The sequence below is a fragment of the Streptomyces sp. NPDC043726 genome, from assembly GCF_056436565.1.
The window spans coordinates 64,369-122,039 of record NZ_JBWKCI010000005.1; the positions used below are offsets into that span (position 1 = coordinate 64,369).

The window sequence follows — 57,671 nt, forward strand, 5'->3', positions numbered from 1 at the left end:
TGTCCGCGTGCAGTGCACGCATCCACGGCTCGTTCGCGTCGATGGCGGTCGTCTTCATGGCGCCAGTCTTTCGCAGTGGACGGTCGCGGACAACTATTGACGTCACCAATTATTGCTCTTAGCTTCGATCTCCGTCGCATCACCTCGCGAAGGGATTCGCCCGTGCCCAGCATCGATCTCACCGGCCAGGTGGCCGTCGTCACCGGCAGCGGCCGGGGCCTCGGCCTCGCCTACGCGCACGCCCTGGCCGCCCACGGCGCCTCGGTGGTCGTCAACGACCTCGACGAGGCCGTCGCCGCCGAGGCCGCGAAGTCGATCACCGAGGCGGGCGGCACGGCCGTCGCCGAGGCGGTCGCGGTCGGTACGACCGAGGCGGCGGACCGGCTCGTCGCGCGTGCCGTCACCGAGTTCGGCCGCCTCGACGTGCTGGTCACCAACGCCGGCATCCTGCGCGACAAGGTGCTGTGGAAGATGACGGACGACGATTTCGACGCCGTCGTCACGACCCACCTGAAGGGCACCTTCACCTGCGCCCGCGCCGCCGCCGTCCGGATGCGCGAGCAGGGCGAGGGCGGCAGCCTGATCCTGGTCGGCTCCCCGGCCGGGCAGCGCGGCAACTTCGGGCAGACCAACTACGCGGCGGCCAAGGCGGGCATCGCCGCCATGGCCCGCACCTGGTCGATGGAGCTGGCCCGCGCGCACATCACCGTCAACGCGATCGTGCCGGTCGCCGCGACCGCGATGACCGAGACCGTCCCCGCCTTCGCGCCGTACGTCGAGGCCATGCGCGCCGGCGAGCGGCTGCCCGACGTCCTGCGCAAGGGCGAGGGCTTCGGCACCCCCGAGGACTGCGCGGCCCTCGTCCCCTTCCTCGCCTCGGCGGCGGCCCGTTCGGTGACCGGTCAGTGCGTCGGCATCGGCGGCGACAAGGTGGCTCTCTGGTCGCATCCGCAGGAGATCAGCACGGCCTACGCCGACGGCGGCTGGACCCCCGACACCCTGGCCGACGCCTTCCCCACGTCGGTCGGCGCCCAGCTCCAGACGGTCGGCATCCCCGCCCCGAAGCTTCCGGAGGCGTGATGGACCTCGGCACTCTGACCGCCATAGACGTCCACACCCACGCGGAGGTGTCGTCGAAGGGCCACTCCTCGCTCGCCGACGACCTGCACGACGCCTCCTCCGCCTATTTCAAGGTGGAGGGCAAGCGGAAGCCGACCCTGGAGGAGACCGCCGCCTACTACCGCGAGCGGAACATGGCCGCCGTGATCTTCACGGTGGACGCCGAATCGGCCACCGGCACCCCGCCCGTGCCCAACGAGGAGGTCGCGGAGGCCGCCGCCGCCAACTCCGACGTCCTGATCCCCTTCGCCTCCGTGGACCCCTTCCGCGGGAAGGCGGGCGTACGGCAGGCCCGCCGCCTGGTCGAGGAGTACGGGGTGAAGGGGTTCAAGTTCCACCCCAGCATCCAGGGCTTCTTCCCGAACGACCGGGCGGTGGCGTACGGCCTCTACGAGGTGATCGAGGAGACCGGCGCGATCGCCCTCTTCCACACCGGACAGACGGGCATCGGCGCGGGCGTGCCGGGCGGTGGCGGAATCCGCCTGAAGTACTCGAACCCCCTGCACGTCGACGACGTGGCCGCCGACTTCCCGCAGCTGAAGATCATCCTGGCGCACCCGTCCTTCCCCTGGCAGGACGAGGCCCTCGCCGTCGCCACCCACAAGCCGGGCGTGCACATCGACCTGTCCGGCTGGTCGCCGAAGTACTTCCCGCCGCAGCTCGTGCGGTACGCCAACACCCTGCTGAAGGACAAGGTCCTCTTCGGCTCCGACTTCCCCGTCCTCACCCCCGACCGCTGGCTCGCCGACTTCGCGAAGCTGGAGATCAAGGAAGAGGTCCGGCCGAAGATCCTCAAGGAGAACGCCGCCCGGCTGCTCGGGCTGACCACACCGTAAGGGGTGCCGGATGCGCAACGAGGGAACCGGGTCGTGGCCCGCTCGCCGGGCCCGCAAGACCCCGCACCGCACCGCCCTGATCCACGGCGGGACGACCTGGACGTACGCCCAGCTCCACGACCGCGTCACCCGCCTCGCCCACGCCCTGCGCGCCCGCGGCCTCCGGCGCGGCGACCGAATCGCCTACCTCGGCCCGAACCACCCCTCCTACCTGGAGACCCTGTTCGCCGCGGGCACCCTCGGCGCGGTCTTCGTCCCGCTCAACACCCGCCTCGCGGGCCCCGAGATCGCCTACCAGCTCGCCGACTCCGGCGCCAAGGCGCTGATCCACGGCCCCTCGCACACCGGCCTCGTCGCGAGCACGGATGTCCCTTCGCACGTCGAAGTAGGCGCCGGGTACGAGGAGTTGCTGGCTACTGCCGCCACCGACCCCATCGACGAACCGGTCGGTCCGGACGACACCTGCGTCATCATGTACACCTCGGGCACGACCGGGCGTCCCAAGGGCGCCATGCTCAGCCACGGCAACCTCGTCTGGAACGCGGTCAACGTCCTCGTCGACACCGACCTCGTCTCCGACGAACGCGCCCTGGTCTCCGCGCCGTTGTTCCACACGGCGGGCCTGAACATGCTGACGCTGCCGGTGCTGCTGAAGGGCGGCACCTGCGTCCTGGTCGAGTCCTTCGACCCGGACTCCACCTTCGACCTGGTCGAACGGCACCGGATCAGCTTCATGTTCGGGGTGCCCACCATGTTCGACCAGCTCGCCCGGCACCCGCGCTGGGCGGACGCCGACCTGTCCTCCCTGCGGATCCTGACCTGCGGCGGCTCCCCGGTGCCGACGCCGCTGATCGCCGCGTACCAGGAGCGCGGGCTCACCTTCCTCCAGGGCTACGGCATGACCGAGACCGCGCCCGGCGCGCTCTTCCTGGACGCCGAACACGCGGTGAGCAAGGCCGGTTCGGCGGGGGTGCCGCACTTCTTCAGCGACGTGCGCGTGGTGCGGCCCGACCTGACTCCGGCCGGGGCCGGCGAGACCGGGGAGATCGTCGTGCGGGGGCCGCACGTCATGTCCGGCTACTGGGGGCTGCCCGAGGAGTCGGCCGCCTCCTTCGCGGACGGCTGGTTCCGCAGCGGAGACGCGGCCCGCACGGACGAGGACGGGTACGTCTTCGTCGTCGACCGCATCAAGGACATGATCATCTCGGGTGGGGAGAACGTCTACCCCGCCGAGATCGAGGACCTGCTCCTCGCCCACCCCGACGTCGTCGAGTGCGCGGTCATCGGCGTCCCCGACGACAAGTGGGGCGAGGTGCCGCGCGCGGTCGTCGTCCCCCGCGAGGGCGCCGCGCTCGACCCCGACGAGATCCTCGCCGCCCTCTCCGGCCGGCTCGCCAAGTACAAGATCCCCAAATCGGTGGTGCTCGCGGACGAACTCCCGCGCACCGCCTCCGGAAAGCTCCTCAAGTCCCGTGTCCGCAGTCGGTACGGCAACAGCTAAGGAACCCCATGAGCATCACCGTGAACGGCCTCGACGAACTGAAGAAGCTCGCGGGCGTCGACCTCGGCACCAGTGAGTGGATCGAGGTCACGCAGGACCGTGTCGACACGTTCGCCGACGCCACCGGCGACCACCAGTGGATCCACGTGGACCCGAAGAAGGCCGCCGCGGGCCCCTTCGGCGCCCCGATCGCCCACGGCTACCTCACCCTGTCCCTGTTCATCCCGCTCTTCACCGAGCTGCTGGACGTCCAGGGCGTCACCACGAAGGTCAACTATGGCCTGAACAAGGTCCGTTTCCCCTCCCCGGTCAAGGTCGGCTCGCGGATCCGGCTGGTCGGCAGGCTCGCCGAGGTCGAGGAGGTGCCGGGCGGAGTGCAGATCACCGTGGACGGCACGATCGAGATCGAGGGCGGCGCGAAACCGGCGGCCGTGCTGCAGAGCCTGTCACGGTTCTACGGCTGACCCGGCGAGGTGCGCTACGGCTGATCCGCGCGCACCGGCACCAGGTCGAGGAGCCGTACCGCCGCCGCGTCCGCGAGGGGGGTCAGCCGCTCGTGCACGGAGCGGAACGTCTTCTCGGCCCGGTCCGCCGGCCAGTCCTCAGGGAGGTGGCGGACCGGCAGCCGGGGGTCGCGGCGGATGAGGCGCAGCCACTCCGCCTGCAGCCGCAGCCGCAGGGCCAGCGCGTCGTCGGGGTCCGGAGTGTCCGTCTCCCAGGGCTGCCAGCGCGTCCTGAACATCTCGTAGCGTGCCGCCAGTTCGGACAGCTCCCAGGTCTCCTCGATCATCGAGCCGATGTCCATTCCGGCGTCGGCCTGCGCGCGGAAGACCTTCACATGGGCGGACAGGCCGAGTTCGGCGACCAGGGAGGACACGTCGACCTCGCCGGGGGCGATCCACAGGCCGTTGAACAGCGGTCCGAAGCCGCTCCAGGTGAGCTGGGAGCGCAGGTCGTGGCGCTGGCGCTGCCAGGACTCGGGGAGGGAGAAGCCGAGCAGGGTCCAGGTCCCGTCCCACTGCCGGTTGACCGCGCCGGTGTGCCAGATCCTGCGCTCCCCGTCGCGCAGTACGGCCGTGGAGCGGTCCGTGAGGCCGAAGTACATCCGGCGGCCCTCGCGCTGGCGGCGGAGCAGACCGCGGTTCACCATCCGGGTCAGCGTCGAGCGGGTGGCCTGTTCGCCGACGCCCGCGCGGGCGAAGACGTCGATGACGCTGCCCGAGTACACGCAGACGTCCCGGCCGAGCACCTGCTCGCCCAGGAACGTCAGCATGAGGGACTGGGGCCGCAGCGACTCTTCCGTGGTCACGCGGCCCACCGTAACCCGAGGTCGATCAGCCGGCGCTCTGCCGGTAGGAGTGGACGCTCGTCGACACCGCGCAGACGCCGGGCTGGATCACCTCGGCGCGCAGGGTGCCGCTGTTCACGTCGTAGTCCACGCCCTCCGTCTCGAAGGTGCCGGTACAGATGCTGCGCTGCGGCAGCGCGAACAGCGCCTTCACCGCGCCGGTGATCGGCTGCCCGTCCAGCTTGCGGGGCAGGTCGACCTGGAGGAGCGGGCGGACTTGCGGGAACAGGGACCCGGTGGCGTCGTTGGAGGCGCACACCAGGCGCGTGTCGGTGACGAAGTCACAGCCCTGGATGTCCCGGACCGGTCTGTCGAGGGTGATCTGCCAGGCCTCCTCGAGATCCCCGCCGGTGGACGGGGTGGAGGGGTTGAGCAGCGGAGCGGGGAAGACCTGCAGCCGGTTCTGGTCGCCCCACTCGCCCGACACCATCCACTGCCCGTCCGGCGAGACGGTCGCGAAGGAGTTGTTGAGCTTCTCGCCCGGGTTGAGCCGGTGCACGTACTCGTAGCGCTTCCCGGCCGGGGTGGTCACCGCGAACATCTTGGAGGTGGCGGTGTCCGGGCCCTGGTAGGCGTCGAAGACGTGCCCCTGCGCGATGTCCGGGTCGCCGACGTGGTTCCAGCCCTTGACCCGCAGCGCCAGGGGTATGTCCAGGAGCCCCCGGTACAGCAGCGAGCCGTCGGCCCGGCTGGCGAGCCCCTGCCCGCCGCCCAGGCTGTCGGTGTACGCCGTGCCGGTCTCCTCCCAGTGCGGGTCACCGGCCGCCGACGCGGTGCCCGCGCCGAGGGAGAGTGCGGCTAACCCAGCTGCCAGGGACACGAGTTGACGCTTCATCAGACACCCTTCACGTCGACGAACACCGGGTTGGAATAGAACCACGTATCGGCCCACGGGTCACCGTTGCCGGGCTCGTGGGTGATCGGCCCGTGCGGGTCCACGGCCGCGCCCAGGTATCCGGCGCCGTGCCGGTTGCCGTCGCTGCCCCGCAGCCGGACGTAGAACGACTCCTCCCCGGCGACCAGCGGAATGCGCAGGGCGTACGTCCCCTTGCGGCCGCTCACGTCCTTGGTGTGGACGACCTTGGTGTCGGGGGCCCGCCAGCTGTCCCGGTCAGCCGAAGGGCCGCGCACCGCGCCCCGGATGACGTCGACGTGCGCCAACTCGGGCAGGAGTCCCTCGGGGTTGGGGCGGGAGGCGCTGGTCACCGTCACGTTGAGGGTGAGCCGCTCGCCCTTGCGGACGCGGAGCCGGCCGCCCAGGGTGACGCCCCGGCCGTGGTCGAGGTCCCGCTTCAGCCGGACCTCGAGCCCGTCCAGCAGATGCCCGTGGTCCAGCCAGACCCGGCCCGCGCGCAGGCCCGCCATCACCGCGCGGTAGCCGTAGCGCGTGACGCCGACGTGGGTGCGGGAGAACTGGCCGGGCCAGAAGTCGCTGCCGGGCTGCGGGGTGTCGGTGTTCACCGGGTCGGGCAGCCGGCCGGTGTTGTCGAAGTTCCGGCCCGGCGGCCAGTCACCGTTCTTCCAGGTGTCGAAGACGATCCGGTGCGCGTCGGAGTTGGTCGTGATGGAGAACAGCCGGCCCTCCGCCAGCATCGCGTCCCAGAGCCCGCCGACCGTCGCCGTCGCCCAGTCGAAACCGCCGTACGTGCGGTACGCCTCCGCCGGATACCCGGGCCAGGACTGGGCCGACGGCTTGTTCTCGTACTCGCCGCGGATCGAGGTGGATCCGCGCAGGCCGGGGAGGGCGGCGCCCTGGGCGCCTGGCGCGCCCTCCATGCCGATCATGATCTCGGGCGCCGCGTCCCGCCAGGTGCGCATCTCGTGCGGGGAGTCGATGCCCAGGCGCATGGGGTGGTTGGCGAGCACGAGGACGTCGTCGACGTAGCCGGTACGGCGCTGCTCGGCCAGCCACTGGATCGCCTTGACGGCATGGGCCTCGTTGCGGGCGGTGTCCGCCGCGCCGGGGGCGCCCTCGGTCCAGCCGAGCAGCTTGCCGTCGTAGGCGCTCTCGAACTGCGTCAGCAGGTCGACCTCGTTCGGGCCGGGCGCCGTGAAGACCGTGCAGTGCTCGGCGGCCGGGATGTACCACTCCAGACCTTGGAAGATCAGCTGGCGCGGGTTCTCGGCACGGGCCTTCAGGATCTCCTCGTGCTCCAGCGCGGCGCCGTACTCGGCGTGCCCGACGTTGGAGTGCTCGGTGAACACCATCCAGTCCAGGCCGTACTTCGCGCCCGCGGCGGCGAGTTGGGAGAACGTGTACTTGGCGTCATGGCTGTATTGGTGTGGATGTGGTGGTCGCCGACGAGGTAGGCGAGCCGGGGATCGTCCTGGGACGCGGAGGCCGCCGCTGCGGGCACGGCCGCGGAGCCGAGCGTGAAGGCGGTGCCGAACAGGCCCGCGCCCCGCAGCAGTCCGCGCCGGGACAGGCCCTGCGGATCGAGGGCCTCGGGCGCGACGGACGGGTCGGCCCAGGCGGGCAGCTGCTGGTCGTTCATGGGGGTGCCTCTCACAGCGAAGGGTTCAGTGGTTCATGAACGACGTGACGGGCAGCGCCCGTCCGACGATCCGGACGTCGCCGAGCCGGCCGTACAGGATCTGGTCGATCCGGCCGCCGTACTCGTAGCCGCCCAGCAGCCAGGGCAGGCCGACCGTGGTGAGGCCGGTCGCGGGGGCGTGCGGGTTGCGGGCGACCGGGCAGCCCTGGACGTACATCGTGGTGTGCGTGCCGTCGTTGACGACGGCGAGGTGCCACCAGCGCTCGCGGGCCGTCTCGTCCCCCCAGTTGGTGGCGATGCCCTGCTGGTTGAGCGGGCGGACGGCCCACTGCGGCCCCGGCCCGTCGGAGAGCGAGAGGGTGGCCAGCGGCTCGTCCGGGTCGCCCTCGGTCCTGCCCGCGGCCCCGCCCGTGCCAGTACGGCTGACCAGTCCGGCCCACGCGTGCGCGAGGCGGTCCAGTCGGCGGGGAGCCAGTAGAAGGCCTCGATGGTGTAACCGGCCTTGAGAGTGGCCGAGTTGAGGGGCGCGCTGTCGATCGTGCGGAGGTACGCGCCCCGCAGCGGCGGCTTGCCGCCCCGGAAGTACAGGCTGCCGTGGCCCGGCTGGTCGGGGTGGTGGGCCGTGGACCAGGTCAGGGTGCCGTCGCCGACCTTGACCACGGTCAGGTCGTTGCCGTTCCCGGTCAGGTCGCGGACCGTGCCGTCGGCCGGCGCGCCCTCCTCGTGCCCGTCGAAACGCCAGTACGCGAGTGTCCCGCGCACCAGCATCTTCGAGGCGGGCCGGGCCGGCCGCTCGGGTACGGGGGCGAACCCGGCGAAGCGCTCGGCGAAGTCGATGTCGACGGAGAACCGGTCCGCGTCACCGGACAGCTCCATCGCCTGCCGCTCCAGCTCGCCCAGGCCTTTCGCGGCCCGGCCCAGGATCCACGGCGACAGCGTCTCGACGTCGATCGTGTTCCGGTCGAGGTCGAAGTGGTAGAGGCGGATCATCGCCGCGCCGCCGTAGTACCGGTTCTGATAGTTCGTCAGGTGCAGGTGGACGTCGTTCCCGGCGGAGTTCTCGCGGACCGCGCGGGCGGCGGGCCAGTAGTGGCCGTTGAGGGTGAGGAAGATCTGGTCGTGGTCCTTGACCAGCTTGTCCCACAGCTGCTGCCCGTAGGAGGAGAGGGCATCGTCGCCGTACACGAGTTCGTGGGTGGTGAGGACGACGGGCTTGGTCGGGTGCTGGGCGAGCACATCCTTCGCCCAGGCGTAGCCCTTGTCCGACAGCCGCCAGTCCAGGGCGAGGACGAGCCACTCGCGGCCCGCCGCCTTGAAGACGTGGAAGGTGTTGTAACCGTCGGGGGAGGCTCCGCCGAAGGTCGGCCTGCCCGCGAAGCGGTCCGGTCCGAAGGTGTCCAGGTACGGCGTCGAGCCGCGCTGGTCGTTGGTGGAGGACCGGACGTCGTGGTTGCCCGCCAGCACGCTGTAGCCGACCCCGCGCCGGTCCAGCATCTCGAACGCCTCGCCGATCGCGTCGCATTCGGCTTTGGCGCCGTTCTCGGTCAGATCACCCAGGTGGGAGAGGAAGACGACGTTGTCCTCGCGGCCGTGCTCCAGCAGGTGGCGCAGGGACGCCTCGACGGGCGCCGCGTTGATGCTCGGTCCGTCGAAGAGGTACTGGGTGTCGGGCATCACGGCGAGCGTGAAGCGGCGGCTCTCGGTGTCGGGGCGCCAGGCCCGGTCGGCCGGGGCCGCCTGAGCGACCGTGGGGAGGGTCACCGCGGTGGCCGCCGCGCCGATCAGCGCGGTGGCCCTGAGGAAGTTGCGTCGGCCGGCGTCGGCGCAGGCGGACTCCTGCCCAGGCTCGTGCGAGGTGCACACATCGTCTCCGGTGTGAGGAAGGCGTGTCGGGGGTTCAGAGGGCGTGCAGGGTCCAGGTCCAGCGGTGGACACCCGGGGGGATGAGATGGGCGGCCGAGGTGTCGGGGCCGCAGGAAGCGGTGCCGAGGCCTCGGTGGGCCGCGTCGATGTGCACCACGCACCCGGATCGCGGCACGAGTTCGTCGTGGTGGGCGGCGGCGGTGAGGTCGGTGGCACGGTAGCGGGTCACCGAGACCTGCCTCGGCTCGTCCAGCCGTACCGCGAGACCCGTGGCGTCCGGTGCCGAGAGCGTGAAGTGCCGTACGCCGTGCCGGCCGCCGCTCTCCTGCGGGCGCAGATACGGGGTGAACAGCTGGTCCACCGGCACCCGATGGTGGCCGACCGGCGCTCCGGCGCTGCGGTCCGGGTACGACTCCCAGGGCCCCTGTCCGAACCACTCCAGCAGGTCGAGTCCCGGCACTGTCTCGAAGACCGAGCCGACCCGGGCCACGTCGGTGAAGGCCTCGGGCAGCTCGGCGGACTCCTCGACCCGGACACCGCCCTCGACGGGGGTGAAGGTCTGCGCATGGCGGACGACGCCGACCGTGCCCGCGTACTCCGCGTGCACCGTCACCGCGCCGCCCTCCTCCGCGCGCACCGACACCACCTTGCGGACCAGTGCGTCGAGACCCCAGGTCCGCCAGCGCAGTGCCATGCCACCGAGTTCGTCGTTGTCGGTGGGCGCGCGCCACAGGGAGAGCGTGGGCGCGGCGGTCAGCAGGGGGTGGACGAGCAGTCCCTCGGCGTCGACCTCGACGGGCGGGCCGGCGGGGGCCGACGGCGCCTGCTGCGCCGGCGCGGCCCGCAGTCGCAGCTGGGGCGCGCACACCTCCGTGCCCCGAGGCGCCCACGGCTCGTCGTCCTTCGTGGTCACCCGGAGCGTCACCCAGGCCTCGCCGCCGTCCTCCGGCAGCGCGAACGGCAGCGGCACCGCCGCCGTCTCGCCGGGCCGGAGATCGGGCAGCCGGGCCGGGGCGGTGAGCGTACGGCCGTCCGCGAGGGTCAGCTCCCAGCGGGCGGCGAGCCAGTCCAGGCCCCGGAAGCTCTGGTGGTTCTCCACCACGAGGCCCTCGTGCCGGTACGACCGCAACAGCACCGGCGCCGCGATCTCCCGGTGCTCGTACATCACCGGCTTGGGCGTGCGGTCGGGGAAGACGATGCCGTCGGCGATGAACGGGCCGTCGTGCGGCGCCTCGCCGAAGTCGCCGCCGTAGGCCCAGCGATGGCCGGGCGCGGCGACACCGTTGTCGTACAGCCCGGCGCCCAGGCGCCCGGCGGGTCTGCCGTCTGTCACGCGCTGCAGGATTCCGTGGTCCCAGAACTCCCAGATGAAGCCGCCCTGAAGCCCCGGCGTTGACTCGATGGCGGCCCAGTGGTCGGCCAGCGTGCCGTTGCTGTTGCCCATGGCGTGCGAGTACTCGCACTGGATCAGCGGCCGCGTCTGCTCCCCGGAGAGCGCGTGGGCGACGCAGTCCTCGATCGGCGCGTACATCGGGCAGGCGAGGTCGGAGGCGTCGTCGGTCGCCGCCCAGTCGAGCTTCGCCGCGCCCTCGTACTGGATGGGCCGGGTCGGATCGTGCCGCCGCAGCCAGCCCGCCGCCGCGTCGTGGTTGGCCCCGTAGTCGGACTCGTTGCCCAGCGACCAGATGATGACGGAGGGGTGGTTCTTGTCCCGCAGGACCATCCGCGAGACCCGGTCCACGAAGGCGTTGAGATACCGCGGGTCGTCGGCGATCTCGTGGGCGTGGTCGTGGGCCTCGATGTCGGCCTCGTCGACCACGTAGAAGCCCAGCTCGTCGGCGAGGTCGTACAGCGCCGGGTCGTTCGGGTAGTGGGCGGTGCGGATCGCGTTGAAGCCGAAGCGCTTGAGCAGCACCAGGTCGGCGCGCATGTCGTCGTACGACACCGTCCGGCCGGTCAGCGGGTGGAAGTCGTGCCGGTTGACACCCCGGACGTAGATCCGCTCGCCGTTGACCAGCAGGTCCCGGCCGACGATCTCGACGTCCCGGAAGCCGACGCGGTGGTGCGAGGTGTCGGCGACGGTGCCGTCGGGGCGGTGCAGGCGGACGGTGAGGTGGTACAGCTCCGGCGTCTCGGCCGTCCAGGTGCGCACCTCGGGGACGGAGGCGCGCAGGCGTGCCTCGCCGAGGAAGTCGGAGACGCGTTCGTCCTCGGCGTTCCGCCGGTCGAACTCGGTGTCCTGGGAGAGCGGTTCGCCGTCCAGGTCGCCTGTGACGTACCACCCCTGCGGCAGCGCACCCGCGGTATGGCGCACCCGGCAGTCGGCCCGCAGCTCCCCGTCGGCGCGGGCCCGCACGGTCACGTCCGCGAGATGCAGCGGATCGGTGGCATAGCACAGCACCGAGCGGGTGATCCCGCCGTGCCACCACTGGTCCTGGTCCTCGATGTGCGAGGCGTCCGACCACTTGACGACGGTGAGCCGCAGGGCCGCCGGGGAGCCGGGCCGGAGATACGGGGTCAGGTCGAACTCGGCCGCCAGGTGGGAGTCCTTCGAGATCCCCACCGCCCGCCCGTCCACCTCCACCAGCAGGACGCTCTCCGCGGCCCCGACCTGGAGCACGATCCGGCGTCCGGCCCAGTCGGCGGGCACGTCCACCTCCCGTTCGTACACACCCGTCGGATTGGCCGCGGGCGATGCGGGCGGGTACTCGGGGAACGGCATGCGGACGTTCGTGTACCAGGGGAGATCGTCGGTGTCCTGGAGGGTCCAGGCGCCGGGGACGTACGCCGAGGACCAGTCGTCGCCGACCTCGGCGTCCGGCGCCGGCAGCAGCTGGAAGCGCCACTCGCCGTCCAGTGACATGGCACCGGTGCGGCGGTCGACGGCGGACATGGGGAGGCGCCCCCAGGAGGTCACCTCGGGTGCCTCCCAGGGGCGGAGCGCCGACAGGGGGTTCATCCGCGCACGGCCCCCTTGGCGAGGTCGCCGATGATCTGCCGGGCGCCGATCGCGAAGACGATCAGCAACGGCACGAGGGCGAGCAGGGCGCCGGTCATCACCATGCCGTAGTCGGTCGTGCCGTGGGTGCCGTTGAGCTGGGAGAGCGCGACCTGCAAGGTCACGTTGTCCGGGTTGGTCAGGGCGATCAGCGGCCAGGCGTAGTCGTTCCACTGCCCCATGAAGGTGAAGATGCCGAGGAAGGCGAGGCCCGGCCGGACCACCGGGAGCGCCACATGCCAGTACTGGCGCAGGAAGTTCGCGCCGTCCAGCCTGGCGGCGTCCAGCAGTTCGTCGTGGACGGCGCTCCTCATGTACTGGCGCATCCAGAAGATGCCGAAGGCGTTGGCCGCCGCGGGCACGATCAGCGCGGTCATCGAGCCGATCCAGCCGATCCTCGCCATGATCACGAACTGGGGGATCGCGGCGAGCTGGGCCGGCACCATGAAGATCATCATGAGCAGCGCGAACAGCGCCTTGCGGCCCGGGAACCGGAACTTCGCGAAGACGAAGGCGGCCAGCGAGTCGAAGAACAGCACCAGGACGGTCACCGAGGTGGCGACCAGCAGGGAGTTGAACATCGACCCGAAGAAGTCGATCGTGTCGAACAGGCTGCGGACGTTCTCCGGGAAGTGCGTGCCGGGCAGCAGTTTCGGAGGGTAGGAGAAGATCTCGGTCGAGGTGTGCGTCGACATGATCACGGCCCAGTAGAACGGGAAAGCCGACAGCAGCAGGCCGGTGATCAGGACCGTGTGCAGGGCGAGGCCCCGGCCTCGGGACCCCTTGATGGATGCCATGGCGAGCGGCCTCCCTAGTCTTCGCCCCGGCGCCGCACCAGGCGCCAGTTGATGATCGAGAAGAGGATGACGACGAGGAAGACGCCCCACGCCACGGCGGCGCCGTAGCCGAAGTCGTTGTTGTCGAAGGTCTGCTGGAAGAAGTAGAGGACCATGGTCCGGCCGGCGTGGTCGGGGCCGCCCGAGAACGTGGACTCGTTGGCCGTGGTCTGCAGCAGCACCTGAGGTTCGGAGAAGCTCTGCAGGCCGGTGACCGTGGAGACCACGAGCACGAACAGCAGCGTCGGCCGCAGCAGCGGCAGCGTGACCCGGAAGAAGGTCTGCACCGGTCCGGCGCCGTCGATGCGCGCCGCCTCGTACAGATCGCTCGGGATGGTCTGCAGCCCGGCGAGGAAGATGATCGCGTTGTAGCCGGTCCACTGCCAGGTCATCAGGGTGGCGATGGCGACCTTGATGCCCCACGGGGTGTTGAGCCAGGCCACCTGGTCGAGGCCCACCGCCTGCCACAGGGCGTTCATCAAACCGAAGTCGGTGGAGAAGATCGACCCGAAGACGATCGCGATCGCCACCACCGAGGTGACGTTCGGCAGGAAGTACGCGAAGCGGTACACGCTCTTGAAACGGACCGCCGAGTTGAGCAGTACGGCCGTCACCATCGCCAGGAAGATCATGGGGAAGGTGGCCAGCGCCCAGATGACGAGCGTGTTCCCGACGGACTGCCAGAAGTCGCCGTCGCTCAGCAGGTACTGGTACTGGGACAGGCCCGCCCACTCCATCGGGCCGAGGCCGTCCCAGCGGTGGAGCGAGAGATAGAGCGAGAAGCCGACGGGGATCAGCCCGAAGCAGAGGAAGAGCAGGTAGAAGGGGGAGATCGCGGCGTACAGATGCCAGTACTTGCGGAAGCCCCTTCCGGGCCGCACGGCGGCCGGCTGGACGACGGCGGGCGGCGGGGTCCGCTCGATGACGGCCATCAGTAGCTCACCCCCAGGTGCTTCGCTGTGCGCCGGCACTTCCTCATGGCGTCGCTCCAGGCCTTCTTCGGGTCCTTGCCGAGGACGCCGACGTTCTTCATCTCGTCCTTGATCGGCTGGCCGAGCGCCACGTCGTAGGGGCTGTTGTAGGCGACCGGGATCCGCTCCGCCGCCGGTCCGAAGACGTCCATGGTGATCTGACCCCCGAAGAACGGGTCCGGCTCGCGCAGCTTGGGCAGCTCGTAGGAGGCGGGCGTGGACGGGAAGAGCCCGGCGTCGACGAACCCCTGTGCCTGATTGGCGGGGTTGAGCATCCAGGTGATGATCTCGAAGGCCCGCTCCGGCTCCCGGCACGCCTTCGTGATCGACAGGAACGAGCCGCCGTTGTTCGCGGGCCCGCCGGGCATGGCGGCCACCCGCCACTTCCCCTTGGTCTTCGGCAGCCCGAGCTTCATGTCACCGGCCGCCCAGGAGGCGCCGAGCTGGCTCGGCAACAGGCCGCGCTCGCTGGCGGAGTTGAAGTCCGGCGTCCCGCTGACGATGTCGGACAGCAGCCCTCGCCGCCCGGCCTCGACGGCCCGGTCCCAGGCGGTGCGGATGTGCTCCTGGTCGCCGATGAAGTGCCGGTCCTTGTCGACGTACCGCTCGGTGGTCTGGTTCACGGAGTTCTCGTAGACGGCGAGGACGTCGACGAGCAGGTAGGTCCCCGGTATCCGCTTCCTGAGCCGTTCACCGGCCGCGAAGTACGCCTCCCAGGTGGCCATTTCGCGGGAGACGTCCTCCGGCTCGTACGGCAGTCCCGCCTTCTCGAACACGGCCGGCTGGTAGTAGTGCGCGAGCGGCCCGCAGTCGATCGGGAAGCCGACCATCGATCCGTCGTCGGCGATGGCCTGGTCCCATTTCCACGACAGGTACTGGCCCTTGAGCCGCTCCGCCCCCAGGGTCCGCAGATCGACGAACTGGTCGGAGTTCGGCAGGTAGGAGGCCATGTCCTCGCCCTTGAGCCCGGCGATGTCGGGGATGTGGGCCCGGCCGGCCAGCGTGCTGATGAGCTTGGACCGGTAGTAGCCGCCGATCTGCTGGGCCTTGAGCGTGACGCGGTCGTCGTAGCGGGACTTGGCCTCCTCGACGACCGTGTCGCTCAGGCCGCCGCTCCAGTACCACAGCACCATGTTCCGGCCGGTGGACCCGGTCGGGACGGCACAGGCGGACGCCAGGCCGCCGAGCGCCGTGGCGGCCGTTCCGGCCAGGCCCGCGCGCAGCAGACCTCTTCGTGAGAGCCGCACAGCTCCCACCGCCTTTCGGATCTTCGTGTACCCGTTCGTACGAGGGGGATCAATGGGGGATGTTCGGGGGAGTGACGGGCGCGTGGCGGACCGGCGGTCCCGGGTCCGGCGGCAGCCGGTCGGCGAGAAAGCCGTACGCGCGCCGCAGTTCGGGATCGTCGAGCGACCGCCACCAGCGGTGGATGCCGTACCACCCGGGAGCGGCGAGGGCACCGCCATGCCATTGCACGGACAGCCCGGCCGCCAGTACGGCGAACCGCAGCCGTTCCGCCAGCGGCCAGCCGCCCAGGGAGGCCGCGACGAAGCTCGCGCCGAAGACGTCCCCGGCACCGGTCGCGTCCAGGACATCGATGTCGAGCGCGGGCACGTCCGCGAACTCGCCGGTCGTGTGGTCGACGGCCACCGCGCCCTCCCCGCCGCGCGTCACCACGGCCACCGGCACCAGTTCCGTGAGCGCGCCCAGCGCCGCGAGGGCGCTGTCCGTGCGGGTGTAGGCCATCGCCTCGCTCTCGTTGGGCAGGAAGGCATGGCACAGCGACAGCTGGTCGAGCAGGTCGGACGACCACCGCCGGGTCGGGTCCCAGCCGACGTCGGCGTAGATCCGCGTGCCGTTGGCGGCGGCCTTGCCGAGCCACGCGCGCGGCTCGGCCTCCAGGTGCACGAGCGCGGTGCGCGCCTCGGGCGGGTCGCCCGTCAACGCGTCCTGCGAGTACGGCGGTTCCTGGCCGTGGGTGACGAGGGCGCGGTCGGCGCCGTAGGCGAGGGAGACGGTGACCGGGGTGGGCCAGCCGGGGGCCGTGCGGGAGAGGGAGAGGTCGACGCCCTCCTGGTCCGCGAGGACGGTCCGGCAGTGGGTGCCGTAGAAGTCGTCGCCGAAGACCGTGGCCAGGGAGGTCCGCAGGCCGAACCGGGAGGCGGCCACGGCCAGGTTGGCGATCCCGCCGGGGCCGCTGCCCATCCCCTCGGTCCAGATCTCCTCACCCGGCGCGGGCGGCCTGCCGAGACCCGTCAGGACGAGGTCGTAGAAGAGCAGCCCGGTCAGCAACACATCGGGCCGGTCGTCGCTCACGAGACGTCCTCTCGTCAGAACTCTTCAAATTCGGTGCACGGAATCGTGCGCCCCTCCGCGAGATTGGTCAATAGTCGAGCAGAAGTGAGCATGGAAATGATTGGGAATGACGAGTAGTGTTCACGGCGTGCTGGCGGAACGACGACATCAACTCATCCTGCGGGCCCTGCGCTCCGGCGGCCCCGCGGCCGTGACCGACCTGTCCGAGCAGCTCGGCGTGAGCCCCGCGACCATCCGGCGCGACCTGCTCAGACTGGAGGAGGAGGGACTGCTCACCCGGGTGCACGGCGGCGCGGTCGCCGAGGAGGGCGACCAGCCCTTCGCCGAGGTCGCCGAGGTGCGCGTGGCCGAGAAGGACGCCATAGCCGAGCACGCGGCGGCGCTGATCGAGGACGGCCAGTCGGTCCTGCTCGACATCGGCACCACCGCCTACCGGCTGGCCCGGCAGCTGCACGGCCGCCGGCTCACCGTGATCACCAGCAACCTGGTGGTCTACGAGGAGCTGGCCGACGACGAGGGCATCGAGCTGGTGATCCTCGGCGGCATGGTCCGGCGCGAGTACCGCTCCCTGGTCGGCTTCCTCACCGAGGACAACCTGCGCCAGCTGCACGCCGACTGGCTCTTCCTCGGCACCAGCGGGGTCCGCCCGGGCGGGCAGGTGATGGACACGACCGTGGTCGAGGTGCCGGTCAAACGCGCGATGATCGCGGCGAGCGACCGGGTCGTGCTGCTGGCGGATTCGGCGAAGTTCCCGGGTACCGGTATGGCGAAGGTCTGCGGTCCGGAGGACCTGGACGTGGTGGTGACGAACGCTCCCGTCGACCCGGCGACCAGGACCGCCCTGGAGGAGGCCGGCGTCGACGTGGTGGTGGCAGGGAAGGTGCGGACGTGAAGCTGACGATTCTGGGCGGCGGCGGGTTCCGGGTGCCGCTGGTGTACGGGGCGCTCCTCGGGGACCGCGGGGACGGCCGGGTGACGGAGGTCGTGCTGCACGACCTGGACGCGGCCCGCCTGAACGCGGTGACCCGCGTGCTCGCCGAGCAGGCGTCGGCAGTGCCCGACGCGCCCGTGGTCACCGCCACCACCGACCTCGACGAGGCCCTGCGCGGCGCCGACTTCGTCTTCTCCGCGATCCGCGTCGGCGGCCTCGAGGGCCGGGCGAACGACGAGCGGGTGGCGCTCGCCGAGGGTGTCCTCGGACAGGAGACCGTCGGCGCGGGTGGTATTGCATACGGCCTGCGGACCGTCCCCGTCGCCGTCGACATCGCCCGGCGCGTGGCCCGGCTCGCGCCGGACGCCTGGGTCATCAACTTCACCAACCCCGCGGGACTGATCACCGAGGCGATGTCCCGCCATCTCGGCGACCGGGTCATCGGCATCTGCGACTCACCGGTCGGTCTCGGCCGCCGTATCGCCCGCGTGCTCGGGGTGAAGGACCCGGCCGAGGCGTGGATCGACTACGTCGGCCTCAACCACCTCGGCTGGGTCCGCGGCCTGCGCGTCGCCGGCCGCGACGAACTCCCGCGCCTGCTCGCCGACCCCGCCCTGCTCGGCTCCTTCGAGGAGGGCAAGCTGTTCGGCCCCGACTGGCTGCGGTCGCTCGGCGCGATCCCCAACGAGTACCTGCACTACTACTACTTCAACCGTGAGGCGGTACGCGCCTACCAGGAGGCCGAGCAGACCCGCGGCGCCTTCCTGCGCGACCAGCAGGCCCGGTTCTACGAGGAGATGGGCAACCCCGACGCGGCGGCCCTCGACGCCTGGGACCGCACCCGCGCCGAGCGCGAGGCCACGTACATGGCGGAGAACCGTCAGACCGCGGGCGCCGGTGAGCGCGACGCCGACGACCTCTCCGGCGGCTACGAGAAGGTCGCCCTCGCCCTGATGCGGGCCATCGCGCGGGACGAGCGCACCACCCTGATCCTCAATGTCCGCAACCGGCACACCCTGTCCGTCCTGGACGCCGACGCCGTCATCGAGGTCCCGTGCCTGGTCGACGCCAACGGCGCCCACCCGGTCGCCGTCGACCCGCTGCCCGGCCACGCCACCGGGCTCGTCTGCTCGGTCAAGGCGGTCGAGCGGGAGGTGCTCGACGCGGCCGCGTCCGGCTCCCGTACGACGGCCGTGAAGGCGTTCGCGCTGCATCCGCTGGTCGACTCGGTGAACGTGGCCCGTCGGCTGGTCGAGGGGTACACCGAGGTCCATCCGGGGCTGGCCTATCTTAGGTAGCCGGCCGACCGGAAAGCGCTTTCTCACCGCTTCCCGCCGCACTCCCATCCTCTTCTGGAGTCCTCCATGCACGACGAACGCCGACGGATCGAGGAGCGCGCGGAGCGGCTCCACAACCAGCGCGTCAAGCCCGCGGTCTACGCGGCCACCGTCCCGCTCACGGTCGAGTCCTGGCAGGCACCGGGCGAGCCGGTCCCCTTCGAGGAGGCGGCGACGGCCCCGTACGCGCCCTTCGCGATGAACACCCCCTGGGGCCCGCCCTGGGGCACGACCTGGTTCCGGATGCGTGGCGAGGTGCCCGCCGACTGGGCCGGGCGGCGGGTCGAGACGGTCATCGACCTCGGCTTCGTGGGGGACTGGCCCGGCAACCAGGCCGAGGCGCTGGTCCACCTCGCGGACGGAACCCCGCTGAAGGCGGTCAACCCCCTCAACCAGTACGTCCCGATCGCCAACCCGGCGGTGGGCGGCGAGCGGATCGACTACCTGGTCGAGGCGGCCTCCAACCCCGACATCCTGGCCAACGACTTCGCGGGCCCCACCCCGCTCGGCGACGTCCGCACCGCCGGCGACCAGCCCCTGTACACCTTCCGGCGCGCCGACCTCGCCGTCCTCGACGAGGAGGTCTTCCACCTCGACCTGGACCTCCAGGTACTGCGCGAACTCATGCTGGAACTCGGCGAGCACGACCCCCGCCGGCACGAGATCACGCACGCCCTGGACCGGGCGATGGACCTGCTTGACCTGGACGACATCGCGGGCTCCGCTGCCGCCGTCCGGGAGGCGCTGAAGCCGGTGCTGGCCAAGCCCGCGCACGCCAGCGCTCATGTGATCTCCGGCGTCGGTCACGCCCACATCGACTCCGCCTGGCTCTGGCCCATCAGGGAGACCAAGCGCAAGACGTCCCGGACCTTCTCCAACGTCACCGCGCTCGCCGAGGAGTACGAGGACTTCGTCTTCGCCTGCTCGCAGGCCCAGCAGTACGAGTGGGTGCGCGACAACTACCCGCAGGTGTGGGAGCGGATCAAGAAGTCGGTGGAGAAGGGGCAGTGGGCGCCGGTCGGCGGCATGTGGGTGGAGGCCGACGGCAACCTGCCGGGCGGCGAGGCGGTGGCCCGCCAGTTCATCCACGGCAAGCGGTTCTTCATCGAGCACTTCGGCATTGAGACCAAGGGTGTGTGGCTGCCGGACTCCTTCGGCTACAACGCGGCCTACCCGCAGCTCGCCAAGCTTGCCGGCAACGAGTGGTTCCTCACCCAGAAGATCTCCTGGAACCAGACCAACAAGTTCCCCCATCACACCTTCTGGTGGGAGGGCATCGACGGCACCCGGATCTTCACCCACTTCCCGCCCGTCGACACCTACAACGCCCGCTTCAGCGGCGTCGAGATGGCCCGCGCGGTCCGCAACTACTCCGAGAAGGGCGGCGGCACCCGCTCCCTCGCCCCCTTCGGCTGGGGCGACGGCGGTGGCGGCCCCACCCGCGAGATCATGGAACGGGCGCGCCGGCTGGCCGACTTGGAAGGCTCGCCGAAGGTCGTGGTGGAACACCCCGACGCCTTCTTCGCCAAGGCCCGCGAGGAGTACCCCGACGCCCCGGTGTGGGTCGGCGAGCTCTACCTCGAGCTGCACCGCGCCACCTACACCACCCAGGCCCGCACCAAGCAGGGCAACCGGCGCAGCGAACACAGGCTGCGCGAGGCGGAGTTGTGGGCGACGACGGCCGCGCTGCACGCGCCGGGCTACCGGTACCCGTACGAGAAGCTGGACCGGCTGTGGAAGACGGTGCTGCTGCACCAGTTCCACGACATCCTGCCGGGCTCCTCCATCGCCTGGGTGCACCGGGAGGCGGAGGCCGAATACGCCAGAGTGGCCGAGGAGTTGGAGGCCATCACGGCCGAGGCCGTGGCCGCGCTCGGCGCGGGGGAGACCCGGGTGTTCAACACCAGCCCGTTCGCGCGGCGCGAGGTGGTACGGGGCCCCAGGACCGGCTTCGTGACGGTGCCCGCGGGCGGCAGCGCGCCCCTCGCCGACGACCGGCCGAACGGCGAAGTGACCGTGGAGGACCGTGCCCTCGACAACGGCCTCGTCCGCGTCGAGCTGGCCGAGGACGGCACGTTGGCCTCGGTGTACGACCGGCGGGCCCGGCGTGAAGTCCTGGCCGGCCAGGGCAACCTGCTCCGCCTCCACACCGACCTGCCCAACTACTGGGACGCCTGGGACGTCGACAAGCACTACAAGAACCGCTACACCGACCTGCTGGACCCCACGGAGATCACGGTCGTCGAGCGGGACCCGCTGATCGGCGCGATCAAGGTCGTGCGGTCCTTCGCCAAGGGCTCGACCATCACCCAGACGATCACCCTGCGCGCCGACAGCCCCCGCATCGACTTCGAGACCGAGATCGACTGGCACGAGGCCGAGAAGTTCCTCAAGGCGGGCTTCCCCCTCGACATCCGCGCCCCGCACTCCTCCGCCGAGATCCAGTTCGGCCACGTCCAGCGGCCCACCCACACCAACACCAGCTGGGAGGCGGCCCGTTTCGAGGTCTCCGGCCACCGCTGGGTCCACGTGGGCGAACCCGGCTACGGCGTCGCCGTCATCAACGACTCCACCTACGGCCACGACGTCTCCCGCACGGTCCGCGAGGACGGCGGCACGACCACCACGGTCCGGCTCAGCCTGGTCCGCGCCCCGCGCGTCCCCGACCCCGAGGCCGACCAGGGCAGGCACCGCCTCACCTACGCCCTGCTCCCCGGCGCGAGCATCGAGGACGCCGTCGCCGAGGGCTACGCCCTCAACCTCCCGCTGCGCGTCGCGGACGCGGCCGGCGCACCCGAGCCCGTGGTCTCGGTGGACGGCGAGGGCGTGACGGTCGAGGCGGTCAAGCTCGCCGACGACCGGTCCGGGGATGTCGTCGTACGGCTCTACGAGTCCCGCGGCGGCCGCGCCCGGGGCGTCCTGCGCACCGGCTTCCCGCTGGCCGGAGCCCAGATCACCGATCTGCTCGAACGCCCGCTGTCGGAGGCGGAGTTCGCCGAGAACGCCGTACCCGTCGAACTGCGCCCGTTCCAGATCCTGACCCTGCGTCTGGCGAGGAGCTAGCCGTGCCGATACAGCCCTGGTTCACCGACGCCAAGCTGGGGATCTTCGTCCACTGGGGGATCTACGCCGTGGACGGCGTCCAGGAGTCCTGGTCCTTCTACGACGACCACGTCCCCTACGACCGGTACATGTCCCAGCTCGGCCGCTTCACCGCCGAACGGTACGACCCGCGCGCGTGGGCGCGGCTCTTCGCCCGCGCGGGCGCGAAGTACGCGGTGCTCACCAGCCGCCACCACGACGGGGTGGCCCTGTGGGACACCGCGTACGGCGACCTGGGCCTCGGCAAGGACTACCTCGGCCCGTACGCCGAGGCGCTGCGCGAGGAGGGACTGAAGGTCGGCCTCTACTACTCGCACTCCGACTGGAGCCACCCCGACTACGCCTCCACCCGCAAGCCGGGACGCCCGCCGGAGCAGGAGGACAACCGCTACTCCGAGGTGGCCGCCGGGTCCGAGGACCTGGCCGCCTGGGAGCGCTACCTCGCCTACCGGGACGGCCAGCTCCGTGAGCTGACCTCCCGCTACCGCCCCGACCTGCTGTGGTTCGACGGGGAGTGGGAGCGCAGTGAGGAGCAGTGGCGCATCCCCGAACTGGCCGCGCTGATCCGCTCCGAGGTGCCCGACGTCGTCTTCAACGCCCGCATGCTGAGCGAGGGCGACTACGCCACCCCCGAGCAGGGTGCCCCGGTGATCCCGCCGGACGGGCCCTGGGAGCTGTGCCTGACGATCAACGACTCCTGGGGCTTCCAGCACCACGACCACAACCACAAGTCGCTCGCCCAGCTGATCCGCTACTTCACCGAGACGATCGGCGGGGGCGGCAATCTCCTCCTCGACGTCGGCCCCCGTGAGGACGGCACCATCCCGGCCGAACAGGCCGAGCGCCTCGAAGGGCTCGGCGACTGGATCGCCCGGCACTCGGACGCCGTGTACGGCACCGGGCGCGGGCTGCCCGCCGGGCACCACTACGGGCCGAGCACGCTCTCCGCGGACCGGCGGACCCTGTATCTGACGCTGTTCGACATCCCGCGCGCCGAGACCGGGGTGCGCGGACTGGTCAGCGGGGTGCGCCGGGTCACGGTCCTCGGCAGCGGCCGGGAGCTGCCCCACCGGGTCGTCGGCGGACTCCACGAGGCCCCGGGCGTGCTGTGGATCGACCCGCCCGCGACGGCGGACCTCGACCCGTACGCCACGGTCCTCGCGGTCGAACTGGACGACGAGCTGCGGCTGTACCGGGGGTCCGGACGGTCCTGATCGAGGAGAGGTTGCCCCACAAACTCCTAGGAAGTTTTAAGGAAGCGGTAAAGTGCCAGGTCATGGCCGGAATCCCGGCCTCCGCGGTCCTGGCGCTTTGCCTCCCGGACACCTGCAGTTCGCCTTCTGCCTCTGGGATGCGGAGGAAAGCGTAGGAGAAAGGTGTGGCGGTGCGAGACTCGCGCAAGTCTGTGATCGGCAAGGGGCTCAGGCGTCGGGGCAGGCTGATGATCCAGGCGGTGAGCCCGCCGCGCCGCACGCTGGACGCCATTCCCGCGCCCCGCACGGAGGCCGAGCCCAAGGAGCCGTCCTACGTCGCCCCGCTCGCCCCGCGCCTGGTCGACTCCCCGGTGTTCGTGCTGTCCTCGGTGCGCTCCGGGTCGACCCTGCTGCGGGTGCTGCTGAACAGCCACAGCCGGATCCGCGCCCCGCACGAGATGCATCTGCGCACGGTCCACGTCCAGCTCGCCCGCAGCTTCACCGCGGACGCGATGAAGGCGCTCCAGCTGGACAAGACCGAGCTGGAACACCTGCTGTGGGACCGGGTGATGCATCTGGAGCTGACCCGCAGCGGCAAGGACGTCATCGTCGACAAGACGCCGCCGAACACGCTCATCTGGCCGCGGCTGCACCGATGTTGGCCGAACGCCCGGTACATCCTGCTGCTGCGGCACCCGGGCGCGATCATCGCGTCCCTGACCGACCGCCGCAAGGACCCCGACCACGCCGAGATCCTCGCCGAGGTCTTGGGCTACTCCGAGAAGCTGGAAGAGGCGCGCCAGACCCTGGACGCCCACGTGGTGACGTACGAGGAGCTGACCGCCGAGCCGGAGCAGGCCACGCGCGCCATCTGCGCGTACCTCGGCGTCGAGTGGGAGAGCGGCATGCTCGACTACGGCACCAAGGACCACGGCAAGTTCCGCCCCCAGCTCGGGGACTGGTCCAGCACCATCAAGTCGGGCAGGATCCAGCCCGCCCGCACCGCCGACCCCACGGTCGAACTGCCGCCGCGCCTGCGGGAGATCGCGAAGGCGTGGGGGTACGAGACCTAGGCGCCCCGGCCCCCCACGCCCTCAAGGCCCCGCCAGGCGGTGGCGACGTCGTCCAGGTGGTGGCGCCGCCGTCGACGCCGAGGTACACATAGCTGCTCCGCGCCCAGCCGCTGAGCGTGTACGCGGTGTGGGGCTGGACCCGCAGGGTCTGGCTGCACTCGGCCGGCGGCCTAGAGCGGCAGGGCCTGACCCGTCCTCAGCTCAACCGGGCTCATCGGCGACGGTACTTGCGGCAGGGCCTCCGTCCGCTGCTGCGGCAGCGACGCTCCGCACAGCGGCCGCGGTCCCGCGACCACCGTGTAGTCCTGCCCCAGGAACGGCGGCACGACCTCGCCGGGGTCCTCGCCGAGCGCCAACTGCACAGCGGCCCAAGGGGCGTTGATCCCGCACAGTGACAGCTGGTGCAGGCCGCCCGCGGGGCGTGTGTTGACATCCATCAGCACCGGCCGGTCGCCGAACATCCGGAACTGGATGTTGGACAGGTAGTGCAGCCCGAACCCCTCGGCGATCGCCCGCGCGGGCGCCAGCCACTGCTCGTGCAGCGTGAACCCGCGCCGGCGGCCGTTCTTCGTACGGCCCACCGCCATCCGGATCCGGTTGTCGGGACCGGTGAGGCAGTCCACCGACACCTCCGGCTGCTCCAGCCGCGGCATGACCAGCCAGTCGACCTGCTCCTCGGCCTCGGCGAGCGCGTCCAGCACCAGATCCAGCGGGACGTACGGGCTCGGGAAGCCGTTGAGGTGCGTGAGCGAGAAGGGGGCGCGCGTGATCACGCGGAAGCCCACCCCGCCCGCCCCGGACGCCGGCTTGAAGCACGCCTTGTGCCCGCCCGCCTCCAGTTCCTCCACCGCGGCCACCAGCTCGTCGGCGCCGCGCACCCGCCACCACGGCGGCACCGGCACGCCGATCGCCTGGACCGCCTCGTAGGCGATCACCTTGTCGTGGAAGACGGCCACCGCCTCCGGCGGCGGCGCCAGCAGCGCCGTACCGGCCGCCTCGAACTCGGCGCGGTGCGCGACCACGGCCGCCTGGTGCAGCCGGGGCACGAACACATCGATCCCGCGCCGGGCGCACTGGTCGAGGGCGTACTCCACGTACGCGGCCGGGGACAGGCCCTCGGGCTCCAGATCGGCGGTGTCGGCGGCGGCCAGTACGGGCGAGTCGGCGTCCCCGTGCGTCGCATGGATCTCCACCGCGCGATCGCTGGGATTTCGGCGGAGCTGATCCATGAAGAACACGTTCTCCGCGTACGTGCGGTTGAGCCAGACGCGTACGCGAGAGACCATTCAGGCCGCCTTTCACGGTTCGCGGGCACGGCGAAGCAGGCCGGGCCCGGCCAGGTGGGTTGGAGGTACACCAAACCGCCCCGTGCGAAGGGAAGTTCATGGCGGTGGTGTTGGGGCGATCATACGGCCCCGCCGGGGCCTCGCGTGCAACATGCGTGTTACGGATTCTCCGATCATGCTCACCCGGATCATGAGGCCCCCAGGTCCCGCTCCCGACACGGCCGCGTCGGGCGCGAACCCGCCTTGTACCCGAACCGCGAATGTGTTCTCGTGGTGCTTTCCACGCGCGGAGGGGGACAAGAGGTGACGTCGACGGTCGGCGGTGCCGGACAGCTGCTGGCCATCAGTGACCTGCACATCGGCTACGAAGAGAACCGCTCCTTAGTCGAGAAGATGCGCCCGGAGACCGACGACGACTGGCTGGTGGTCGCCGGCGACGTCGCGGAGACCGTGGCCGACATCCGATGGGCGCTGCACACGCTTGCCGGACGCTTCAGCAAGGTCATCTGGGCCCCGGGCAACCACGAGTTGTGGACCCACCCGAGGGACGCCGTCACCCTGCGTGGCGTCGCCCGTTACGACTATCTGATCGCCCTGTGCCGGGAGCTCGGTGTGATCACACCGGAGGACCCCTACCCGGTCTGGGACGGCCCCGGCGGCCCCGTCGCCGTCGCCCCGCTCTTCCTGCTCTACGACTACTCCTTCCTGCCGGAGGGCTGCACGACCAAGGAACAGGGACTGCGGTACGCGCAGGGCACCGGAATCGTCTGCAACGACGAGTACCTGCTGCACCCCGACCCCTACCCCTCCCGCGAGGCCTGGTGCCAGGCCCGGGTCGCCGAGACCGAGCGCCGCCTGGCCGCCCTGCCCGACGATCTCCCCACGGTCCTGGTCAACCACTACCCCCTCGACCGGCACCCCATGGAGGTCCTCTGGCACCCCGAGTTCGCCATGTGGTGCGGCACCTGCCTGACCGCGGACTGGCACCGCAGGTTCCGGGTGGAGACCATGGTCTACGGCCACCTGCACATCCCGCGGACCACCTTCCACGACGGCGTCCGCTTCGAGGAGGTGTCGGTCGGCTACCCGCGCGAGTGGCGCAAGCGCCCGGAACCGCCGGGCCGGCTGCGCCGGATCCTGCCCAGGGAGGTCGGGGCCCCGTGATCGAGGAGCTGCTGCCGGACTCGGTGGTGAGCGTGGAGGCGTACGGCGAGCAGGACCCCTCCGCGGTGCTCTACCCCGAGGAGGCGGTCGTCGTCGCGCGGGCGGTGGACAAGCGCCGCCGCGAGTTCGCCGCCGTACGGGCCTGCGCCCGCCGGGCCATGGAGAAGCTCGGGGTGCCGCCGCAGCCGCTCCTGCCCGGCGACCGGGGCGCCCCGCGCTGGCCGGAGGGCCTCGTCGGCAGCATGACCCACTGCGACGGCTACTGCGCCGCCGCAGTGGTCCGCGCCGCCGACCTGGCCTCCGTCGGCATCGACGCCGAACCCGACGAACCGCTCCCGCCCGGAGTGCTGGCCGCCGTGTCCCTGCCCGGCGAGGCCCAGCGGGTCCGGCGGCTGACGGCCGAACACCCCGGGATCCACTGGGACCGGCTGCTGTTCAGCGCCAAGGAGTCCGTCTACAAGGCGTGGTTCCCCCTCACCGGCAAGTGGCTCGAGTTCACCGAGGCCGACATCGACCTCTTCCCCGACACCGGCGGCCGGTCCGGCGGCGGCTTCAGCGCCACGCTCCTGGTCCCCGGGCCCCTGGTGGGCGGCCGGCGCGTCGAGGTCTTCGAGGGCCGCTGGACGGTCGAACGCGGCCTGGTCGCCACCGCGGTCGCCGTACCGCACACCTGAGGCTTCCCGGGGCTCTCAGCGGACGAGGCGTCTCATGGCTCGGGGCACCAGTGCTGCAGCAGCCGGAAGAACTCCTCCTCGTTGCCCGTGAGCCCCGCGTCCGCCAGCGCCCGCTCCGCCTCCGCGAGCACCACGGGCGGCACCACGGGTGGTCGTTCCTCGCCCGGCGGGCCTCCGGCGGCGTCGAAGGCGGCCCGCACGGTGTGCAGCAGCCGTAGATACGCCTGCACGGCGATGCGTTCGCGGTCGGTCAGTACGGCGGTGGGCATCGGTCGGCTCTCCCCGAAGTCGGCGTCATCTGTCCCGCCCCGCGAAAGGGGGCGCACCACCAGCTTGCCGCCCACCACTGACAATCGGGTCGGACCACTCGCCGGTTCGCCCACTCAGCGCACGTCGGAGGTGCTCAGGCCTGCGGTCCCCGGTAGCCGAGCGAGGCCTCGATACGGCCCGCCAGATGGTCCTTCTGGACCGGACCGCGCAGCGCCGAACCCGCGAGCCAGGTACGGCACTTGCTGGCCAGCAGCAGCCCGAAGCTCTCCGCCTCCTGCTCGTCCGTCAGGTCGAACCGGCTGCGCGCCGCCACCTGCCGTACCGTCGCCTCCAGCTGGGCGTCGTCCTGGAGCAGCCGGGCCGCAACCGACGCGCCCTCGACGGGGTGGCCGTGGTGCCCCGCCTTCATGTGCCACAGCTCGTGGCCGAGGATCACCAACTGATGGTCGGGCGCGGTGCGTTCCTCGATCACGACCAGGTCCTGGTCGGCCATGTCGAGCCACAGCCCGCTCGCGGTGCCGGGCGGGAAGGCGGCCGTGCGGAAGCGGACCGGGCGGCCGCGGCGTCTGGCCATCGCGGCGCAGAGCGCGCCGTACAGGTCCGCCGGGCGCGCGGGAGCGGGAAGCTCCAGCTCGCCGACCAGTTCGCCGCACAGGCGGTGCATGTCCCTACGGATGCCCACAGTCCTCTCCCGGGTCACGACTCGGGCCGCTTGACGCTCTCCAGGAGCATGTCCAGCCACTCGGCGACCTTGTCGCGGTGCTGGTCGGTGGGCAGCTGCGCGGCCCGCCAGGCGATCCCGCGCACACCGTGGTCCTGCAGCAGCCGCTCCAACGGGTCCTCGGCGGTCACGGCCGCCTCCCGTTCGGCGAGCTGCTGGAGGAGTTCCTGCTCCGTGCGCTGGAGGGCGCCCGCCAGCGCCTCGGGGTCCTCGGCGGTCAGGAAACCGGCGTGCACCCGGAAGAAGCGCTGGATGGCGTCGCAGTGCTCCATCGTGGGGCGCCGGTCGCCGTTGATCAGGGCGCCCGCCTGCTGCCGCGACATGCCCGCCCCGTCGGCGATCTCCTGCTGGGTGTACTTGCGCCCGTTGGGCTTGAGCCGGGTGCGCCGCAGCAGGTCCAGACGCTGCAGGAAGCGAGCCTGCACATCGGGTTCGCCCGCGGGGCGGCCGCCGAGCAGCGCCCTGACCACGGGCTCGGGAACACCGGAGGCCACGGACAGCCGACCGATCGCGAAGACCTCGGTGTGCGGTACGCCCAGCCGGTCGGCGAGCGCGGTCACGCGAGCGACGACGGCCGGCAGTGCCGCCGTCCCCGTGGCGCCCGGACCCTCGAAGCCACCCGTCACCGACAGAACTCCTACGTCTCTCACCGTCTTCTCACCAGCGGTCGCGTGTGAACTTCCCGGAGAGTAGCGGGTGGTTCGAACTCACATCCAGGTCTCGCCACAACTGTGGCCAATTTCAGCCGTCAACCGGCATGAAATGCCACGATAGTTGACACGCCTTGCGTCGGGGCAGCAGGATCGGGGCGCCGCGTCAAGGCCGCACAGGCAAGAGGGGTGACCTCCCGATGGCATATCAGGCAGGAGGGCAGCGATCGGCACCGCGACCCGTCCCCGAGAATCCCGAGGCCCAGGCCTACCTCCAGGACTACGCCAGCCTGCTGGAGGCCGTGTCGTTCCCCTCCGTCGTGCTCGACCACCGCTGGGACGTCGTCCTGGCCAACACCGCTTTCGCGTCACTCTTCCGTGGCGTGGGCCCGCATCCGACGGCCATGCCCGGTGACAACTTCCTGCGGTTCGTGCTGTTCCACCCGGACGCCGCCACCGTCCTCGGCGACCACGAGGCCGCCTGGTGCCTGCCGATGCTGGCGAACTTCGCCGCCGCGCTGGAGCGGCTCGGCCACGACCACGGCCTGCAGTCGATCCGCCGGGACATCGCCCAGGACCCGATCATGGAGGCGGCCTACCGGCACGGCCTGCCGCACTGGATCCGCACGGTCGGCGAACAGGCCCTGGCCCACGACGGCGCCGTACGGCCGCTGCTGCACCCGGACCCGCGCTGGGGCGCCACCGACTGCCGGATCGTCGACGAGACCCCCGGTGTCCTGAAGGACCTGGGCTGCACGCGGATCACGCTGGTGCTGCGCGACGCGCGCCGCCCGGCGCACCCCGCGCGCCGAGCGGGGCGTCCGCGTCGCACGGCGGCCCACCTGAGCGTGGTGCCCGCCTCCGAGGCCTGACGGGCACCGTCGGCGTTCAGGTCGCCGACGGCGCCGCGTCAGGCCGGGGCGGGGGCGGCGGGGCCTCAGCCCGCGAACTCGGCCATCCACGCCTCGACCTCGTCGACCGAACGCGGCAGCGCCGCCGACAGGTTCTCGTGGCCCTCGGCCGTCACGAGTACGTCGTCCTCGATCCGCACCCCGATGCCCCGCCACTCCTCAGGCACCGTCAGATCGTCGGGCTGGAAGTACAGGCCCGGCTCAACGGTGAGCACCATGCCCGGCTCCAGTACGCCGTCCACGTACTCCGTGTTACGGGCCTGGGCGCAGTCGTGGACGTCCAGGCCGAGCATGTGCCCGGTGCCGGCCATGGTGAACCGCCGTTGCAGGCCCAGCTCGTAGGCCCGTTCGGCGGGGCCCTCCATGAAGCCCCACTTCACCAGCCGTTCGGTCAGCGATCGTTGGGCGGCTTCGTGGAAGTCGCGGTAGTGCGCGCCCGGCCGCACGGCCGCCATGCCCGCTTCCTGGGCCTCGAACACGGCCTCGTAGACCTCGCGTTGGAGAGGGCTGAAGGTGCCGCTGATCGGGAGGGTGCGGGTGATGTCCGCGGTGTACAGGGTGCGCGTCTCGACGCCCGCGTCGAGCAGAAGGAGCTCGCCCGGGCGGACCGGGCCGTCGTTGTCCTGCCAGTGCATGATCGTGGCGTGCTCGCCGGCCGCGCAGATCGAGCCGTAGCCGACGTCGTTGCCGTCGACGCGGGCGCGGCGGAAGAAGGTGCCCTCGATCCAGCGCTCCGAGGTGGCGGCCGCCTGCGACAACTCCCGTACGACATCGGTGAAGCCGCGGACCGTGGCGTCCACGGCCCGGCGCAGCTCGCCGATCTCCCAGGCGTCCTTGACCAGCCGCAGCCCCGAGACCGCCTCCTCCAGGGCCTCGTCGCCCGCCTCGTCGGTGGTGACGACGGCCTCCAGCGCCGGGTCGACCCCGCGGATGATCCGGGTGGGCGCGGGGGAGGCCTGGGCGAGATCGTCCGCGATCGTGCGGATGTCGCGGCACGGCAGGCCCAGCACCAGCTCGGACTCGGCGAGGGTGCGGCGGCGGCCCATCCACAGCTCGGCGGTGTAGCCGGACCAGAACTCGTCACTGTCCCTGCTGTCACGGGGGAGTTGATAGCAGTGCGCGTCATGGCCGCCGTCCGGGCGGGGCTCCAGCACGAGGGCGCCGTCGCGGGCCCGGTCGCCCGTCAGGTGCACATAGCCGGTGTACGGGCGGAACGGGTAGTGCGTGTCATTGGAGCGCGTCTTGAGGCCCCCGGAGGGCACGATGAGGCGCTCTCCCGGGAAGAGCGCGGACAGCGCGGCGCGGCGGCGGGCCGCGTAGGGCGCCTGCTCGGTCGGCTTCAGGTCCCTGCGCTCGGTGTCGGCCCAGCCCGTGCGCATCAGCGCGGACAGTTCGTCGGAGATTCCTCGGTACAGACCGTTCTTGCGGCCCTTCGCCACGTCGGGCACCTCATTCCCTGAGTGTGGTGGCGTGTGGTGGCATTCCCACCGCTAGAAGTATGTGACATAGTACTGCCGTGAGCAAGGGACTGACCTGCGACGTCGTGGTCGTCGGCGCCGGGATGACGGGCGCCGCCTGCGCCCTGTACGCCACCCGGGCCGGACTCGACGTCGTCGTGGTCGACCGCGGTCCGGTGGCCGGCGGCACCACCGGCGCCGGGGAGGGCAACATCCTCGTCTCCGACAAGGAGCCGGGCCCGGAGCTGGAACTCGCGCTGCTGTCGAACCGACTGTGGGCCGAACTCGCCGAGGAGTTCGGACGGTTGATCGAGTACGAGGCGAAGGGCGGCGTCGTCGTCGCCTCGACCTCGGACGGGCTCACGGCTCTGGAGCGGTTCGCCGACGCGCAGCGCGCCGCCGGCGTCGCCGCCGAGACCGTCGCGGGAGACGGGCTGTACGAGCTCGAACCCCATCTCGCCCCCGGCCTGCCCGGCGCGGTGTTCTATCCCCAGGACCGCCAGGTCATGCCCGCCCTGGCCGCCGCCCACCTCCTCCGGGCCTCGGGAGCGCGCCTGTTCACGGGCCGGACGGTGACGGACGTCCTCACCACGCCCGACGGCGCGGTGCGCGGGGTGCGCACGGACCGTGGTGAGATCCACGCCCCGGCGGTCGTGAACGCGGCCGGCACCTGGGGCGGCGAACTCGCCGCGCTCGCGGGCGTCGGGCTGCCCGTCCTCCCCAGGCGCGGCTTCGTCCTGGTCACCGAACCCCTGCCGCAGCGGGTCCGGCACAAGGTGTACGCCGCGGACTACGTGGCCGACGTCGCCAGCGACTCGGCCGCCCTCCAGACCTCGCCGGTGGTGGAAGGCACCGCCGCGGGGCCGGTGCTGATCGGCGCGAGCCGGGAACGGGTCGGCTTCGACCGCTCCTTCTCGCTGCCGGCCGTACGGGCACTGGCGGCGGGGGCTACCCGGCTGTTCCCGTTCCTGGCCGACGTCCGGGCCATGCGCACGTACCTCGGCTTCCGGCCGTACCTGCCCGACCACCTGCCCGCCATCGGGCCCGACCCGCGCGTCCCCGGCCTCCATCACGCCTGCGGGCACGAGGGCGCGGGCATCGGACTCGCCACCGGCACCGGCCACTTGATCGCGCAGGCCCTGACCGCGAAGCTCCCCGACCTCGATCTGACCCCCTTCCGTCCCGACCGCTTCCCCGCTGTTGCCGATGCCGATGAGGAGACCGCGTGAAGTCCCCACAGGAGCTGGCCGACGCCCGGCCGGGCCCCTCGTTCCCGGTCACCCTCGACGGCCGGGAGATCGACGCCCTGCCCGGACAGACGGTGGCCGCCGCACTCTGGGCGGCCGGGGTCACCTCTTGGCGCACCACGCGCGGCGAGGGCCGTCCGCGCGGTGTCTTCTGCGGCATCGGCGTCTGCTTCGACTGCCTGGTCACCGTCAACGACCGCCCCAACCAACGCGCCTGCCTTGTGCCATTGCACCCGGGCGACGCGATCCGCACCCAGGAGGGGACGGGCCACGATGACTGAACGACCACGTCTCGCCGTCGTCGGCGCGGGGCCCGCGGGGCTCGCCGCGACCGTCGCCGCCGCCTCGCTCGGGGTACGGGTCACCCTGATCGACTCGGCACCGGAGGCGGGCGGACAGTTCTACCGGCAGCCCGCGGCGGAGCTGGACGCCCGCCGCCCCGAGGCGCTGCACCACCAGTGGCGCACCTGGGAGCGGCTGCGCGACGGCCTTCACGCCCACGTGGCGTCCGGTGCCGTGCGACACATGACAGATCACCACGTCTGGTTCGTCGAGCGCCGGGACACCGGCTTCACCGTGCACGCCCTCCACGGCCCGGAGCAGGCGGACCCCGCCGAGGTGCGCGCCGACGCCGTGCTGCTGGCCACCGGCGGCTACGAGAAGGTGCTGCCCTTCCCCGGCTGGACGCTTCCCGGTGTCGTCACGGCGGGCGGCGCCCAGGCCCTGCTCAAGGGCGGCCTCGCGGTGTCCGGCCGGACCGCCGTCGTCGCCGGGACCGGACCGCTGCTGCTGCCGGTGGCGACCGGGCTCGCGGCGGCCGGAGTCCGGGTGGCCGCGCTCGTGGACTCCGCCGACCCCCTGGCCTTCGTACGCCGGTCCCGCGCACTCCTCGCCGAACCCGGCAAGCTCGTCGAAGGCGCCGGGTACGCGGCCCGGCTGCTCCGGCACCGGGTGCGGACCCTCGCCCGGCACACCGTGGTCGAGGCGCACGGCGCCGAGCGGCTGGAGGCGGTCACCGTGGCGGCGCTCGACGGCGACGGGCGGGTCAGGCCCGGCACCGAACGCCCTATCCCGTGCGACACCCTCGCCGTCGGCCACGGCATGCTGCCCCACACCGACCTCGCCGAGACCCTGGGCTGCCGCCTCGACGGACTCTCCGTGCACGTCGACGACGAGCAGCGCACCGATGTGCCCGGCGTCTGGGCCGCGGGGGAGACCACCGGGATCGGCGGCTCGGCGCTCTCCCTGGCCGAGGGACACATCGCGGGCCGGTCCGCCGCCGCCCGACTGCACGGCACGGCGCCCGACCCGCGCTCATGGGCGGCGGCCGCGGGGACCCGGGCCCGGTCGCGGGACTTCTTCGCCGCGCTCGACACCGTCTACGCCCCGCCCGCCGAGTGGACCTCGCTGATCACCGACGACACCGTGGTGTGCCGGTGCGAAGAGGTCACCGGTGGGACCGTCCGCGAGGCCGTCGAGGAGCTGGGAGCCGGTGACGCGCGCACTGTGAAGCTGCTGACCCGGGCCGGGATGGGCTGGTGCCAGGGGCGGGTGTGCGGGCCGGCGGTCGCGGGGCTCGCCGGGTGCGCGCTCACGCCGTCGCGGCGGCCGTTCGCGCGGCCGGTGCCGCTCGGGGTGCTGGCGCGGGCCGGGGAGACCGACGGCGACTGACCCTTCGTCCCTCTTGCTTCCGCCCTCTTGCTTCCGCCCTCTTGCTTCCGAACAGTAAAATGTCACACTCCATCGAGGTGAGCACCGTATGACCACGACCGACCACCGCCCCTGGCGCGGCGTCCTCGTCGCCACCGCCCTGCCGCTGCGCGAGGACCTCTCCGTCGACCACGAGGCCTACGCCGAGCACTGTGCCTGGCTCGTCGAGAACGGCTGCGACGGCGTCGTGCCGAACGGCTCGCTCGGCGAGTACCAGGTCCTCACCCCCGAGGAGCGAGCCAAGGTCGTCGAGACCGCCGTGGCCGCCGTCGGCGGCGAACGCGTGATGCCCGGCGTCGCCGCCTACGGCTCCGCCGAGGCCCGCCGCTGGGCCGAGCAGGCACGCGAGGCGGGCTGCGCCTCCGTGATGCTGCTGCCGCCCAACGCCTACCGCGCCGACCGGCGTTCGGTGCTGGCCCACTACGCCGAGGTCGCGAAGGCGGGCGTGCCCGTCGTGGCGTACAACAACCCCATCGACACCAAGGTCGACCTGGTGCCGGAACTCCTCGCCGAACTGCACGCCGAGGGGTACGTCCACGCGGTGAAGGAGTTCTCCGGCGACGTCCGCCGCGCCTACCGCATCGCCGAACTCGCCCCCGGACTGGACCTGTTGATCGGTGCCGACGACGTCCTGCTGGAGCTGGCGCTGGCCGGCGCCAAGGGCTGGGTGGCGGGCTACCCGAACGCGCTGCCGCGGGCGAGCGTCGAGTTGTACCGCGCGGCCGTCGCCGGGGACCTGGAGACCGCCAGGAAGCTGTACGCGCGCCTGCACCCGCTGCTGCGCTGGGACTCCCAGGTCGAGTTCGTGCAGGCCATCAAGCTGTCCATGGACATCGTCGGCCGGTACGGCGGTCCCGTGCGCCCGCCGCGTGTCCCGCTGCTGCCCGAGCAGGAGGAGGCCGTCCGGGCCGCCACGGAGCAGGCCGTCGCGGCCGGATTGGCGTAGGGGCCATGCGCAGTCAACTCGTCCTGCACGCCGTCGACTCGCACACCGAGGGCATGCCCACCCGGGTGATCACCGGCGGGGTCGGCACCATTCCGGGCGCCACGATGAACGAGCGGCGGCTGTACTTCCGTGAGCACCGCGACCACATCAGGCAGTTCCTGATGAACGAGCCGCGCGGGCACTCGGCGATGAGCGGCGCGATCCTCCAGCCGCCCACCCGGCCCGACTGCGACTGGGGCGTGCTCTACATCGAGGTCTCCGGCTATCTGCCGATGTGCGGGCACGGCACGATCGGCGTGGCGACCGTCCTGGTGGAGACCGGCATGGTCGAGGTCGTCGAGCCGGTCACCACCATCCGGCTCGACACCCCGGCGGGGCTGGTGGTCGCCGAGGTGGCGGTGGAGGGCGGGGCCGCGAAGGCGGTCACCCTGCGGAACGTGCCGTCGTTCTCCGTCGCCCTCGACCGCAAGATCACACTGCCCGACGGGCGCACGGTGACATATGACCTGGCCTACGGCGGCAACTTCTACGCCATCCTGCCGCTGGAGGAATTCGGTCTGCCCTTCGACCGCACCCGCAAGGACGACATCCTGAAGGCGGGCCTGTCCCTCATGGGGGCGATCAACGCGGAGGCGGAACCGGTCCACCCCGAGGATCCCTCCATCCGCGGCTGCCACCACGTCCACCTGTACGCGCCCGGTGCCACGGCACGCCATTCACGGCACGCCATGGCCATCCACCCGGGCTGGTTCGACCGCTCGCCCTGCGGCACCGGCACCAGTGCGCGCATGGCACAGTTGCACGCGCGCGGCGAGCTGCCGCTGCACACCGAGTTCGTCAACGAGTCCTTCATCGGCACCCGGTTCACCGGCCGGCTCCTCGGCACCACCGAGGTCGCCGGGCACCCGGCTGTCCTGCCCAGCTTCACCGGCCGGGCCTGGGTCACCGGGACCGCGCAGTACCTGCTCGACCCGGACGATCCGTTCCCGGGTGGCTTCGTGCTCTAGGTCGGCGATAATGGCACGTAACGTGTGACATTGCATTCGCTAGGAGACATCCGTATGCCCGCCCAGTCCGTCGGCGCCCCCTCCCTGCCCACGCTGGGCGGCAAGAAGCCCAGCTACCGCGAGCGGGTCGCCGACGCCCTGCGGGCCGCGCTGATCGCGGGCGAGCTGCTGCCGGGCGAGGTGTACTCGGCGCCGGCCCTGGCCGTCCGCTTCGGCGTCTCGGCCACCCCGGTGCGTGAGGCCATGCTCGACCTCGCCAAGGAGGGCCTGGTCGACACCGTGCCCAACAAGGGCTTCCGGGTCACCGAGGTCTCCGAGAAGCAGCTCGACGAGTACAAGCACATCCGCGCGCTGATCGAGATCCCCACGGTGGTGGCGCTGGCCGGTACCGCCGACCCGGTCTCGCTGGAGGCGCTGCGCCCGGCCGCCCGCGAGATCGTGCAGGCCGCTGCGGCCGGTGACCTCATCGCGTACGTCGAGGCCGACACCCGCTTCCACCTCGGTCTGCTCGCCCTCGCCGGGAACGCCCATCTCGTCGAGGTCGTCGGCGACCTCCGCAGCCGTTCCCGCCTCTACGGGCTCACCGCCCTGGTGCAGGCGGGCCGGCTGCTCGCCTCCGCGGAGGAGCACCTGGAACTCCTCGACGCGCTGCTGGCCCGCGACGAGCACGCGGTGCACGAGGTCATGACCCGGCACCTCGGGCACGTCCGGGGCCTGTGGGCGGCGAAATAGGGCGAGATGGGCCGCCTGGCAGGGTTCAGTGAGGCGGCGGCGCATCCGCCTTCGTGACCTGTGTCCCACGCTTCGCCGCCTGGATCTGCTCGTACACATGGGTCCTCAGCTCGGCGAAGCGCGGCGCCACCCGGGTGTGCAACTGGTCCCGCTCGTCGGGCAGATCGACCTTCAGCTGCTCCTGGACGACCGTGGGGGAGGCGGACAGCACGACCACCCGCTCGCCGAGGTAGACGGCCTCGTCGATGTCGTGGGTGACGAACAGGATCGTGATGCCCCGCTCCCGCCAGAGCCGCCGGACCAGGTCCTCCAGATCGGCGCGGGTCTGCGCGTCGACCGCGGCGAACGGCTCGTCCATCAGCAGCACCCGCGGCTCGTAGGCCAGCGCCCGGGCGATGGCGACCCGCTGTTGCATGCCGCCGGACAGCTGCCAGGGATACGCTCCCTCGGCGTCCGCGAGACCCACCGACTCCAGCGCGTCCCGCACCAGCTCCCGGCGCCGGGCCTTGTCCAAGTCCTTTTGCTTCAGGGGAAGTTCGACGTTCTGTCCGACCCGCATCCAGGGAAACAGGCTGCGGCCGTACTCCTGGAACACGAACGCCATGCCGGGCGGCGGCCCGGTCACCTTGCGTCCCTCCAGCAGCACCTCGCCGCCCGTCGGCGCCAGCAGACCGCCCATGCACTTCAGCAGGGTGGTCTTGCCGCAGCCCGACGGGCCGACGAGACAGACGAGTTCGCCCGCGTCGACGGTGAAGGTCAAATCGCGCACCGCCTCCACGCGCCGCCCTGATCCCTCGTACACCTTCCGCAGGCCGCGGACGTCGAGCATGGGTTGCCCTTTCAGGAGGCTCACGGGGACCGCCGGGTGGAGGCGCGCAGGCCGTGGTACCAGCCGAGGACCCGCCGTTCGACGAGTTGGAACACGACGGAGAGCAGGAAGCCGAGCAGCCCGAGGACCAGGATGCCGGTCCACATGTCGGGGATGGCGAAGCTACGCTGGAACTGCACGATGGTGAAGCCGAGGCCGTTGCTGGCGGCGAACATCTCGCTGATGACCATCAGGATGATCCCGATGGACAGTGCCTGGCGCAGCCCCGCGAAGATCTGCGGGCTCGCCGAGGGCAGCACCAGATTCCGCAACCGGGCCGGGCCCTTGATGCCGTACGACCGTGCCGTCTCGGTCATCACCGGGTCCACCGCCCGTACGCCCTCGACGGTGTTGAGCAGGACCGGCCAGACGCAGCCGCTCGCGATCACCGTCACCTTCATGGTGTCGCCGATGCCCGCGAACAGCATGATGACCGGCACCAGTACCGGCGGCGGGACCGCCCGCAGGAACTCCAGGACCGGCTCGCACACCGCCCGCACCCGCCGGTAGGAGCCGATCACCGTGCCGAGCCCCACGCCCACCACGGCGGCGAGGACGTAACCCCCGGTCAGCCGCAGCAGGCTGGGCAGTACGTCGTCCTTGAGCCGGTCGCCGGTCCAGACGTCCGGGAAGGTCTCCAGGATCGTCCGCAGGGGCGGCCAGTACACGTCCGTGCTGTCGTCGGAGGCCACCCACCAGACCGTGACCAGCACCGCCGGCAGGGCGAACACGAAGGCGAGACGCAGCAGGAACAGTCTCACACCGCCACCTCCCCGCGCACCGACTGATGCCAGGCCAGTGCACGCCGTTCCACCGTTCGCGCGCCCACGTTGATCAGCAGCCCCAGCAGCCCGGTGACCACGATCAGCGCGTACATCTCCGGTACCGCCTGCGAGTTCTGCGCGATCGCGATGCGTGCACCCAACCCCGGTGCCCCGATGACGAGTTCGGCGGTGATGGCGAGGATCAGCGCGACCGCCGCCGCCAGCCGGACCCCGGTCATGACGTACGGCAGCGCGGTCGGCCACAGCACATGCCGGATCCGCGCCCAGGTGCCGAGACCGTACGACCGTGCCGTCTCGTCGGCGACCGGGTCGACGTCCTGGACGCCGTAGAGCACCTGGATCAGTACCTGCCAGAACGAGGCGTAGACGACCAGCAGGAGGACCGAGCGCAGTTCGGTGCCGTACAGGAGGACCGCGAGCGGGATCAGGGCGACCGAGGGGATCGGGCGCAGGAACTCGATCGTGGAGGCGGTGGCCTCGCGGAGGTACGGCACCACCGAGATCACCATACCCGCCGTGATTCCCGCGCAGGAGGCGATCGCGAGGCCCAGCGCCCAGCCGGCGAGGGTGTCGCCGAGCGCCGACCAGAAGGCGGAGTCGGCGAGTTCGGTGGCGAAGGCGTCGGCGATCTCGCTCGTCGGCGGGAAGTACGCCTCCTTGACCAGGCCGAGCCGCGGCACGACCTCGCCCAGGGCGAGGAAGACCGCGAGCCCGGCCGCACCGAGTACGACGTTCAGACCCTTCACGAGAGCAGCTTGTCCAGGTCCGGAGTGGTCTTGAACAGCCCGTCCTGCTCGCCCAGTTGCATGAGCTTCTCGATGGCGGCGCGGTTCGGGTCGGCCGGCCACTTCGGCAGGGTGACCTGCTCCAGCACCGCGGCCGGGATCTTGGTGTACGTGGTGACGATCTGCCGGACCTCGTCGGGGTGGGCGTCGGCGTAGGCGAGGGACTCGGCGGTGGCGTCCTGGAACTTCTTCACCACCTCCGGGTTCTCCTGCGCGTACTGGGTGGAGGTGAAGTACATGGCCACCGTGAGGTTCGGGGCCACGTCGACGAGGGACGAGGCGATCTCGGTGCCGCCCTGGCTCTTGACCGTGGCGAGCGCGGGCTCGACGACCATCGCCGCGTCGATCTGGCCGGCGTCGAGTGCGGCGGGCATCTGGTCGAAGGCCAGCTCGACGAACTGCACCTTGTCGGGGTCGCCGCCGGCCTTGCGCACGGACTCGCGTACGGCGGTCTCGTTGATGTTCTTCAGCGTGTTGACGGCGACCTTCTTGCCCTCGAGCTCCTTCGGTGACTTGATCGCGCTGTCCTTCTTCACGGTGAGCGCGCCGAAGTCCTTGCCGTCCTCGCCGGTCGAGGCGATCCCGTTCGCGATGGCCTTCACGGGAACGCTGTTCGACTGGGCGATCATCAGCGAGGTCATGTTGCTGAACCCGAACTGGTACTGCCCGCTGACGACGGCGGGCACGATCGCCGCGCCGCCCTGAGCGGTCGTCAACTTCAGTTTCAGGCCGTGCTTTTCGTAGAAGCCCTTGTCCTGCCCGAGGTAGACGGGCGCGACGTCGACGATGGGGATGAGCCCCACCGTGACCGTGGTGACGCCGCCCGAGGAACCCGCCCCGTCCGACGAACCACCGTCGTCGGACGAGCCGCAGGCCGTCAGGGCGAACAGGAACGTGCCGGCCGTGAGACCGGCGAGCAGACGACGCATGACTCCTCCTGTGCAGACAACGGTGTTCCGACAGGCTGTGCGTTGACCGCACAGTAGTGCTCAACTGCGCACAGCGGGAAGGTAGAGCCCGGTACCGATCAGGTCAACCAGTTTCGCTGACAAAATTGTTGACACATCAGGAGGCGACTATGCCCGAGCCGGACCGCGCACGCCACTTCGTGAACTCCTTCGCGCACGGCCTGGCCGTCGTCCGGTCCTTCGACGCCGAGCACCCCACGCGCACGCTCAGTGAGGTCGCCCGCGACTGCGGACTGACCCGCGCGGCGGCCCGCCGGCTGCTGCTGACCCTGGCCGACCTCGGCTATGTCCACCAGGACGGACGCCAGTTCAGGCTCACCCCGCGGGTGCTGGAGCTCGGCTACTCCTACCTCTCCAGCTTCACCCTGCCCGAGCTGGCGGAGCCCCACCTGGAACAACTGGTGGGCCTGGTAAGGGAGTCGTCCTCACTCTGCGTGCTGGACGGCGATGACATCGTCTATGTCGCCCGTGTGCCCACCACCCGCATCATGACCGCGGCCATCACGGTCGGTACCCGCTTCCCGGCCCATGTCACCTCGGTGGGCCGGGTGATCCTGGCGAATCTCACGGAGCAGGAGATCGACACTCGTCTGGCCCGGGCCGACTTGAGTCCGCTGACCCCGCGCACCCTGTGCGAGCCGGACGCCTTGCGCGCGGAGCTGCGAAGGGTGCGTCGCCAGGGCTACGCGATCGTCGACCAGGAACTGGAGTTGGGGCTGCGCTCGATCGCCGCCCCGGTCCGGGACCGAGGCGGCGAGGTGGCGGCGGCGGTGAACATCGCGGTGCACGCGGGCCGCAACTCCCTGGAGTCCGTACGCCGTGACCTGCTGCCGCCGCTGCTGGACACGGTCGCCCGGATCGAGGCCGACCTCAGGGTCACAGATCCAGCACGAGCCTCTTCCCCCGGCACCGGGACACACAGATGAGCATGGTCTCCCCGGCCGCCCGCTCGGCCTCGGTCAGTACCGAGTCCCGGTGGTCCGGGGTGCCTTCGAGGACGTCGGTCTCACAGGTGCCGCAGGTGCCCTCGGTGCAGGAGTAGAGCACCTCGACACCGGCGGCGCGCACGGTGTCGAGCACGGAGACCCCGGGCGGGACGGTGAGGGTACGGCCGCTGCGGTTGAGGACGACCTCGAACTCGACTTCTCCTTGGGCCTGTTGCTGCTTCGGCTGGAACCGCTCGACGTGCAGGATGTCGGCCGGGCAGCGCTCTTCCACGGCGTCAAGGAGCGGCCCTGGACCGCAGCAGTAGACGAGGGTGCCGTCCCGCAGGTCGTCCAGGTCGGACAGGTCCAGCAGCCCGGTCTCGTCCTGCGGCGCGAGCGTCACCCGGTCGCCGTGGCGGCGGAGTTCGTCCGTGAACGCCATGGAGGCGCGGCTGCGACCGCCGTACAACAGCGTCCACTCGGCGCCCGCCGCCTCGGCCGCCGCGAGCATGGGCAGGATCGGGGTGATGCCGATGCCGCCGGCGACGAAGAGGTAGCGGGGTGCGGGGAGGAGTGCGAAGTGATTGCGCGGACCGCGCACCTCGATCTTGCCCCCCGTCTCCAACTGCTCGTGCACGAAAGCGGATCCACCCCGCCCGTCCGGTTCCCGCAGCACCGCGATCCGCCAGGCGGAGCGGTCGGCGGGGTCGCCGCACAGGGAGTACTGGCGCTCCAGGCCGGGCGCGAGGAGGAGGTCGATGTGGGCGCCGGGAGTCCAGGCGGGCAGCGGTTCGCCGAGGGGGTGCCGCAGGGTGATGGCGACGACCCCATCAGCGGCGAACTCCTGCTCCTCGACCACGAGTTCGTTCATGACCCGTGCCCCTCGGGGTGGGCGAGCATCCACTCCCACATCTCGACCGGGTCCTCGGCGGTGTGCTCGGTGCCGCAGTGGCAGGTGCCGTGCAGGACGTCGGTGCCCGGGACCCAGTCGATGCGGTAGATCTCGCCGGTCGGCGCCGTCACAGTGCCTTCTCCCCGGGCTTGTCGCCCTCCTCGACCAGCCGGGCGAGGATGCGGCGCGCGGCCAGACCACCGGTGTCGATGTTGATGCTCAGCTCCTGGTAGCCGTGCCGTTCGGTGCCGAGGGTGCGCTGGAGGAGGTTGAGCGCGGTGACGTCCTGCATGACGACGGTGTGGTTGTTGCTCCGCAGGAACTCGGTGACCTCGGCGTCCTCGGTCGCCCAGTCCCGGGACACGGCCCAGAAGTCGTACACCTTGCCGTCGCCGGAGGGGGTGATGGCGTAGGTGATCTCGGTGTGGAACCCGCCCGGATCGCTGCCGTCCGCCTCCGGAAGCACTCCGACCGGCGCGACCCTGCTGTGCAGCAGGTACAGACAGGGCGCGTGGTACTCGATGTCCTGCCAGCGCATGATCCGGCCCTCGATGCCGGTCGACTTCGCGTAGAACGGCGGGCATTCGGCGTCGTCCATGTGCCGGCTCACCCGCACGATCCCGGCGCCCTCGTCGACCTCCGTGGTGATCGGCGTCTCGGCGACCTCGGGGGTGCCGATGTAGCCGCCGTGCAGGTAGGTCTCGTGGGAGAGGTCGAGGAGGTTGTCGACGAGGAGGCCGTAGTCGCAGTCGATGGGCTCCATGCCGCGGACGGTGGTCCAGCCCGGGGCGTCGAGGTGCCGGGCTCGCGGAACGCTCTGCGGGTCGGCGAGGGCGGGATCCCCGATCCACACCCACACCAGCGAGTCCCGCTCGACGACGGGGTAGGAGGCGACGCGCGCGGTCCGGGGTACGCGTTTCTGCCCCGGCACGTACACACACGTCCCGGTCGTGTCGTACGTGAACCCGTGGTACCCGCACACGATCCGGTCCCCGTCGAGCCGCGTCGGCGCCTCGGACAGGGGGTACCGGCGGTGCACACACCGGTCGTGCAGCGCGACGGCCGTGCCGTCCTCCTCGGTCCGGTAGAGGACGAGCGGCTCCCCGAGAACCGTCCGGCCGAGCAACTCCCGCCCGACTTCCTGGGTGTAGGCGGCGACGTACCACTGGTTCCTGGCGAAGGCGGTCATGTGGGGCATGGCGGCTGGCTCCCGTCTCTGGGTCGTGGCGACATCGTCGGGACGGGGGTCACGGGGCCGCAATACCTCTTCCGTCTGACGGAAGAGGAAGGGGAAACTGCCTGGTCAGAGCTGGTGCTCGTCTGTGGGAGAGGAGTGAGGAGTGTGCTGAGCGGGCGACCTGGCGTCGTGGGCGAACTGGATCTAGTGCCGCAACAGGCGACGTTCGTCCCGGGCGGTCTGCGACGATGGCGCCATGGACGAGGAAGTCATTCCCATTCTTCGCGTCGAGGACGCCGCAGCGGCGGTCGCGTGGTACGAGCGACTGGGTTTCGCCAAGCAGTGGGAACACCACTTCGAACCCGGACTTCCCGCATTCGTCGAGGTCGCTCGGGGCGGGGTGCGGTTGTTCTTGTCGGAGCACACAGGCGATGCCCGTCCCGACACGTTGGTCTACCTCCGCGTTCGTGATGTCGAGGCCATCGCCTCTGAGTTCGGTGTGCAGGCGAAGGACGCTCCGTGGGCGCGTGAGATTGAGCTGCGCGACCCCGACGGCAACCGGCTTCGGATCGGCACGCCGACGGGCACCCAGTGAGCCTACGTGTCTTGTCCCTGCCAAGGTAGCGGCTTCAACTCGTACCATGCGTACGGCACTTGGCGGATCGCCCAGTACGCGGCACTCTTCGCGGAGTACAATTCGGGCACATTGATCGCCGGCGTAGCGGGGGTGGCGCATGCGTGCCAAAGGCGGACTTGTGATCGAGGTCGCGCTGACCAATCACGCAGAGTTGGAAAAGGAAATGCGGGCCGTCCTCCCTGACAGGCAGGCGGAACTGCGATACCGCAGCGACTACCGTGACTTCGCCATTCTTGAGATCGCTCTCAGCTCCTTGGCGGCGGGTGTGGCCGGGATCGCCCTCGACACGCTGAGGGACTACATCAGGAAACGGCTCTCGCCACGGCGTACGGCGCCGGATCAGGCCGTGTCGATCAGGATCGGGGAGGTGTCCGTCCAGATCGCCGGTGATACAGACCTCGCGGAGCTTGACGCACTCTTCGCTCGACTCCGTGACGTCGCCTCCGTCGAGTCCGACGATGCCGACGCTCATTGACCTCGTCCTTGCGTGCCTCCGCGGTGAGACGGACGTGGAGTCGGCGGGCGCACTGGTCATGCAGATGGGCGTTAACGGCTCCTTCGACAGTTCCGAGCTGCAGGAGATCACCGAAAGAATCGACCTGTCCACGATCGACCTCACCCCCGGAGAGTCGCTCGCAGCGTTCTTCGCCTGGCTGCTTGTCGAGCACGTCGACGGCCTGAAGCTCAAGATCGGCATTGCACTGAACTTCGCCAAGAGCCTGCTGTCTCAGTCAATGATGCAAGAGGCGCTTGATGTCAGCGAATGTGCCGTGGCGTGGTGCGAAGAGTTGGCGGACATGCGGGCGCTGGCCGTTGGGTTGAGTTTCAAAGCCACTGTCCATGCGTTCGCCGGCAACGACGACGAACAACTCGTCCTGCGCCTTCGCTGCGCCGCTATGGCGCGTGAGATCGGCGATGTGCGGATGGAAGCTCTCGAGGAGGTGTGTGCCGGAAGTCTGCTGGGCGACACCGATCCTCGGAGGGCCGCCGAGCATCTCTCGCGGGGTCTGGAGCGGGCGCGCATCGCCGGGTTGCACGACTGCGAGGCTCTTGCTCTCGCCGTCCTGGCTCAGGTCGCCGATCCGGTGAACCGCGAAATCCGTGTGCAATACCTCGGCCAGGCCTCTTCGGCCGCCCTGGCCGCGCGCAGCCGGACACGCGAACTGGCGGATGCGGTGCGGCGCACGGTGAACATGCAATTCGAGCTGGGCGTGGACGAGCATCTGGGCGAACTGCTGGAGCTCGGCCTGGCGCTGGCACAGGAGCGAGGCGACGAGGCCACCGAAGGTCACTACCTGGGCAACTCGGGGGCATACCTGGCCCAGCAGGGTGAGTACCACGGGGCGGAGCAGAAGCTTTTGGAGGCCCGTCGTATCGCCGGGGCGATGGGAGACAGCGAGGGAATCCGCATCGCGGACGCCAACCTTGAACAGATCCGACCACATCTACGGCGTACTGCCGTGCAGGCCTCCGCAGACGCCGGCAGTCCTGAGAACGAGGTGGTGAACCAGGCCGTTGTAGCCGCCGAGGAACTGGAGAGACTGGCCGCCGAGGTTGTTGCCGGGGCGACGCCTCTGGAGTCCGCATCATCGCGAATGCCTTCGCGCTTCGCGGACCTGTCTGTGATGACTCAGATAGCCCGTCGGGTTGTCGACCGCGCGGAGGACTCGAGCATTGGCGGGCGCCAGGCATATGCCCTCCTGTCCCTTGCGGCACGGTACGTACCGGACGACATTGAACCGGCGGTGGCTGTTCACCTCCTCACGCTCTGGGGTGGCTACTGTCGCTTGGCGGGTGCGGTCGACGACGCCGTCGCGGCTCACTCCCGCGCGCTGCGCATCGCCCGCGCTCACCCAGGGACTTTGGGCAGCACGTTGATCAGCACCCTGACCAATCTGGCCACGGACCTGCGGCAGCAGGGTCGTACGGCCGAGGCGATCGAGCACTACGAGGAGGCTCTTGCCCATGCTCGCCGCCAGGATTCTCCGGTCGCACGCGCCGTTGTCCTGGTCAACGCTGCCACCGCCTTCGACGACCAAGGCCGGTACGACGAGGCCAGGGTGTTCAACGAGGAAGCGCTGCCGATCCTGAGGGCAGGACTGCCGGACACCGGTGCCGCGCTGAGCGTTTGCCTGCTCAACTACGGAGGCGAATTACTTCAGCTCGGTGACATCGACGCGGCCGACGACCATCTCGGCCGTGCTCTGGAGATGGCACGGCGCTTTGGCGGACCGGGCCGCGAGGGGCCGGTACTAGGGACGCTCGGACAACTGCGTGAGTGGCAACAGCGCTACGCGGAGGCGATGGAGTACTACGAGCGCGCCCTGGAACTTGCCCAGCAGAGAGGCGACCTTTGGAATGCTGGCAACTGGTGCCGTGATCTCGGACAACTGCTTCTGCGCCTCGGTCTGACCGTCGAGGCGAAGCGAGTCTTCGAACACGCCCTTGACTACGCCCGGGGATTTGGGGACGTACGTGCCGAGGCCGTCTGTCAACAGGGCCTGGCTCGCGCCGAGGCCGTCCAGCATCCAGAGAAGTCGATCGCTGCGCTCCGCTCTGTCTGGGACAGTTATGGCCAGGGGCCTGAGCGGTCGTTTGCGGCACAAGTGGCGGTCGGGCTTGCTGAGGCGCATGTGCGCCTGGCGGTTGACAGTCGTCACTTGGTTGAGGCGATCCTTCGGGCAGAGGAGCCGCTACCGCGCAGGCTCGAAGCGACCAACCGGACGGCTCTCGAGGAGGCCGAGAGCTGGCTCGATACAGCAGAGTCGCTGCTGCGGGACGCAGGTGACCAGACGCCCGTCCACAGCGAGTTCGTCCTCTTGCGTGCGCGCATTCTCCAACTCCTGGGCAATCCCTCGGCTGCCCTGGTGAAGCTCGCCTCCCTGGGAGGCGACAATCCGTCCGTAAGCCAACTGCTGGCGGAGATTCACATGTACGACCTAGAGGATTTCTCGACTGCGCGCCGGCACTTGGACGTGGCCATCGCAGCCCGGGAGCGGTTCCTGGACGAGTTCCGCCTGCCACTGACCCGTACGGCCCTTCGCGAGCATGGCCTCTACCTGCGGGGTATGGAGTGTGCTCTCCGCTCTGGTGACCTTGACGGCGCCTACGGCTACGTCGAGCGAGGCAAGAACGCCGAGGGGCGCCGATCGCTTCGCTTCCGTCACGGTGCCGAACTCGCGGTGCCCACCCTGGCAGCCATGAGGGATGTGGCCGGTGAACTGGCCAACGGCGCAGTCGTGGAGTTCGTGCCCGGAGGCAGCAGTACCCGCGTGTTCGTGATGGCATCCGGTCTCGAGGAGAGCGCGTCGACCTTCGAGGTCGAAGGCTTCGGGCTGCCTCAGATCTTCTCCCTCTTCGTCCGCGTCGGCACGGCCTACGCACGCATGAAGAGTCCATTGGCGGCGTTTGACGACACCCCCCTGGTGCAGTGGCGCGAGGCGGTCGACGAGGCTTGCGCCCGACTGGGCCGCGAATTGCTGGGGCCGGTCCACGAGCGGCTGCGCCATCTTGTTCCTGAGGCAGTTGTGTTCGTGCCGCATTCCGGACTGCACTGCCTGCCCCTCCACGCCTGTCCGCTGCCGGACGGGGGCGTGTGGGCTGATGCTTACACGGTGTCTTACGCGCCGAGCGGCACCTTGCTTGCGCATAATCTGGCCCATCTGAGCGGGGCTGGAGGCGGCGGCTTTGTCGGCTTCGCCGATCCGGGCGACGACTTGCCTTGCGGTCGCGTCGAGGTGGCTGTCGCACGGGACGGTTTCGGGGGCGGCCGTGTTTTCGAGGGTGCGCAGGCTTCGAGGCGGCGTCTGTTCGAGTCTCTCCGGTCCGCCGACTGGATCCATCTCGCGTGTCACGGCGCGCAGACGTTCGGGGACGACGCCGGGAGCCACCTGCGCATGTCCCCAGGCCCGCTCGACGACGGGTGTGTCTCGCTGGCCGACATTCAGCGCGACGTCGTCATGACTCCGGGCGCGACCGTCTTCCTGTCGGCGTGTGAGACAGGTGCCATGACGCCCAATCTTGCTGACGAACTGGGCAGTCTTGCCAGCGGCTTTCTTTTCGCCGGCGCGAGTTCCGTCATCAGTACATATTGGCGAGTGCGCGATGCATCCGCGCTCCTGTTCAGCGATCTGTTCTACACCGCCCGGCGACGCCAGGGCGCTTCCCTCGCGCGCTGTCTGGCCACGGCTGCTCGGACCTTGCGCACCATGTCCGAACAGGAGGCACATGCCCGCCTCGTCGGGCTTCTCGACGCCCATGACGAAGTCGCCGACAGCCGACGCCAGCGCGTTCTCGCCCCGTTCCTGAACGCTCGTGAAGACCATCGTCCCTTCACGTCGCCGGTGGACTGGGCAGCGTTCTTCCTCACCGGCCGCCCCTGATGGCGCACTCAAGTGAAGCTTGCTCTGAATCCGCCCCGCGAGCGCCCCGGGCTCCCGTTTTCGGCACGGAGCCTCAAGAAGCAGTGCTGATCTGAGCCCTCAGCCCGAGCCGGCCACCAGCGCCTCGCCGAGCGGGGTGCGCCGGTAGAGCACCGCGCGTCCGGACCGGGCGTGGACGAGAAGCCCCGCGCCTCGCAGGATGGCGAGGTCGTCTCCGACCGCGCAGGGTGCCATGGCGAGGCTTCGGGCGAGGTGGTTCGTACTGGCCGGGGCGTCCAGCGCCAACGGCAGCCGGGCTCGGGCCCGGCCGACCAGAGCGGTCCAATCAAGGCTTGACCGGTCCCGGGCCAGCTCGTGGCGGGAAATCGCAGGGAGCTGTCCGGTCGAGCACGCGTCCGAACGACGCAGTGGACGGCTGGCTGTGTTCGGGGCCGCTGAGCGGGCCTGCGCGGCTTCCGGCGCTCGCATACTGTGACGAGGGGTTGGATATCGGCTTGTCCTTCGAGAGGTCAGGCCACGCTGGGCGGATGCGGTCCAGGTGCCGGGCCGACCGGGCGTGGAGATGGGAGACACGAGCATGGAGCCTTTTGAGGACGGCGGGAGCGAGGGGCCGGATCGCGCTGACGTGGTCGATTTCCGTAACGGCACCTTTCACGGTCCGGTACTGGGCGAGGGAGTTCAGCACAACACCTACTACGCCTCGCCGCAGCCGCCGGCATCCTGGCCTCCCCAGGAGCTGCTGAACCAGGCCATGGATGACCCGCTCCTCGCGGAGACAGTGTTCGTCGGCGACGTTGACGTGCCGCCTCACAAGAGGCGTCAGTTCCTCTACGTGAGGGCGACGTACGCAAGCTTGGTTCACGCGTGGACCACCGGCGCGGTGGTGTGGGAGGACTTGACCGCCCACGCGCGGGCCTTCCTGCGCTCTCCCGTTGTGCGGGAGTCCTGGGAAGCCACCCGGGGTGAGCGGGTCGGGCTTGCTCAGGACAGCCCTGAGAGAGAAGTGGCCGGCATTATGGACCACCTCATCCAGGAAATCTACGCATCCGAAACCGACGAATGGTGGGTCGTCGGGGAGCCGCCCAGCGACCACAACTGCTGACAGCCGGCCAGACGCTCGGAAGACCAACGAGGTCTGACATGAGGGCCATTCGTGAGTGCAGATATGGCCGTTCACTTCGGCACACTTCAAGCTCGCCACTGTCACGCCGGGCTCGCATTCTTCGAGACCCTTGACCACCGGAACGACATGCAGTTCCTAGCCGCGGATGTGTCTCGCTGGCGCGACCTTGGCCTGTTCCATGCGCGTCACGGTCGTGTAGGCAATAAGGAGCAGCTTCCCGGTCGACAGTGAAGCGCTTCGACAGCCAGCCCCTTGTCTCGTAGGAGTCAGCTCACTACTTTGCCTCGTGCAGTTGAAGCGCTTCGACGAGTCGGCCCAGAGCGGGGTATGCCATGACCACGTTTCACCTCAGCAGACGCTCCGTGATCGCCGGGACCGCAGCCGTCGCCGCGGCTGCCTCCCTGCCCTTGGCTCAGGGGGGTGCGCAGGCCGCCGCGCAAAGCGGCTACCGGTGGCGGACCGCCGTCATGGGAGGCACCGGATTCGTCACCGGCATCCTGTTCCACCCTCGCGTTCCCGGGCTCGCCTACGCCCGTACCGACATCGGCGGCGCCTACCGCTGGGACGACCGGACCGGCCGGTGGACACCGCTGACCGACCACCTCGGCTGGGACGACTGGAACCTCCTCGGTGTCGAGGCCATGGCCATTGACCCGGCGCATCCGGACCGGCTGTACCTCGCCCTCGGCGCGTACACGCAGTCCTGGGCCGGCAACGGCGCCGTGCTGCGCTCCGAGGACCGCGGGGCCACCTGGCAGCGCACCGACCTCACCGTGCGGCTCGGCGCCAACGAGGACGGGCGGGGTGCGGGGGAGCGGCTGCTGGTCGATCCGCGCGACAGCGACACCCTGTGGCTCGGCACCCGGCATGACGGTCTGCTCAAGTCGACGGACAGGGGCGAGAGTTGGGCGTCCGCCAGCTTCCCGGCCACCCCTAGCGCCACCGGCCAGGGCATCACATGCCTCGTCGCCGCCGGCCGTACCGTCTACGCCGGCTGGGGCGACTCCGACGGCACCGCCGACCAGCCGAACCTGTACCGCACCTCCGGCGGCACGAGCTGGGAACCCGTCCCCGGCCGGCCCACCGGCGCCGCGGCCAGGGTGCCGATCCGCGCCGCCTACGACCGGCACACCCGCGAGCTGTACGTGACGTACGGCGACGCCCCCGGCCCCAACGGCCAGTCCAACGGCAGCGTGCACAAGCTGCGCACCAGCGACGGGAAGTGGACCGAGGTCACGCCGGTGAAGCCCGGCGGCACCACGGCCGACGGATCCGCCGACACCTTCGCCTACGGCGGTGTCGCGGTCGACGCCCGCCGCCCCGGCACGCTCGTCGTCTCGACCAACAACCGCTGGGCCGCGGTCGACACCGTCTTCCGCTCCACCGACGGTGGCCGCTCCTGGACCTCCCTGAAGGACACGGCGGTCTTCGACGTCTCCGAGACGCCCTACCTCAAGTGGGGTGGCGACCAGCCGAAGTTCGGCTGGTGGATCCAGGCCCTCGCGCTCGACCCGTACGACTCCCAGCACCTCCTCTACGGCACCGGCGCGACCGTCTACGGCACCCGCGACCTCAGGAACTGGGCCCCGCGGATCCGCGGCCTGGAGGAGACGTCCGTACGGCAGCTGCTCTCGCCTCCCGTCGGTGAGGCCCATCTGATCAGTGGCAACGGGGACATCGGGGTGATGTACCACGAGCGGCTCACGGCGTCCCCGTCACGCGGCATGGCGTCCAACCCGGTGACGGGTACGTCGACCGGCCTCGCCATGGCCGCGGCCAAGCCGTCGTACGTCGTGCGGGCCGGCTGGGGTGATCACGGCAACGGCGCCTTCTCCGACGACGGTGGCAGGACCTGGGCGCCGTTCGGGACGCAGCCCGCCCTCGCCAAGGACGCGCCGGGGCCGATCGCCGTCAACGCCGACGGCGGCGTGCTGCTGTGGGTCTTCGTGCACTGGGACGGCACGAAGCACCCCGCCCACCGCTCTGCCGACAACGGCTCCACCTGGACCGAGGTCCCCTCCTTCCCGAAGGGCGCCACGCCGGTCGCCGACCCGGCCGACCCGACGGTCTTCTACGCGTACGACACCACTACGGGCACGGTCCTCGCCAGCACCGACAGCGGCCGCACCTTCACCACGCGCGCGACCGGACTGCCCTCCGGGGACAGCGAGTTCAAGATGGCCGCGGCGCCCGGGCGAAGCGGTGACCTGTGGCTCTCCGCCAAGTGGAACGGGCTCTACCGCTCCACCGACGGCGGCCGGACCTTCGACAAGGTCGCCAGCTGCTGGGCCTCGTACACCCTCGGCTTCGGCAAGGCCGCAAAGGGCGCCGACTACCCGGCGATCTACCAGGTCGGCTCCACGGAGGCGATCACCGCCGTCTACCGCTCGGACGACGAGGCGAGAACCTGGGTGCGGATCAACGACGACCGGCACCAGTGGGGTTGGACCGGGGCGGCCATAGCCGGTGACCCGCGCGTGTACGGGCGGGTCTACGTCGCCACCAACGGCCGCGGTGTGCAGTACGGGCAGCCCGCCTGATGCCCGGCCTGAGCGACGCCACCCGGGGCCGTCTGCTGTTCGGCGGCGACTACAACCCCGAACAGTGGCCTGAGGAGGTCTGGCACGAGGACGTCCGGCTGATGAAGGAGGCCGGGGTCAACTCGGTCACCCTCGGCGTCTTCTCCTGGGCGAGACTCGAACCGGCGCCGGGCGCACGGGAGTTCGGCTGGCTGGACCGGCTCATGGACCTGATGCACGAGGGCGGCATCGGTGTCGTCCTCGCCACCCCGACCGCCTCACCCCCGCCCTGGATGGGCCGACTGCACCCCGACACCTTGCCCGTCACCGAGGACGGCCGCACCGAGTGGTGGGGCGGCCGGCAGCACTTCTCGCACTCCAGCGACACCTACCGGCGCTGTGCCGCCGCCATCACCGAGGACCTGGCCGCCCGTTACGGCGGGCACCCGGCCCTGACGATGTGGCACATCAACAACGAGTACTGCACCTTCGACTACGGCGACGAAGCCGCGGCCGCCTTCCGCCACTGGCTGCGCGAGCGATACGGCACCCTCGACGCCCTCAACTCCGCCTGGGGCACCGCCTTCTGGAGCCAGGGCTACGACACCTGGGACGGCATCCTCCCACCCCGCCTGCCGCACTACCTGCGCAACCCCACGCACATGCTGGACTTCAGGCGCTTCACCTCCGACGCGCTCCTGGAGTGCTTCCGCGCCGAGCGGGACATCGTCCGCCGCCACTCCCCGCACCTGCCGGTCACCACCAACTTCATGCCGCTGTTCAACGGCGTGGACGCGTGGCGCTGGGCCGAGGAGGAGGACGTCGTCTCCGTCGACATCTACCCCGACCCGAGTGATCCGCTCGGCGCCCAGGAAGGCGCCCTGGTCCAGGACATGACCCGCTCCCAGGCGGGCGGCCCGTGGCTGCTCATGGAGCAGGCGGCCGGGCCGGTCAACTGGCGGGGCGTGAACCACCCCAAGCCCCGCGGCCTCAACCGGCTGTGGTCCCTCCAGGCCGTCGCCCGGGGCGCCGACGCCGTCTGCTACTTTCAGTGGCGGCAGTCCCGGCAGGGCGCGGAGAAGTTCCACTCCGGGATGGTCAGCCACGCGGGGGCGGAGGGCCGTACGTACCAGGAGGTCAAGCGGCTCGGCGCCGACCTCGCTCGGATCGCCCCGGAGGTGTCGGGCAGCCACGGCTCCGCCCAGGTGGCCGTCCTGCACGACTGGCACTCCTGGTGGGCCGGCGCCCACGACGGCCGCCTGTCCACCCAGTTCGACTACACGGACGTCCTGAGGGCCTGGCACCGCGCGCTGTGGCAGGCCCACCTCACCACCGACTTCGCCCACCCCGAGCACGACCTGACGCCGTACGCGATGGTCGTCGTGCCGCAGCTGTACGCGCTCACGGACGCGGCGGTCGAGAACCTCCTCGCCTACGTCCGCCAGGGCGGCACCCTCGTCTGCGGCTTCCAGACCGGCGTCGCCGACGAGGACGACCGGGTGCGCCCCGGCGGCATGGACGTCCGGCTGCGGGAGCTGTTCGGCATCCGCACGCTGCACGAGTGGTGGCCGCTGGACGCGGGGGAGACCGTGGTCTGTGAGGGCTTCACGGGCTCCCTGTGGTCCGAGGAACTGGAGGGCGACGGCACCGCCGCCGAGACCGTGCCGTACCAGGGCGGCGAGCTCGACGGACTGCCCGCGGTCCTGCGCAAGGGCCGGGCCTGGTACGTCGCCACGCTCCCGGAGCCTGGTGCCTTGCGCGCGCTTCTGACCCGGATCGCCGACGGTGCCGGAGTCCGGCCGGTACTCGCCGGTCTGCCGGATCAGGTCGAGGCCGTACGCCGGGCCGAGGTGCTGTTCGTGCTCAACCACGGCCGCGAGCCGGTGACCGTCGGCGTCCCCGGCACCCACCACGACCTGCTCACCGGCGAGACGGTCACCGACCGGCTCACCCTGGGCCGTTACGGCGTTGCGGCGCTGCGGCCCTGACAACTCGCCTGATCTTCCTGCACACTTGATCCCGCAAGCGCGACGGGGGAGGCGACACGGGATGCAGGTGAAGCTGCGGCTGATCGACGAGACCGGGGCGGGGGCCACGGGAGCCGAACTCGTGGCCCTCCGCAAGCAGTTGACGGCCCGGCCCGAGCTGCGCGGACATGTGGACGTCGTGCCGGCCGAGGCCGAGGAAGGCGAGATGGGCGGCGGTGTGGAGCTGCTGCTCATCGGACTCGGGAGCGGAGGTGCCGTCACCGCGCTCATCACCACGCTGCCCGCTCTGCTCTCGGCCCGGCGGTCCCCCACCTCCGTGGAGATCACCCTGGCCGACGGCCGCAGCGCCAAGGTCACCGCGGACTCCGCCGAGGACGCGCGGACGCTGCTGGCCGAGGCCTTCCGGGACCACCTGAACCCACCGCAGCCGTGACGCCGGGACTGCCGGACCCCCGGGGGTCCCGGGCGGTCCTGATCGGCACCTCCACCTACGACACCCCCGACCTCAAGCCCCTCCTGGCCGTGCGCAACAACCTGGAGGTGCTGTCCGAACTGCTCACCGCGGACACGGGCGCGTTCCTGCCGGGCCGGTGCACGGTCGTGCAGGACTCGGCCGACCCGCGCGGGGTGTGCCGTACGATCCGCGAGGCCGCGGCGGACGCCCCGGACACGCTGCTCGTGTACTTCTCCGGGCACGGCATCCTGAACCACGACTACAGCGAGCTGCACCTGGCGCTCAGCGGGGCCGACCAGAACGACCTGCGCTGGACGACCGTGCCGTTCCAGGCGATCCGGGAGATCTTCGAGACCGCGCCCTGCCGCAACAAGATCCTCATCCTGGACTGCTGTCAGAGCGGGTGGGTCCTGGACGCGATGATGGGCGACGCGGACGGGGCGCAGGCGCGGCTGGACATCCGGGGGACGTACCTCCTCACGTCCTCGTCGGGGGATCTGAAGTCGTATGCGCCACCCAAGGATCGCTACACCGCCTTCACCGGGGAACTCATCCAGCTGCTCCGGGACGGTGTGCCAGGCGGCCCCGAACTGCTGCCGCTGAGCGCACTGTTCGAGCCGCTGGCGGCCGCGCTGGAGGCACGCTCCATGCCGCGGCCTCGGCAGCAGGGGTCGGACGGGCATGCGGCGTTGGCGCTGGTGCGGAACCAGGCGGCTGGACAGGCGAAGGGGGTCGACGACCGGGCGCTGTTGGTGAAGGACACCGGTCCCGTGCCGGTGACCCGGCTGAGGCCTGACGTATGGCACCGGCGTGTCACGGAATGGTCCCTCGCCGTCCCGCCGGTCCTGGGTCTGGCGTGGGCGGGTGTCCGGTACGGCCCCGAGGAGGGGGAGTCGACCGATCTGCTCGCTCCGCAGGGCCTGATCAGCATGGGTGTGCTCGCGGGGTTCATCCTCGTGTTCGGCGTGCTGGGCCGCGTTTTCCCCAGCGGTTACACCCTCGTCATCGGACCCGACGGCATCGAGGTCCGCTACAAGAAGGACCAGCACTTCTACTACCCATGGCATCGCGTCAGCAGGGTGTCCATAGCGGCCCGGCCCCCAGGACGGCTGAGGGGCGCCCGGTACACCCTGATGCTGAAGCCCAAGCCGGGGGTTCTCGTCACGACCGCCAAGCGCGGCGCTCCTGGACCACGGTGGGACAGGAAGAAGGGCTCGTTGCGATTCGCGGGCCTGACTCACCTCGACGCGCCACCCGCCGCCGTGGAGTTGGCCCTCTCGCGGACCGCGGATTCGGCGTGGACCCGCTGCAACGCTCCGCTCGGCCCGCTCGCCCCGGACGAGGAGGAGGTGGTCGTCTACTCCGCGGACCGGGGCTACTTCGTCGCCATGGCGGTGCTGTCCGCCCTGTTCGCGTACGCCGCGTTCCCCAAGGACCTGTTCACCGGCCCCGTCCATCTGGCCCTCGGGTTGCCGTCGTTGTGCCTCGCCGCTGCCACGTGCGGGGTGACGTGGTTCGCCCTCTCCCGGCTTGTGCACCCGGTCCGGCTGGTGATCAGCGGCGCCGGTGTGACGCTGACCAGGGCGGAGACCGAGATCGTGTACGCGTGGACCGAGATCGAGCGGATCGGCGTGGTCACGTGGCCCGGCAGGCTGGACCGGCTCGGCCTGCTCGCCCTGCGACCCGTCGACCGGGCCGGAGCACCGGAACCTGTCGACCGGACCGCCTTCTACCTGCCCAGGCTTTCCGCCGGGTGCGTCACGCTGTGCTCTCTCCCGGAAGTGGCCCTCGAACGGCGCAAGGTGTACGCGGCATTGGAGCGGTTCGCCGGGGACGGACAGCTCGCGCCTCCTGGGCAGGACTGGTTGCCACCCGGTCGTCCCGGCGCCAGGGGCGCGCCGCGGGTGTCCGAGGGAGGGACGACGTTCAAGGGGCTCCGGTCACGAGGTGCCGCGGTGCTGCTCTGCGCCGTACTCCTGCTGCCGCTGACGGCTCTCGTCCTCTCGACCGAGCCCGACCAGGAACTGCCTGTTCCCCTCGCCGCGCTGCAGTCCCTCGTGCTCTCGAATCTGCCCCTGTTCGGCATGGCCGTCTATTTCCTGACGGACCGTCATCGAGTTTCCCTCCACGTCGGCCCCACCGGCCTCACCGTGAGCCTGTCCGGCCTGCGCCCCCACTCCCTCCGCATCCCCTGGGGCGACATAGAGAGCGTGGGCATCATCGCCACCCAACACCCCTCCCCCCGCCACTCCTTGGTGATGTGGCTCAGACCCGGCGCTCGGCCACCCCGCTCCGTCTGGTGGCCCTACCGCCAGGAGTACGGCGGTCTCCGCCTGATCTCCGTCGAGGGCAGCCGTCTCGACACCACCCCCGAGGAACTCGACCGCGCCCTCGCCCACCACGCCGGCGCACGGCACTCCCGCATCCAGCGCCTCACCGCCCCCGGCGGCTAGCACCGGCCGTACCGACGACTTTCACACAGCGGCCACCAGACCCTTCCCTGACGTTTGGTGCTCTTGGAACACTCCTTCCGCGCACAATCCGTCAAACAGATCCGACCGGTCGAACACCCTCAAGGGGAGAGGTCCCTCACTCATGCCCGAAGTCAACCGGCGCAGATTCCTTCAGCTCGCGGGCGCCACCTCGGCGTTCACCGCTTTGTCGAGCAGCATTCAGCGTGCCGCCGCCATCCCGGCGAACCACCGCACGGGGTCGATCGAGGACGTCGAGCACATCGTCGTCCTGATGCAGGAGAATCGTTCGTTCGACCACTACTTCGGCAAGCTGAGAGGCGTCCGCGGCTTCGGCGACCCGCACCCGGTGACGCTGGACAACGGCAAGTCGGTGTGGCACCAGTCCGACGGCACCAAGGACCTGCTGCCCTTCCACCCGACCGCCGACGACCTCGGCATGCAGTTCCTGGAGGGCCTGCCGCACGGCTGGACCGACGGCCAGCAGGCCTACCACGGCGGCAAGTACGACAAGTGGGTCCCGGCCAAGGGCACCACGACCATGGCGTACCTGAACCGCGAGGACATCCCGTTCCACTACGCCCTCGCCGACGCGTTCACCATCTGCGACGCCTACCACTGCTCGTTCATCGGCTCCACCGACCCCAACCGCTACTACATGTGGTCGGGTTACACGGGCAACGACGGCACCGGCGGCGGCCCGGTCCTCGGCAACGACGAGCTGGGCTACGGCTGGACGACCTACCCCGAGCGCCTGGAGGCGGCCGGGATCTCCTGGAAGATCTACCAGGACATCGGCGACGGCCTGGACGCGGCCGGCTCCTGGGGCTGGATCAGCGACCCCTACCGCGGCAACTACGGCGACAACTCGCTGCTGTACTTCAACAAGTATCGCAACGCCCAGCCCGGTGAGCCCTGGTACGACAAGGCCCGCACCGGCACCGACGTCAAGAACGGCGACGGCTACTTCGACCAGCTGAAGGCCGATGTCAAGGCCGGGAA

Annotated in this window: 48 protein-coding genes and 3 pseudogenes (2 of these 51 only partly in view); 28 read left to right on the forward strand and 23 right to left on the reverse strand. The window is 70.7% G+C overall.

Annotated features, from left to right (window positions below):
• Window positions 1-58, reverse strand: the beginning of a protein-coding gene (locus tag AC068Z_RS15885; RefSeq protein ID WP_478555488.1) for a MarR family winged helix-turn-helix transcriptional regulator. 410 nt of this gene lie to the left of the window's left edge; 58 of the gene's 468 nt are visible here — the first part of the coding sequence; the start codon lies at window positions 56-58; its stop codon lies beyond the left edge, outside the window.
• 104 nt (window positions 59-162) lie between these two features.
• Between AC068Z_RS15885 and AC068Z_RS15890 the strand changes: the two genes are divergently transcribed.
• Genes AC068Z_RS15890 through AC068Z_RS15905 form a run of 4 tightly spaced genes read left to right on the forward strand, consistent with a single transcriptional unit; the run spans window position 163 to window position 3,920 of the window.
• Complete coding sequence (locus AC068Z_RS15890) at window positions 163-1,080, forward strand: SDR family NAD(P)-dependent oxidoreductase (protein ID WP_478555490.1); 918 nt, start codon at window positions 163-165, stop codon at window positions 1,078-1,080.
• Entirely contained in the window at window positions 1,080-1,955 is an 876-nt protein-coding gene (locus AC068Z_RS15895; RefSeq protein ID WP_478555492.1) for an amidohydrolase family protein, read from the forward strand. Before AC068Z_RS15890 ends, AC068Z_RS15895 begins: the two co-directional genes overlap by 1 nt.
• A gap of 10 nt (window positions 1,956-1,965) precedes the next feature.
• Window positions 1,966-3,456, forward strand: a complete 1,491-nt coding sequence (menE, locus tag AC068Z_RS15900; RefSeq protein ID WP_478555494.1) for an o-succinylbenzoate--CoA ligase — start codon at window positions 1,966-1,968, stop codon at window positions 3,454-3,456.
• An 8-nt stretch (window positions 3,457-3,464) separates the two neighbouring features.
• On the forward strand, window positions 3,465-3,920 hold the full coding sequence (locus AC068Z_RS15905) for a MaoC family dehydratase (RefSeq protein ID WP_478555496.1): 456 nt from the start codon (window positions 3,465-3,467) through the stop codon (window positions 3,918-3,920).
• Between the two features lie 14 nt (window positions 3,921-3,934).
• Here AC068Z_RS15905 and AC068Z_RS15910 read toward each other — a convergent pair whose 3' ends face one another.
• The 9 genes and pseudogenes from AC068Z_RS15910 to AC068Z_RS15950 all read right to left on the reverse strand — a co-directional run bounded on the left by AC068Z_RS15910 (window position 3,935) and on the right by AC068Z_RS15950 (window position 16,283).
• On the reverse strand, window positions 3,935-4,765 hold the full coding sequence (locus AC068Z_RS15910; RefSeq protein WP_478555498.1) for a PaaX family transcriptional regulator: 831 nt from the start codon (window positions 4,763-4,765) through the stop codon (window positions 3,935-3,937).
• A gap of 25 nt (window positions 4,766-4,790) precedes the next feature.
• On the reverse strand, window positions 4,791-5,639 hold the full coding sequence (locus AC068Z_RS15915) for a hypothetical protein (protein WP_478555500.1): 849 nt from the start codon (window positions 5,637-5,639) through the stop codon (window positions 4,791-4,793).
• Window positions 5,639-7,299, reverse strand: a pseudogene (locus AC068Z_RS15920) (PHP domain-containing protein). The gene AC068Z_RS15915 and the pseudogene AC068Z_RS15920 overlap by 1 nt, the downstream one beginning before the upstream one ends.
• A 25-nt stretch (window positions 7,300-7,324) precedes the next feature.
• Window positions 7,325-9,162: pseudogene (locus AC068Z_RS15925) on the reverse strand (LamG-like jellyroll fold domain-containing protein).
• A 34-nt stretch (window positions 9,163-9,196) separates the two neighbouring features.
• Complete coding sequence (locus tag AC068Z_RS15930; protein WP_478555502.1) at window positions 9,197-12,121, reverse strand: glycoside hydrolase family 2 TIM barrel-domain containing protein; 2,925 nt, start codon at window positions 12,119-12,121, stop codon at window positions 9,197-9,199.
• Window positions 12,118-12,957, reverse strand: a complete 840-nt coding sequence (locus tag AC068Z_RS15935) for a carbohydrate ABC transporter permease (RefSeq protein ID WP_478555504.1) — start codon at window positions 12,955-12,957, stop codon at window positions 12,118-12,120. Before AC068Z_RS15935 ends, AC068Z_RS15930 begins: the two co-directional genes overlap by 4 nt.
• Window positions 12,958-12,971: 14 nt before the next feature.
• Window positions 12,972-13,928, reverse strand: a complete 957-nt coding sequence (locus AC068Z_RS15940) for a carbohydrate ABC transporter permease (RefSeq protein ID WP_478555506.1) — start codon at window positions 13,926-13,928, stop codon at window positions 12,972-12,974.
• Window positions 13,928-15,214: an extracellular solute-binding protein gene (locus AC068Z_RS15945; protein ID WP_478555508.1), complete on the reverse strand. Its 1,287-nt coding sequence runs from the start codon at window positions 15,212-15,214 to the stop codon at window positions 13,928-13,930. The genes AC068Z_RS15940 and AC068Z_RS15945 overlap by 1 nt, the downstream gene beginning before the upstream one ends.
• 49 nt (window positions 15,215-15,263) lie before the next feature.
• A complete protein-coding gene (locus AC068Z_RS15950) occupies window positions 15,264-16,283 on the reverse strand; it encodes a carbohydrate kinase family protein (RefSeq protein ID WP_478555510.1) in 1,020 nt (339 codons plus the stop codon).
• 127 nt (window positions 16,284-16,410) lie between these two features.
• On the opposite strand from AC068Z_RS15950, the gene AC068Z_RS15955 reads away from it, so the two are divergent.
• The 5 genes from AC068Z_RS15955 to AC068Z_RS15975 all read left to right on the forward strand — a co-directional run bounded on the left by AC068Z_RS15955 (window position 16,411) and on the right by AC068Z_RS15975 (window position 23,919).
• The gene (locus AC068Z_RS15955; protein ID WP_478556335.1) at window positions 16,411-17,175 is read left to right on the forward strand and encodes a DeoR/GlpR family DNA-binding transcription regulator; all 765 of its coding nucleotides are present in this window, start codon (window positions 16,411-16,413) and stop codon (window positions 17,173-17,175) included.
• Window positions 17,172-18,512, forward strand: a complete 1,341-nt coding sequence (locus AC068Z_RS15960; RefSeq protein ID WP_478555512.1) for a 6-phospho-beta-glucosidase — start codon at window positions 17,172-17,174, stop codon at window positions 18,510-18,512. The genes AC068Z_RS15955 and AC068Z_RS15960 overlap by 4 nt, the downstream gene beginning before the upstream one ends.
• Before the next feature lie 66 nt (window positions 18,513-18,578).
• Entirely contained in the window at window positions 18,579-21,614 is a 3,036-nt protein-coding gene (locus AC068Z_RS15965) for an alpha-mannosidase (RefSeq protein ID WP_478555514.1), read from the forward strand.
• 2 nt (window positions 21,615-21,616) lie between these two features.
• Window positions 21,617-22,867, forward strand: coding sequence for an alpha-L-fucosidase (locus AC068Z_RS15970; RefSeq protein ID WP_478555516.1), 1,251 nt, complete (start codon window positions 21,617-21,619; stop codon window positions 22,865-22,867).
• A gap of 170 nt (window positions 22,868-23,037) precedes the next feature.
• Window positions 23,038-23,919: a sulfotransferase family protein gene (locus AC068Z_RS15975; RefSeq protein ID WP_478556337.1), complete on the forward strand. Its 882-nt coding sequence runs from the start codon at window positions 23,038-23,040 to the stop codon at window positions 23,917-23,919.
• A gap of 170 nt (window positions 23,920-24,089) precedes the next feature.
• On the opposite strand, the gene AC068Z_RS15980 is transcribed toward AC068Z_RS15975, so the two are convergent.
• Window positions 24,090-25,205, reverse strand: a complete 1,116-nt coding sequence (locus AC068Z_RS15980; RefSeq protein ID WP_478555518.1) for an ATP-grasp domain-containing protein — start codon at window positions 25,203-25,205, stop codon at window positions 24,090-24,092.
• 303 nt (window positions 25,206-25,508) lie between these two features.
• Here AC068Z_RS15980 and AC068Z_RS15985 point away from each other — a divergent pair, with 303 nt between their 5' ends.
• Entirely contained in the window at window positions 25,509-26,369 is an 861-nt protein-coding gene (locus AC068Z_RS15985; protein ID WP_478555520.1) for a metallophosphoesterase family protein, read from the forward strand.
• Window positions 26,366-27,043 carry a 4'-phosphopantetheinyl transferase family protein gene (locus AC068Z_RS15990; RefSeq protein ID WP_478555522.1) on the forward strand — a complete coding sequence of 226 codons (678 nt, stop codon included), beginning with the start codon at window positions 26,366-26,368 and terminating at the stop codon, window positions 27,041-27,043. The genes AC068Z_RS15985 and AC068Z_RS15990 overlap by 4 nt, the downstream gene beginning before the upstream one ends.
• 32 nt (window positions 27,044-27,075) lie before the next feature.
• On the opposite strand, the gene AC068Z_RS15995 is transcribed toward AC068Z_RS15990, so the two are convergent.
• The 3 genes from AC068Z_RS15995 to AC068Z_RS16005 form a co-directional block, all read right to left on the reverse strand.
• Window positions 27,076-27,312: a hypothetical protein gene (locus AC068Z_RS15995; RefSeq protein WP_478555524.1), complete on the reverse strand. Its 237-nt coding sequence runs from the start codon at window positions 27,310-27,312 to the stop codon at window positions 27,076-27,078.
• A gap of 134 nt (window positions 27,313-27,446) precedes the next feature.
• Entirely contained in the window at window positions 27,447-27,977 is a 531-nt protein-coding gene (locus tag AC068Z_RS16000; protein ID WP_478556339.1) for a toxin-antitoxin system, toxin component, read from the reverse strand.
• A 32-nt stretch (window positions 27,978-28,009) separates the two neighbouring features.
• Complete coding sequence (locus AC068Z_RS16005) at window positions 28,010-28,660, reverse strand: helix-turn-helix domain-containing protein (RefSeq protein WP_478555526.1); 651 nt, start codon at window positions 28,658-28,660, stop codon at window positions 28,010-28,012.
• A gap of 224 nt (window positions 28,661-28,884) precedes the next feature.
• Here AC068Z_RS16005 and AC068Z_RS16010 point away from each other — a divergent pair, with 224 nt between their 5' ends.
• Entirely contained in the window at window positions 28,885-29,556 is a 672-nt protein-coding gene (locus AC068Z_RS16010; protein ID WP_478555528.1) for an MmyB family transcriptional regulator, read from the forward strand.
• 65 nt (window positions 29,557-29,621) lie between these two features.
• On the opposite strand, the gene AC068Z_RS16015 is transcribed toward AC068Z_RS16010, so the two are convergent.
• The gene (locus AC068Z_RS16015) at window positions 29,622-31,034 is read right to left on the reverse strand and encodes an aminopeptidase P family protein (protein ID WP_478555530.1); all 1,413 of its coding nucleotides are present in this window, start codon (window positions 31,032-31,034) and stop codon (window positions 29,622-29,624) included.
• Between the two features lie 77 nt (window positions 31,035-31,111).
• Between AC068Z_RS16015 and AC068Z_RS16020 the strand changes: the two genes are divergently transcribed.
• The 6 genes from AC068Z_RS16020 (at window position 31,112) to AC068Z_RS16045 (ending at window position 36,694) form a co-directional block, all read left to right on the forward strand.
• Window positions 31,112-32,281: an NAD(P)/FAD-dependent oxidoreductase gene (locus tag AC068Z_RS16020; RefSeq protein WP_478555532.1), complete on the forward strand. Its 1,170-nt coding sequence runs from the start codon at window positions 31,112-31,114 to the stop codon at window positions 32,279-32,281.
• Window positions 32,278-32,580: a (2Fe-2S)-binding protein gene (locus AC068Z_RS16025; protein ID WP_478555534.1), complete on the forward strand. Its 303-nt coding sequence runs from the start codon at window positions 32,278-32,280 to the stop codon at window positions 32,578-32,580. Before AC068Z_RS16020 ends, AC068Z_RS16025 begins: the two co-directional genes overlap by 4 nt.
• Window positions 32,573-33,970 (forward strand): FAD-dependent oxidoreductase, encoded by a 1,398-nt coding sequence (locus tag AC068Z_RS16030; protein ID WP_478555536.1) that lies wholly within the window; start codon window positions 32,573-32,575, stop codon window positions 33,968-33,970. Before AC068Z_RS16025 ends, AC068Z_RS16030 begins: the two co-directional genes overlap by 8 nt.
• Before the next feature lie 88 nt (window positions 33,971-34,058).
• Window positions 34,059-34,955: a dihydrodipicolinate synthase family protein gene (locus AC068Z_RS16035; RefSeq protein ID WP_478555538.1), complete on the forward strand. Its 897-nt coding sequence runs from the start codon at window positions 34,059-34,061 to the stop codon at window positions 34,953-34,955.
• A gap of 5 nt (window positions 34,956-34,960) precedes the next feature.
• On the forward strand, window positions 34,961-35,962 hold the full coding sequence (locus AC068Z_RS16040) for a proline racemase family protein (protein WP_478555540.1): 1,002 nt from the start codon (window positions 34,961-34,963) through the stop codon (window positions 35,960-35,962).
• A 54-nt stretch (window positions 35,963-36,016) separates the two neighbouring features.
• Entirely contained in the window at window positions 36,017-36,694 is a 678-nt protein-coding gene (locus AC068Z_RS16045) for a GntR family transcriptional regulator (protein ID WP_478555542.1), read from the forward strand.
• Between the two features lie 25 nt (window positions 36,695-36,719).
• Here AC068Z_RS16045 and AC068Z_RS16050 read toward each other — a convergent pair whose 3' ends face one another.
• From AC068Z_RS16050 to AC068Z_RS16065, 4 genes are read right to left on the reverse strand one after another with little or no spacing between them, the layout of a single operon-like run.
• Window positions 36,720-37,523, reverse strand: coding sequence for an ABC transporter ATP-binding protein (locus AC068Z_RS16050; RefSeq protein ID WP_478555544.1), 804 nt, complete (start codon window positions 37,521-37,523; stop codon window positions 36,720-36,722).
• 20 nt (window positions 37,524-37,543) lie between these two features.
• Window positions 37,544-38,323 (reverse strand): ABC transporter permease, encoded by a 780-nt coding sequence (locus AC068Z_RS16055; RefSeq protein WP_478555546.1) that lies wholly within the window; start codon window positions 38,321-38,323, stop codon window positions 37,544-37,546.
• Entirely contained in the window at window positions 38,320-39,093 is a 774-nt protein-coding gene (locus AC068Z_RS16060) for an ABC transporter permease (RefSeq protein WP_478555547.1), read from the reverse strand. The genes AC068Z_RS16055 and AC068Z_RS16060 overlap by 4 nt, the downstream gene beginning before the upstream one ends.
• The gene (locus AC068Z_RS16065; protein ID WP_478555549.1) at window positions 39,090-40,061 is read right to left on the reverse strand and encodes an ABC transporter substrate-binding protein; all 972 of its coding nucleotides are present in this window, start codon (window positions 40,059-40,061) and stop codon (window positions 39,090-39,092) included. Before AC068Z_RS16065 ends, AC068Z_RS16060 begins: the two co-directional genes overlap by 4 nt.
• A 149-nt stretch (window positions 40,062-40,210) precedes the next feature.
• Here AC068Z_RS16065 and AC068Z_RS16070 point away from each other — a divergent pair, with 149 nt between their 5' ends.
• Window positions 40,211-41,026, forward strand: coding sequence for an IclR family transcriptional regulator domain-containing protein (locus AC068Z_RS16070; RefSeq protein ID WP_478555551.1), 816 nt, complete (start codon window positions 40,211-40,213; stop codon window positions 41,024-41,026).
• Here the strand turns inward: AC068Z_RS16070 and AC068Z_RS16075 are convergent.
• Genes AC068Z_RS16075 through AC068Z_RS16085 form a run of 3 tightly spaced genes read right to left on the reverse strand, consistent with a single transcriptional unit; the run spans window position 40,977 to window position 43,116 of the window.
• Window positions 40,977-41,897, reverse strand: a complete 921-nt coding sequence (locus AC068Z_RS16075; protein WP_478555553.1) for a PDR/VanB family oxidoreductase — start codon at window positions 41,895-41,897, stop codon at window positions 40,977-40,979. The two genes, AC068Z_RS16070 and AC068Z_RS16075, sit on opposite strands and share 50 nt — an antisense overlap.
• Complete coding sequence (locus AC068Z_RS16080; protein ID WP_478555555.1) at window positions 41,894-42,049, reverse strand: hypothetical protein; 156 nt, start codon at window positions 42,047-42,049, stop codon at window positions 41,894-41,896. Before AC068Z_RS16080 ends, AC068Z_RS16075 begins: the two co-directional genes overlap by 4 nt.
• Entirely contained in the window at window positions 42,046-43,116 is a 1,071-nt protein-coding gene (locus AC068Z_RS16085; protein WP_478555557.1) for a Rieske 2Fe-2S domain-containing protein, read from the reverse strand. Before AC068Z_RS16085 ends, AC068Z_RS16080 begins: the two co-directional genes overlap by 4 nt.
• Window positions 43,117-43,351: 235 nt before the next feature.
• On the opposite strand from AC068Z_RS16085, the gene AC068Z_RS16090 reads away from it, so the two are divergent.
• The 3 genes from AC068Z_RS16090 to AC068Z_RS16100 all read left to right on the forward strand — a co-directional run bounded on the left by AC068Z_RS16090 (window position 43,352) and on the right by AC068Z_RS16100 (window position 48,114).
• Window positions 43,352-43,690 (forward strand): glyoxalase superfamily protein, encoded by a 339-nt coding sequence (locus AC068Z_RS16090; RefSeq protein ID WP_478555559.1) that lies wholly within the window; start codon window positions 43,352-43,354, stop codon window positions 43,688-43,690.
• Window positions 43,691-43,850: 160 nt separating this feature from the next.
• Window positions 43,851-44,207: a hypothetical protein gene (locus AC068Z_RS16095; RefSeq protein ID WP_478555561.1), complete on the forward strand. Its 357-nt coding sequence runs from the start codon at window positions 43,851-43,853 to the stop codon at window positions 44,205-44,207.
• Window positions 44,191-48,114 carry a CHAT domain-containing protein gene (locus AC068Z_RS16100; protein WP_478555563.1) on the forward strand — a complete coding sequence of 1,308 codons (3,924 nt, stop codon included), beginning with the start codon at window positions 44,191-44,193 and terminating at the stop codon, window positions 48,112-48,114. The genes AC068Z_RS16095 and AC068Z_RS16100 overlap by 17 nt, the downstream gene beginning before the upstream one ends.
• 99 nt (window positions 48,115-48,213) lie before the next feature.
• Here the strand turns inward: AC068Z_RS16100 and AC068Z_RS16105 are convergent.
• Window positions 48,214-48,435 (reverse strand): annotated as a pseudogene (locus AC068Z_RS16105) (ArsR family transcriptional regulator); the annotation flags it as partial.
• Window positions 48,436-48,691: 256 nt separating this feature from the next.
• Here AC068Z_RS16105 and AC068Z_RS16110 point away from each other — a divergent pair.
• The 6 genes from AC068Z_RS16110 to AC068Z_RS16135 form a co-directional block, all read left to right on the forward strand.
• Entirely contained in the window at window positions 48,692-49,216 is a 525-nt protein-coding gene (locus AC068Z_RS16110) for a DUF6082 family protein (protein WP_478555565.1), read from the forward strand.
• Window positions 49,217-49,569: 353 nt separating this feature from the next.
• On the forward strand, window positions 49,570-51,777 hold the full coding sequence (locus tag AC068Z_RS16115) for a 1,4-beta-glucanase (RefSeq protein WP_478555567.1): 2,208 nt from the start codon (window positions 49,570-49,572) through the stop codon (window positions 51,775-51,777).
• Window positions 51,777-53,744, forward strand: a complete 1,968-nt coding sequence (locus AC068Z_RS16120) for a beta-galactosidase (RefSeq protein WP_478555569.1) — start codon at window positions 51,777-51,779, stop codon at window positions 53,742-53,744. The genes AC068Z_RS16115 and AC068Z_RS16120 overlap by 1 nt, the downstream gene beginning before the upstream one ends.
• Before the next feature lie 61 nt (window positions 53,745-53,805).
• Window positions 53,806-54,177 carry an effector-associated constant component EACC1 gene (locus AC068Z_RS16125; RefSeq protein WP_478555571.1) on the forward strand — a complete coding sequence of 124 codons (372 nt, stop codon included), beginning with the start codon at window positions 53,806-53,808 and terminating at the stop codon, window positions 54,175-54,177.
• Entirely contained in the window at window positions 54,174-56,651 is a 2,478-nt protein-coding gene (locus tag AC068Z_RS16130) for a caspase family protein (protein WP_478555573.1), read from the forward strand. Before AC068Z_RS16125 ends, AC068Z_RS16130 begins: the two co-directional genes overlap by 4 nt.
• Before the next feature lie 142 nt (window positions 56,652-56,793).
• Window positions 56,794-57,671 carry the start of a phosphocholine-specific phospholipase C gene (locus tag AC068Z_RS16135; RefSeq protein ID WP_478555575.1) on the forward strand. It continues 1,174 nt past the right edge of the window, so the window shows 878 of its 2,052 coding nt (coding positions 1-878); its start codon is at window positions 56,794-56,796; the stop codon falls past the right edge of the window.

What these genes read in the sequence shown, in the direction of transcription:
- AC068Z_RS15905 (WP_478555496.1), top strand. Translation starts at nt 3,465, where the DNA reads ATGAGCATCACCGTGAACGGCCTCGACGAACTGAAGAAGCTCGCGGGC.
- AC068Z_RS16000 (WP_478556339.1), bottom strand. Translation starts at nt 27,977, where the DNA reads ATGCACCGCCTGTGCGGCGAACTGGTCGGCGAGCTGGAGCTTCCCGCT.
- AC068Z_RS16045 (WP_478555542.1), top strand. Translation starts at nt 36,017, where the DNA reads ATGCCCGCCCAGTCCGTCGGCGCCCCCTCCCTGCCCACGCTGGGCGGC.
- AC068Z_RS15995 (WP_478555524.1), bottom strand. Translation starts at nt 27,312, where the DNA reads ATGCCCACCGCCGTACTGACCGACCGCGAACGCATCGCCGTGCAGGCG.
- AC068Z_RS15965 (WP_478555514.1), top strand. Translation starts at nt 18,579, where the DNA reads ATGCACGACGAACGCCGACGGATCGAGGAGCGCGCGGAGCGGCTCCAC.
- AC068Z_RS15940 (WP_478555506.1), bottom strand. Translation starts at nt 13,928, where the DNA reads ATGGCCGTCATCGAGCGGACCCCGCCGCCCGCCGTCGTCCAGCCGGCC.
- AC068Z_RS16085 (WP_478555557.1), bottom strand. Translation starts at nt 43,116, where the DNA reads ATGCCCCACATGACCGCCTTCGCCAGGAACCAGTGGTACGTCGCCGCC.
- AC068Z_RS16010 (WP_478555528.1), top strand. Translation starts at nt 28,885, where the DNA reads ATGGCATATCAGGCAGGAGGGCAGCGATCGGCACCGCGACCCGTCCCC.
- AC068Z_RS15930 (WP_478555502.1), bottom strand. Translation starts at nt 12,121, where the DNA reads ATGAACCCCCTGTCGGCGCTCCGCCCCTGGGAGGCACCCGAGGTGACC.
- menE (WP_478555494.1), top strand. Translation starts at nt 1,966, where the DNA reads ATGCGCAACGAGGGAACCGGGTCGTGGCCCGCTCGCCGGGCCCGCAAG.
- AC068Z_RS16110 (WP_478555565.1), top strand. Translation starts at nt 48,692, where the DNA reads ATGGAGCCTTTTGAGGACGGCGGGAGCGAGGGGCCGGATCGCGCTGAC.
- AC068Z_RS16065 (WP_478555549.1), bottom strand. Translation starts at nt 40,061, where the DNA reads ATGCGTCGTCTGCTCGCCGGTCTCACGGCCGGCACGTTCCTGTTCGCC.
- AC068Z_RS16050 (WP_478555544.1), bottom strand. Translation starts at nt 37,523, where the DNA reads ATGCTCGACGTCCGCGGCCTGCGGAAGGTGTACGAGGGATCAGGGCGG.
- AC068Z_RS16125 (WP_478555571.1), top strand. Translation starts at nt 53,806, where the DNA reads ATGCAGGTGAAGCTGCGGCTGATCGACGAGACCGGGGCGGGGGCCACG.
- AC068Z_RS16030 (WP_478555536.1), top strand. Translation starts at nt 32,573, where the DNA reads ATGACTGAACGACCACGTCTCGCCGTCGTCGGCGCGGGGCCCGCGGGG.
- AC068Z_RS15915 (WP_478555500.1), bottom strand. Translation starts at nt 5,639, where the DNA reads ATGAAGCGTCAACTCGTGTCCCTGGCAGCTGGGTTAGCCGCACTCTCC.
- AC068Z_RS16040 (WP_478555540.1), top strand. Translation starts at nt 34,961, where the DNA reads ATGCGCAGTCAACTCGTCCTGCACGCCGTCGACTCGCACACCGAGGGC.
- AC068Z_RS16075 (WP_478555553.1), bottom strand. Translation starts at nt 41,897, where the DNA reads ATGAACGAACTCGTGGTCGAGGAGCAGGAGTTCGCCGCTGATGGGGTC.
- AC068Z_RS16115 (WP_478555567.1), top strand. Translation starts at nt 49,570, where the DNA reads ATGACCACGTTTCACCTCAGCAGACGCTCCGTGATCGCCGGGACCGCA.
- AC068Z_RS16070 (WP_478555551.1), top strand. Translation starts at nt 40,211, where the DNA reads ATGCCCGAGCCGGACCGCGCACGCCACTTCGTGAACTCCTTCGCGCAC.
- AC068Z_RS15935 (WP_478555504.1), bottom strand. Translation starts at nt 12,957, where the DNA reads ATGGCATCCATCAAGGGGTCCCGAGGCCGGGGCCTCGCCCTGCACACG.
- AC068Z_RS15980 (WP_478555518.1), bottom strand. Translation starts at nt 25,205, where the DNA reads ATGGTCTCTCGCGTACGCGTCTGGCTCAACCGCACGTACGCGGAGAAC.
- AC068Z_RS16120 (WP_478555569.1), top strand. Translation starts at nt 51,777, where the DNA reads ATGCCCGGCCTGAGCGACGCCACCCGGGGCCGTCTGCTGTTCGGCGGC.
- AC068Z_RS16090 (WP_478555559.1), top strand. Translation starts at nt 43,352, where the DNA reads ATGGACGAGGAAGTCATTCCCATTCTTCGCGTCGAGGACGCCGCAGCG.
- AC068Z_RS15895 (WP_478555492.1), top strand. Translation starts at nt 1,080, where the DNA reads ATGGACCTCGGCACTCTGACCGCCATAGACGTCCACACCCACGCGGAG.
- AC068Z_RS16035 (WP_478555538.1), top strand. Translation starts at nt 34,059, where the DNA reads ATGACCACGACCGACCACCGCCCCTGGCGCGGCGTCCTCGTCGCCACC.
- AC068Z_RS16100 (WP_478555563.1), top strand. Translation starts at nt 44,191, where the DNA reads ATGCCGACGCTCATTGACCTCGTCCTTGCGTGCCTCCGCGGTGAGACG.